This is a genomic window from Pseudomonas sp. CROZ-RG-20F-R04-15, assembly GCF_022662375.1.
Classification (GTDB): Bacteria; Pseudomonadota; Gammaproteobacteria; order Pseudomonadales; family Pseudomonadaceae; genus Aquipseudomonas.
Genome location: NZ_JAKNQL010000032.1, coordinates 1 through 57,671, shown reverse-complemented (window position 1 = coordinate 57,671; position 57,671 = coordinate 1). Strand labels below are relative to the sequence as shown.

50 protein-coding genes and 2 pseudogenes (1 of these 52 running past the window's edge) are annotated in these 57,671 nt (G+C 58.5%); 40 read left to right on the top strand and 12 right to left on the bottom strand.

Features of this window, described 5'->3' with window-relative positions:
• The 3 genes in view from L8H52_RS28150 to aroC are tightly spaced (at most 31 nt apart) and all read right to left on the bottom strand, a layout consistent with a single transcriptional unit that may run on beyond the window.
• Window positions 1-155, bottom strand: the 5' portion of a protein-coding gene (locus tag L8H52_RS28150; RefSeq protein WP_034151739.1) for a methylthioribulose 1-phosphate dehydratase. The gene continues 472 nt to the left of window position 1, outside the view; the window shows 155 of its 627 coding nt (coding positions 1-155); the start codon lies at window positions 153-155; its stop codon lies off the left edge, out of view.
• Window positions 152-1,297: an MFS transporter gene (locus L8H52_RS28145; protein WP_242209802.1), complete on the bottom strand. Its 1,146-nt coding sequence runs from the start codon at window positions 1,295-1,297 to the stop codon at window positions 152-154. The genes L8H52_RS28150 and L8H52_RS28145 overlap by 4 nt, the downstream gene beginning before the upstream one ends.
• A 31-nt stretch (window positions 1,298-1,328) precedes the next feature.
• Window positions 1,329-2,420: a chorismate synthase gene (gene aroC, locus L8H52_RS28140; protein ID WP_099758435.1), complete on the bottom strand. Its 1,092-nt coding sequence runs from the start codon at window positions 2,418-2,420 to the stop codon at window positions 1,329-1,331.
• Window positions 2,421-2,550: 130 nt separating this feature from the next.
• On the opposite strand from aroC, the gene L8H52_RS28135 reads away from it, so the two are divergent.
• Complete coding sequence (locus L8H52_RS28135) at window positions 2,551-3,504, top strand: alpha/beta fold hydrolase (RefSeq protein WP_242209801.1); 954 nt, start codon at window positions 2,551-2,553, stop codon at window positions 3,502-3,504.
• A gap of 99 nt (window positions 3,505-3,603) precedes the next feature.
• Window positions 3,604-4,395: a hypothetical protein gene (locus tag L8H52_RS28130; protein WP_150794495.1), complete on the top strand. Its 792-nt coding sequence runs from the start codon at window positions 3,604-3,606 to the stop codon at window positions 4,393-4,395.
• 118 nt (window positions 4,396-4,513) lie between these two features.
• Here the strand turns inward: L8H52_RS28130 and prmB are convergent, their stop codons facing one another.
• Window positions 4,514-5,422, bottom strand: coding sequence for a 50S ribosomal protein L3 N(5)-glutamine methyltransferase (prmB, locus tag L8H52_RS28125; RefSeq protein WP_122605429.1), 909 nt, complete (start codon window positions 5,420-5,422; stop codon window positions 4,514-4,516).
• 239 nt (window positions 5,423-5,661) lie between these two features.
• Between prmB and L8H52_RS28120 the strand changes: the two genes are divergently transcribed.
• The 5 genes from L8H52_RS28120 (at window position 5,662) to L8H52_RS28100 (ending at window position 8,433) form a co-directional block, all read left to right on the top strand.
• Window positions 5,662-6,252 (top strand): cysteine hydrolase family protein, encoded by a 591-nt coding sequence (locus L8H52_RS28120; protein ID WP_007914026.1) that lies wholly within the window; start codon window positions 5,662-5,664, stop codon window positions 6,250-6,252.
• A gap of 130 nt (window positions 6,253-6,382) precedes the next feature.
• The gene (locus L8H52_RS28115) at window positions 6,383-6,703 is read left to right on the top strand and encodes a hypothetical protein (protein WP_007914024.1); all 321 of its coding nucleotides are present in this window, start codon (window positions 6,383-6,385) and stop codon (window positions 6,701-6,703) included.
• A gap of 74 nt (window positions 6,704-6,777) precedes the next feature.
• Complete coding sequence (locus L8H52_RS28110) at window positions 6,778-7,335, top strand: Smr/MutS family protein (RefSeq protein WP_242209800.1); 558 nt, start codon at window positions 6,778-6,780, stop codon at window positions 7,333-7,335.
• A 77-nt stretch (window positions 7,336-7,412) separates the two neighbouring features.
• Entirely contained in the window at window positions 7,413-7,958 is a 546-nt protein-coding gene (gene folE, locus L8H52_RS28105; protein WP_003204506.1) for a GTP cyclohydrolase I FolE, read from the top strand.
• A 103-nt stretch (window positions 7,959-8,061) separates the two neighbouring features.
• A complete protein-coding gene (locus L8H52_RS28100) occupies window positions 8,062-8,433 on the top strand; it encodes a glutathione S-transferase N-terminal domain-containing protein (protein ID WP_116032877.1) in 372 nt (123 codons plus the stop codon).
• Between the two features lie 161 nt (window positions 8,434-8,594).
• Here the strand turns inward: L8H52_RS28100 and L8H52_RS28095 are convergent, their stop codons facing one another.
• Window positions 8,595-9,761 carry a PLP-dependent aminotransferase family protein gene (locus L8H52_RS28095; RefSeq protein WP_242209799.1) on the bottom strand — a complete coding sequence of 389 codons (1,167 nt, stop codon included), beginning with the start codon at window positions 9,759-9,761 and terminating at the stop codon, window positions 8,595-8,597.
• 82 nt (window positions 9,762-9,843) lie between these two features.
• Between L8H52_RS28095 and L8H52_RS28090 the strand changes: the two genes are divergently transcribed.
• From L8H52_RS28090 to L8H52_RS28055, 8 genes are all read left to right on the top strand, one after another.
• Window positions 9,844-10,290, top strand: a complete 447-nt coding sequence (locus L8H52_RS28090; protein WP_242209798.1) for a MarR family transcriptional regulator — start codon at window positions 9,844-9,846, stop codon at window positions 10,288-10,290.
• Window positions 10,291-10,580: 290 nt separating this feature from the next.
• Window positions 10,581-11,930, top strand: a complete 1,350-nt coding sequence (locus L8H52_RS28085; RefSeq protein ID WP_242209797.1) for an NCS2 family permease — start codon at window positions 10,581-10,583, stop codon at window positions 11,928-11,930.
• A gap of 87 nt (window positions 11,931-12,017) precedes the next feature.
• On the top strand, window positions 12,018-12,647 hold the full coding sequence (locus L8H52_RS28080) for a LysE family translocator (RefSeq protein WP_242209796.1): 630 nt from the start codon (window positions 12,018-12,020) through the stop codon (window positions 12,645-12,647).
• A gap of 240 nt (window positions 12,648-12,887) precedes the next feature.
• Window positions 12,888-16,394 carry a calcium-binding protein gene (locus L8H52_RS28075; protein ID WP_242209795.1) on the top strand — a complete coding sequence of 1,169 codons (3,507 nt, stop codon included), beginning with the start codon at window positions 12,888-12,890 and terminating at the stop codon, window positions 16,392-16,394.
• A gap of 171 nt (window positions 16,395-16,565) precedes the next feature.
• The gene (locus tag L8H52_RS28070; RefSeq protein WP_242209794.1) at window positions 16,566-18,434 is read left to right on the top strand and encodes a hypothetical protein; all 1,869 of its coding nucleotides are present in this window, start codon (window positions 16,566-16,568) and stop codon (window positions 18,432-18,434) included.
• A gap of 245 nt (window positions 18,435-18,679) precedes the next feature.
• On the top strand, window positions 18,680-20,374 hold the full coding sequence (locus L8H52_RS28065) for a hypothetical protein (RefSeq protein ID WP_242209793.1): 1,695 nt from the start codon (window positions 18,680-18,682) through the stop codon (window positions 20,372-20,374).
• Window positions 20,375-20,468: 94 nt separating this feature from the next.
• Window positions 20,469-22,364, top strand: a complete 1,896-nt coding sequence (locus L8H52_RS28060; protein ID WP_242209792.1) for a hypothetical protein — start codon at window positions 20,469-20,471, stop codon at window positions 22,362-22,364.
• 54 nt (window positions 22,365-22,418) lie between these two features.
• Window positions 22,419-24,311, top strand: a complete 1,893-nt coding sequence (locus tag L8H52_RS28055; protein WP_242209791.1) for an endonuclease Q family protein — start codon at window positions 22,419-22,421, stop codon at window positions 24,309-24,311.
• A gap of 183 nt (window positions 24,312-24,494) precedes the next feature.
• Here the strand turns inward: L8H52_RS28055 and uraH are convergent, their stop codons facing one another.
• Window positions 24,495-24,848, bottom strand: coding sequence for a hydroxyisourate hydrolase (gene uraH, locus L8H52_RS28050; RefSeq protein ID WP_008080901.1), 354 nt, complete (start codon window positions 24,846-24,848; stop codon window positions 24,495-24,497).
• Window positions 24,849-25,268: 420 nt separating this feature from the next.
• Here uraH and puuE point away from each other — a divergent pair, with 420 nt between their 5' ends.
• The 8 genes from puuE to L8H52_RS28010 all read left to right on the top strand — a co-directional run bounded on the left by puuE (window position 25,269) and on the right by L8H52_RS28010 (window position 33,449).
• Window positions 25,269-26,195 carry an allantoinase PuuE gene (gene puuE / locus L8H52_RS28045; RefSeq protein WP_095120001.1) on the top strand — a complete coding sequence of 309 codons (927 nt, stop codon included), beginning with the start codon at window positions 25,269-25,271 and terminating at the stop codon, window positions 26,193-26,195.
• Window positions 26,192-26,707, top strand: coding sequence for a 2-oxo-4-hydroxy-4-carboxy-5-ureidoimidazoline decarboxylase (uraD, locus tag L8H52_RS28040; protein WP_008080897.1), 516 nt, complete (start codon window positions 26,192-26,194; stop codon window positions 26,705-26,707). The genes puuE and uraD overlap by 4 nt, the downstream gene beginning before the upstream one ends.
• A gap of 87 nt (window positions 26,708-26,794) precedes the next feature.
• Window positions 26,795-27,790: an allantoicase gene (alc, locus tag L8H52_RS28035; protein WP_008080896.1), complete on the top strand. Its 996-nt coding sequence runs from the start codon at window positions 26,795-26,797 to the stop codon at window positions 27,788-27,790.
• 141 nt (window positions 27,791-27,931) lie between these two features.
• On the top strand, window positions 27,932-28,435 hold the full coding sequence (locus tag L8H52_RS28030) for an ureidoglycolate lyase (protein ID WP_034151759.1): 504 nt from the start codon (window positions 27,932-27,934) through the stop codon (window positions 28,433-28,435).
• A gap of 51 nt (window positions 28,436-28,486) precedes the next feature.
• On the top strand, window positions 28,487-29,800 hold the full coding sequence (locus L8H52_RS28025) for a urate hydroxylase PuuD (RefSeq protein ID WP_242209790.1): 1,314 nt from the start codon (window positions 28,487-28,489) through the stop codon (window positions 29,798-29,800).
• A 167-nt stretch (window positions 29,801-29,967) separates the two neighbouring features.
• Window positions 29,968-31,326, top strand: a complete 1,359-nt coding sequence (locus L8H52_RS28020; RefSeq protein WP_242209787.1) for a nucleobase:cation symporter-2 family protein — start codon at window positions 29,968-29,970, stop codon at window positions 31,324-31,326.
• Window positions 31,327-31,503: 177 nt separating this feature from the next.
• Window positions 31,504-32,289 carry an outer membrane protein OmpK gene (locus L8H52_RS28015; protein ID WP_242209778.1) on the top strand — a complete coding sequence of 262 codons (786 nt, stop codon included), beginning with the start codon at window positions 31,504-31,506 and terminating at the stop codon, window positions 32,287-32,289.
• A gap of 374 nt (window positions 32,290-32,663) precedes the next feature.
• Window positions 32,664-33,449 carry an outer membrane protein OmpK gene (locus L8H52_RS28010; protein ID WP_242209776.1) on the top strand — a complete coding sequence of 262 codons (786 nt, stop codon included), beginning with the start codon at window positions 32,664-32,666 and terminating at the stop codon, window positions 33,447-33,449.
• Between the two features lie 90 nt (window positions 33,450-33,539).
• On the opposite strand, the gene L8H52_RS28005 is transcribed toward L8H52_RS28010, so the two are convergent.
• Both L8H52_RS28005 and L8H52_RS28000 read right to left on the bottom strand, forming a co-directional pair.
• Window positions 33,540-34,712: a patatin-like phospholipase family protein gene (locus L8H52_RS28005; RefSeq protein WP_242209775.1), complete on the bottom strand. Its 1,173-nt coding sequence runs from the start codon at window positions 34,710-34,712 to the stop codon at window positions 33,540-33,542.
• Between the two features lie 35 nt (window positions 34,713-34,747).
• A complete protein-coding gene (locus tag L8H52_RS28000) occupies window positions 34,748-35,680 on the bottom strand; it encodes a lipid A biosynthesis lauroyl acyltransferase (protein ID WP_242209773.1) in 933 nt (310 codons plus the stop codon).
• Between the two features lie 117 nt (window positions 35,681-35,797).
• Between L8H52_RS28000 and minC the strand changes: the two genes are divergently transcribed.
• The 8 genes from minC (at window position 35,798) to L8H52_RS27960 (ending at window position 43,959) form a co-directional block, all read left to right on the top strand.
• Window positions 35,798-36,535, top strand: a complete 738-nt coding sequence (gene minC, locus L8H52_RS27995; RefSeq protein ID WP_026000431.1) for a septum site-determining protein MinC — start codon at window positions 35,798-35,800, stop codon at window positions 36,533-36,535.
• 169 nt (window positions 36,536-36,704) lie between these two features.
• A complete protein-coding gene (gene minD, locus L8H52_RS27990) occupies window positions 36,705-37,517 on the top strand; it encodes a septum site-determining protein MinD (protein WP_007913953.1) in 813 nt (270 codons plus the stop codon).
• Window positions 37,517-37,771 carry a cell division topological specificity factor MinE gene (minE, locus tag L8H52_RS27985; RefSeq protein ID WP_003223146.1) on the top strand — a complete coding sequence of 85 codons (255 nt, stop codon included), beginning with the start codon at window positions 37,517-37,519 and terminating at the stop codon, window positions 37,769-37,771. Before minD ends, minE begins: the two co-directional genes overlap by 1 nt.
• A gap of 91 nt (window positions 37,772-37,862) precedes the next feature.
• Window positions 37,863-38,498, top strand: coding sequence for an RluA family pseudouridine synthase (locus tag L8H52_RS27980; protein ID WP_007960625.1), 636 nt, complete (start codon window positions 37,863-37,865; stop codon window positions 38,496-38,498).
• A 179-nt stretch (window positions 38,499-38,677) separates the two neighbouring features.
• Entirely contained in the window at window positions 38,678-39,967 is a 1,290-nt protein-coding gene (locus L8H52_RS27975) for a M18 family aminopeptidase (RefSeq protein ID WP_007919200.1), read from the top strand.
• Between the two features lie 184 nt (window positions 39,968-40,151).
• The gene (locus tag L8H52_RS27970; RefSeq protein ID WP_242209771.1) at window positions 40,152-40,328 is read left to right on the top strand and encodes a hypothetical protein; all 177 of its coding nucleotides are present in this window, start codon (window positions 40,152-40,154) and stop codon (window positions 40,326-40,328) included.
• Window positions 40,329-40,405: 77 nt separating this feature from the next.
• Window positions 40,406-42,559 carry a mechanosensitive ion channel domain-containing protein gene (locus L8H52_RS27965; RefSeq protein WP_242209770.1) on the top strand — a complete coding sequence of 718 codons (2,154 nt, stop codon included), beginning with the start codon at window positions 40,406-40,408 and terminating at the stop codon, window positions 42,557-42,559.
• 65 nt (window positions 42,560-42,624) lie between these two features.
• Window positions 42,625-43,959 (top strand): amidohydrolase, encoded by a 1,335-nt coding sequence (locus tag L8H52_RS27960; RefSeq protein WP_242209764.1) that lies wholly within the window; start codon window positions 42,625-42,627, stop codon window positions 43,957-43,959.
• Between the two features lie 504 nt (window positions 43,960-44,463).
• Here the strand turns inward: L8H52_RS27960 and L8H52_RS27955 are convergent.
• Window positions 44,464-45,177, bottom strand: coding sequence for a UTRA domain-containing protein (locus tag L8H52_RS27955; RefSeq protein ID WP_064121017.1), 714 nt, complete (start codon window positions 45,175-45,177; stop codon window positions 44,464-44,466).
• A gap of 350 nt (window positions 45,178-45,527) precedes the next feature.
• Between L8H52_RS27955 and L8H52_RS27950 the strand changes: the two genes are divergently transcribed.
• The 7 genes and pseudogenes from L8H52_RS27950 to L8H52_RS27920 all read left to right on the top strand — a co-directional run bounded on the left by L8H52_RS27950 (window position 45,528) and on the right by L8H52_RS27920 (window position 50,886).
• Window positions 45,528-46,595 carry an ABC transporter substrate-binding protein gene (locus L8H52_RS27950; protein WP_007916337.1) on the top strand — a complete coding sequence of 356 codons (1,068 nt, stop codon included), beginning with the start codon at window positions 45,528-45,530 and terminating at the stop codon, window positions 46,593-46,595.
• A gap of 41 nt (window positions 46,596-46,636) precedes the next feature.
• A pseudogene (locus tag L8H52_RS30550) lies at window positions 46,637-46,726 on the top strand (metal ABC transporter ATP-binding protein); the annotation flags it as partial.
• A gap of 50 nt (window positions 46,727-46,776) precedes the next feature.
• Window positions 46,777-47,583, top strand: coding sequence for an alkaline phosphatase family protein (locus L8H52_RS27940; RefSeq protein WP_242209762.1), 807 nt, complete (start codon window positions 46,777-46,779; stop codon window positions 47,581-47,583).
• Window positions 47,580-48,425, top strand: coding sequence for an ABC transporter permease subunit (locus tag L8H52_RS27935; protein ID WP_242209758.1), 846 nt, complete (start codon window positions 47,580-47,582; stop codon window positions 48,423-48,425). Before L8H52_RS27940 ends, L8H52_RS27935 begins: the two co-directional genes overlap by 4 nt.
• Entirely contained in the window at window positions 48,412-49,212 is an 801-nt protein-coding gene (locus tag L8H52_RS27930; RefSeq protein WP_034156555.1) for an ABC transporter permease, read from the top strand. Before L8H52_RS27935 ends, L8H52_RS27930 begins: the two co-directional genes overlap by 14 nt.
• On the top strand, window positions 49,209-50,198 hold the full coding sequence (locus tag L8H52_RS27925; protein ID WP_242209757.1) for an ABC transporter ATP-binding protein: 990 nt from the start codon (window positions 49,209-49,211) through the stop codon (window positions 50,196-50,198). Before L8H52_RS27930 ends, L8H52_RS27925 begins: the two co-directional genes overlap by 4 nt.
• Before the next feature lie 34 nt (window positions 50,199-50,232).
• Entirely contained in the window at window positions 50,233-50,886 is a 654-nt protein-coding gene (locus L8H52_RS27920; protein ID WP_242209756.1) for an HAD family hydrolase, read from the top strand.
• 147 nt (window positions 50,887-51,033) lie between these two features.
• On the opposite strand, the gene L8H52_RS27915 is transcribed toward L8H52_RS27920, so the two are convergent.
• Complete coding sequence (locus L8H52_RS27915; protein WP_242209752.1) at window positions 51,034-51,996, bottom strand: zinc-binding dehydrogenase; 963 nt, start codon at window positions 51,994-51,996, stop codon at window positions 51,034-51,036.
• A 138-nt stretch (window positions 51,997-52,134) separates the two neighbouring features.
• Between L8H52_RS27915 and L8H52_RS27910 the strand changes: the two genes are divergently transcribed.
• Window positions 52,135-54,219: a carboxy terminal-processing peptidase gene (locus L8H52_RS27910; RefSeq protein ID WP_242209751.1), complete on the top strand. Its 2,085-nt coding sequence runs from the start codon at window positions 52,135-52,137 to the stop codon at window positions 54,217-54,219.
• Between the two features lie 134 nt (window positions 54,220-54,353).
• Window positions 54,354-56,144, top strand: coding sequence for a bifunctional diguanylate cyclase/phosphodiesterase (locus L8H52_RS27905; RefSeq protein ID WP_242209749.1), 1,791 nt, complete (start codon window positions 54,354-54,356; stop codon window positions 56,142-56,144).
• A 37-nt stretch (window positions 56,145-56,181) separates the two neighbouring features.
• Here L8H52_RS27905 and L8H52_RS27900 read toward each other — a convergent pair whose 3' ends face one another.
• Both L8H52_RS27900 and L8H52_RS30475 read right to left on the bottom strand, forming a co-directional pair.
• Window positions 56,182-56,598: a hypothetical protein gene (locus L8H52_RS27900; RefSeq protein WP_242209747.1), complete on the bottom strand. Its 417-nt coding sequence runs from the start codon at window positions 56,596-56,598 to the stop codon at window positions 56,182-56,184.
• A gap of 8 nt (window positions 56,599-56,606) precedes the next feature.
• Window positions 56,607-57,671: pseudogene (locus L8H52_RS30475) on the bottom strand (RHS repeat-associated core domain-containing protein); the annotation flags it as partial.

Sequence of the window (57,671 nt, the reverse complement as noted above, 5' to 3'; positions counted from 1 at the left end):
TGGCCCTTGTGCTTGCCGGACACCGTCAACAGCGCTTCGCTCGGCGACAGGCGTGTTGAGTAGTTGCTGCTGGTGGCCGGCGACCAGCCGCGACCATAAAGAAAACGCCCGGCATCGACGATTTGCTGGGCGAGTTGTTCACGCGTAAGGCTCATGGCCTGTCCTCTTGCATACGTGTGGCAATGATAACGGCAGCAGCGAGCGCCGCGAGACTGGCAATACTAAAGGTCAATGTCGCGCCGAGGGCACTCCAGCTGTAACCGGAATACAACGCGCCCATGGCGCCGCCGGTGCCCGCCAGTGCGGCGTACAACGCCTGACCCTGCCCTTGCTGACGCGCACCGAAGCTACGTTGCACGAAGGCGATGGCAGCGGCGTGAAAACTCCCGAAGGTCGCCGCATGCAGAATCTGCGCGAACAGCAACACCCAAAGAAACTCGGCGAACGAACCTAGCAGCAACCAGCGCAGCGCCGCCAGCAGAAAACTTGCCATCAACACCCGGCGCAGGGAAAACCGCGCGAGAATCCGGCTCATGGCCAGGAACATCAGCACTTCGGCGACCACACCCACGGCCCAGAGCATGCCGATGGTGCCGCGTGTGTAACCGAGTCGCTCAAGGTGCAGGGTGAGAAAGGTGTAATACGGGCCGTGGCTCATTTGCATCAGCGCAACGCAGCCATAAAACGCCAACACGCCGGGGTTGCGCAGTTGCTTTAGAAAGCCCTCACCGCTCGGCCGATTGCCTTGCGGTGGTTGCGCGTTCGGCACCCACAGACTGCTGAGGACGATGCCGGCCATGATCAGCACCAGCGCCGTCGGGTAGATATCGAGGCTGAGCCATTCGAACAGCCGACCCAGCGCAACCACGGTGATGATGAAACCGATCGAACCCCACAGACGGATCTGGCTGTACCGCGAGGTCTGCCCCTGCAAATGCGCCAAGGTGATGACTTCGAACTGCGGCAGCACCGCGTGCCAGAAGAACGCGTGCAACGCCATGACCATCGCCAGCCAGGCGTAGGTCTTGCTGACGAAAATCAACGAGAAAGTCAGCAGCGTACACACCGCGCCGAAGCGCACGATTGCCAGACGTTTGCCGGTGTAATCGCCGAGCCAGCCCCAGATGTTCGGCGCCACGCAGCGCATCAGCATCGGGATGGCGACCAGTTCGCCGATCCGCGCTGGACTGAAACCGAGGTGATCGAAGTACAGCGCCAGAAACGGCGCTGTCGAACCGAGCAAGGCGAAATAGAACAGATAAAAACTGGACAGCCGCCAGTAAGGGAGCGCCGCCACGGTTATGCCGCGACGGCTTCAGAGCCTGCCATCAAAGCTGGCCCAGCACCGGGGTGCTCACGCGCACATCGGCGTTCTGCCCACGGTGACGCAGCAAGTGATCCATCAGCACGATGGCCATCATCGCTTCGGCGATCGGCGTGGCACGAATGCCGACGCAAGGGTCGTGACGGCCCTTGGTGATCACGTCCACCGGATTGCCGTGGATGTCGATCGAACGACCCGGCGTGGTGATGCTGGAAGTCGGCTTCAAGGCCAGATGGGCAACAATCGGCTGACCGGACGAGATGCCGCCGAGGATGCCGCCGGCGTTGTTGCTGAGGAAACCTTCCGGGGTCATTTCATCGCGGTGCTCGGTGCCACGTTGCGCGACCGAGGCGAAACCGGCGCCGATTTCCACGCCTTTGACCGCGTTGATGCTCATCAGCGCATGGGCCAGCTCAGCGTCGAGACGGTCGAAAATCGGCTCGCCCAGACCCGGCATCACGCCTTCGGCAACCACGGTGATCTTCGCCCCGACCGAGTCCTGATCGCGGCGCAATTGGTCCATGTAGGCTTCCAGCTCCGGGACTTTGTCCGGATCGGGGCTGAAAAAGGCATTGTCTTCCACCGAATCCCAGGTCTTGAACGGGATTTCGATCGGGCCGAGCTGGCTCATGTAGCCACGAATCACGATGCCCTGAGTGGCGAGGTACTTCTTGGCAATCGCACCCGCCGCTACGCGCATCGCGGTTTCGCGGGCCGAGCTGCGGCCGCCGCCACGGTAATCGCGCTCGCCGTATTTGTGGTGGTAGGTGTAGTCGGCGTGGGCCGGGCGGAACAGATCCTTGATCGCCGAGTAGTCCTTGGACTTCTGGTCGGTGTTGCGGATCAGCAAGCCGATCGAGCAACCGGTGGTGCGCCCTTCGAACACGCCGGAAAGGATTTCGACTTCGTCGGCTTCCTGACGCTGGGTGGTGTGGCGGCTGGTGCCCGGCTTGCGGCGATCGAGGTCGCGCTGCAAGTCTTCGAGGGAGATCTCCAGGCCCGGCGGGCAGCCGTCGACAATGGCGACCAACGCCGGACCATGGCTTTCGCCAGCGGTGGTGACAGTGAACAACTTGCCGTAGGTATTGCCGGACATGCAGGACGCTCCGTGAAATCAAACCCAAATTCGTGATGCGCGCCAGTATACGCAGGCTAACCGAGTAGTTCATCCTCGAACCTTAGTGGTGCTGGCGAGTCCAACCGGCACCTTGGCGAATGATGGCGTGATGATGCTGCGAGTTTTGATCTTGAGTCTTACCCTCTTTACGGGCTTTGCCCAAGCGACGGTCCTACAACGCCCGGTCACTTTGGATACCGGCACTGGCGAACTTTTCGGTTCGCTGCTGCTGCCAAAATCCGACAACCCGGTGCCGGTTGTCCTGATCATTTCTGGCTCGGGTCCTACGGATCGTGACGGAAACAACCCCGACGGCGGGCGCAACGACAGCCTCAAGCGGCTGGCCTGGGTGCTGGCCAAACACAACATCGCCAGCGTGCGTTACGACAAGCGCGGGGTGGCCGCGAGTCTCGCTGCGACGCCGGATGAGCGCAATTTGTCGATAGAAGCCTACGCCGCGGATGCGGTGGCATGGGGGCAGAAGCTCAAGGCCGATCCGCGTTTCGGCAAATTGATCCTGCTCGGCCACAGCGAAGGCGCGCTGATCGCCAGCCTCGCGGCGCCGAAAGTCGATGCGGCGGCGGTGATTTCTCTGTCCGGCAGCGCCCGTCCAGTCGATCAGGTGATCCGCGAGCAACTGGCCCGCAGCCTGCCGCCACCGCTGATGCTGCGCAGTAACGAACTGCTCGACAGCCTCAAGGCTGGCCACACCGACGACAATGTGCCACAGCCGTTGCAGGTGATTTTCCGTCCAAGCGTGCAGCCGTATCTGATTTCGCTGTTCCGTCAGGATCCGGCAAAAGCCTTTGCGCAACTGAAGATGCCGGCGCTGATTGTTCAGGGCAGCAATGACATGCAGGTCGGCGTTGGCGATGCGCAGGCGCTGAAAGCCGCGAAACCGGACGCCGAACTGGCGGTGATCGAAGGCATGAACCACGTCATGCGCATCGTCCACAACGATATGAAGCGGCAATTGGCTTCGTACAAGGATCCGAATTTGCCGCTGGCAGCGGAACTGGGCAGCAAGATCATCGAGTTTATTGACGGACTTCGCACCCGTTAACCGTTGTTTGCCCTCTAGTCCTGCAAAAAACGGCCGATAAGTCTTTGTCGCCAGCGCAATGGCTGGCGACAAGCAGGGCTTGGACAGGATCTCGCCGTTATGACTGATACCCCGACTTCACCCGACACCACCGCTGAAAAAGACGCACCGCCAGCGGTCGAGCTGCCGTGGGCGGATGTCCACGTCGAGCACCACAAGATGCTCCGCCTGGCCCCGCTGCAGACCGACCGCAACACCGGCGGCCGTCCCTTGCGCTTCGTCGAGTTCGGCTATGCCGAGCGCAACAGCAAAGAAAAAAGCCTGATGCGCATGGCGATCAAACTGCCGGGCCAGCGTGTGCGCAAAGAGCAGAATCAGCTGGACGTGTGGGTGGATCACACCACCAAGCGTGTGCACTTCGGCCCGGACAGCGGCCTGCAAATCGAACCGATGAACCGTGGCATTGGCCGTTATATGGCCGCACAAGGCATCAATTGGGCGAAAAAGCGTTGGCCGACCTACACCGTCGACGGCATGGACTTGAACAACAAGGACGCGCTGAACGAAGACACGCGTCTGCGTCGCGATCATTTCCTGCGTGTGCATGGTTTTGATGTGGTCTATGCCGATGCCCAGCATTTGAAGGGCAGCGTCAAGGAAGTGCAGGTTGGCGATTTGCTCGGCGACTGGAACAGCGAAAAGCTGCAGATCGTCGAAATCCTTGAAGCGGCGCAGATGCTTCAGCAGGCCGAGCAGAATCTGGCCGAGCAGGAAGTGAAGCTGAAGAAGCAGGAAGACAAGGTCAGCAAGTTCAAGCGTGAAGACGCTGGTTTGCGTTTCACCATTACCTGTCTGGTGGCGTTTGCAGTGTTTCAGGCGGGGTTGTTGATCTGGATTGCCACGCACCGCTGATGGCTGATCGTTCCCACGCTCCGCGTGGGAATGCAGCCCGGGACGCTCCGCGTCCCAACAGCGGACGCAGAGCGTCCATTGAGGCATTCCCACGCAGAGCGTGGGAACGATCGGCCGATTAGACGCGGGAGGCGAACAAGGCCTGATGATCGCGGCACTGCTCCGCTGTCAGCATGAACACGCCATGCCCGCCGCGCTCGAACTCGAGCCAGGCGAAATCGACTTCCGGGTACAGCGCGTCAACGTGCACCTGGCTGTTGCCCACTTCAACGATCAACAAGCCCTTCTCGGTCAGATGATCGGCCGCTTCAGCGAGCATGCGTCGAACCAGATTCAGACCATCATCGCCGCAGGCCAGACCCAGCTCAGGCTCATGCTGATATTCATCTGGCATGTCAGCGAAATCTTCCGCATCCACGTAAGGCGGATTCGACACGATCAGGTCGAAGCGCTGACCCGGCAAACCATCAAAACCATCGCCCTGCACGGTGTACACGCGCTCATCGACACCATGACGCTCGATGTTCTGATTGGCCACTTCCAGCGCTTCGAACGACAGATCCGCCAGCACCACTTCGGCGTTCTGGAACTCGTAGGCACAGGCGATGCCGATGCAACCGGAGCCGGTGCACAGGTCGAGGATGCGCGCAGGTTCGGTGCCGATCCACGGGGCGAAGCGGTTTTCGATCAGCTCGCCAATCGGCGAACGCGGGATCAACACGCGCTCATCGACGATAAACGACATGCCGCAGAACCACGCTTCGCCCAACAGGTAAGCGGTGGGAATGCGCTCTTCGATGCGGCGCTTGAGCAGGCGTTGCAGGTTGACCAGTTCGTCGTCTTCCAGCGCGCAATCGAGGTAGCTGTCGGCAATCTCCCACGGCAGGTGCAATGCACCGAGCACCAGCTGCCGGGCTTCGTCCCAGGCATTGTCGGTGCCATGGCCGAAAAACAGATCCTCCCCATGGAAGCGGCTGACGGCCCAACGGATATGGTCACGCAGGGTACGAAGTCGGGAAGTGATCACGGGGCAGAACTCCAGAAAAAACGACTGGCGATTCTACCAGCCAAAACGCGTGACGACGACGCAGGAAAAACATCGAGGCGACAGTAGGAGTTTTCTGTTTTTTGCACCGGCTATTGAACAGAACGTGTAACTTGACAAGGCTGCAGGCCAGTAACGACGGTGCCTACGATGGTAGCGATTCACAGAACCGCTCAGCCAGAGGACAATGTCGCAAAAGCCCCACCCCAAGGAGCCCCAGAATGTCCGTTCCAAAAACGATGTTTCAACTCAGCGGTCGCGGTTACGCAGCGGCCACACTGAGCCATGCCACCGTGGTCATCATCGATGCCCAGAAAGAGTACCTCAGTGGCCCGCTGGCCCTGAGCGGCATGGACGCGGCCGTCGCGAACATCAAACAAGTGGTTGCCGCAGCCCGTGCAGCCGGTCGGCCGATCGTGCACGTGCGTCACCTCGGCACCGTCGGTGGCCTGTTCGACCCGCAGGGCGAGCGCGGCGAATTCATCCCGGGCCTCGAGCCACAAGGTGATGAAACCATCATTGGCAAACTGCTGCCGAGCGCGTTCCATGGCACCGAGTTGCTTGATCGTCTGCAAAACCTTGGCTCGCTGGACTTGATCGTCTGTGGTTTCATGAGCCACTCCAGCGTCAGCACCACCGTGCGTGCGGCGAAGAACCTGGGTTTCCGTTGCACCCTGGTGGAAGACGCCTGCGCCACCCGCGACTTGCCGTTCAAGGGCCGCGTGCTCAGCGCCGCGGTGGTGCAGGAAGCGGAAATGGCGATCATGGCGGACAACTTTGCCACCCTCGCATTGACTCAAGACCTGATCTGATCTGCTCTGATGAGCGGCTCACGGCGCCGCTCATCCGCAAAATCCTCTCATTTGCCGCAAATGCCATAGCCTCAGGAACAACCCGGTCAACTCCCGGTCGAAGGGCCGATACCCATTGAGGAAGGTCGGAATGAAGTTATCCGATGGATTTGACGCACGCCGCTTGCGGCCCAAAGGCCAAAGCAACTGGCGTTTTCGATTCGGCGCAGCGATCGCCGCCATTCTGGCGACGTTCGGTGTGCTGCTGGCGATGGCCGGGGCGGCCAGCCTGCTCGGGCGCCCACCAGCGCTCGGTGACTTGAATGCCACGCCAATGGGCTCGGCAATCATTCTGGCGGTCGGTTTGCTGTTTCTGTATTTCGGTGTCGCCCTGTGGCGTCGCTGCCGCCGTCGCGCACGGCAATCGCGGGAACTGAACATGTCCCCGCACCTGATGAAAAAACACGACTGACTCACCGGCCTGGCTTTTTGCCGGGCCGTTTTGTTTCGACTTGGGTAAACTGGCCGCCCTTCACGGAGGCTGACATGCAAGACGACGATTTTTCCCTGTTCAAAAACGAGTTGCGCGGCGTCAAGCCGATCAAGCACGACCGCGCCGACACCGGCAAACCCAAGACTGACCGCGCACAGATTGCCAAGCTGCGTCAGTCGGCCACCGTGCGCACTGACACCGCTACCGTTGATGGTCTGTCCGATCAGTTTGTGATCGACGTCGGCCCGGAAGACGAGTTGATGTGGGCGCGTGACGGCGTGCAGGAAAGTCAGATGCGCAAACTCAAGGTCGGTCAGATCCCGTTCGAAGGCAGCCTCGACCTGCATGGCATGAGCGTCGAGAAAGCCCGCGAAACCCTCTGGGCCTTTCTCGCTGAAGCGACAAAATTCGAAATCCGCTGCGTGCGCGTCACCCACGGCAAGGCCGTGCGGCTGGACGGCAAGCGGCCGATGATCAAAAGCCACGTCAACACCTGGTTGCGCCAGCATGCACAGGTACTCGGATTCTGCTCGTGCCAGGCCAAACATGGTGGCGCCGGTGCGGTTTACGTGATGCTTAAACGCACCATGATGGAAGGTCGCGACGAATAATCCCGTTACACCGAACTTGCAGGGTTGTGTCCGCCACCGTACCCTTGCCCTTTGCGAAAATCCCCACAGGTAGTTTCATGTCCCTGGAACAGAATTACACCGCGATTCTCGGCCAATTGGGCGAGGACGTTTCCCGCGAGGGCCTGCTCGACACGCCAAAGCGTGCCGCCAAAGCCATGCAGTACCTCTGCCGCGGTTATGAACAGACGCTCGAAGAGGTCACCAACGGTGCCCTGTTCAGCTCCGACAACAGCGAAATGGTGCTGGTCAAGGACATCGAGTTGTACTCGTTGTGCGAGCACCACCTGCTGCCGTTCATCGGCAAGGCGCACGTTGCGTACATCCCGAGCGGCAAAGTGCTGGGCCTGTCGAAGGTCGCGCGGATCGTTGATATGTACGCCCGCCGCCTGCAGATTCAGGAAAATCTCAGCCGTCAGATCGCCGATGCGGTGCAACAAGTCACCGGCGCGCTGGGCGTTGCCGTGGTGATCGAGGCCAAGCACATGTGCATGATGATGCGCGGTGTCGAGAAACAGAATTCGTCGATGATCACCTCGGTGATGCTCGGTGAGTTCCGTGAAAACGCAGCGACCCGCAGCGAGTTTCTCAGCCTGATCAAGTAATTTGCAGCACGAAGAAAACCGGCATTCATCGCCGGTTTTTTTTCGTCCGTGAAAAATCGGGTAAGCTGCGCGCCTTACTCAATCTGCACCGTGAGGCTTCAACGTGTTCGTCAAAGCGCTTCGTGTCGGCCTCGGCCAACTGGTTATCTTCATCGACTTCATCACCCGTCCGGGCAAGAAAAAACGCCCCGCCGCTGCTCAGGCTCAGGTGGATGCTGCTGCAAAAGACCTGACCCTGTATCAGTTCCACGCCTGTCCGTTCTGCGTGAAAACCCGTCGTACGCTGCGCCGCCTGAATGTGCCGGTAGCGCTGAAGGATGCGAAGAACAACGAACAGGATCGGCAGACGTTGCTGGATCAGGGTGGCCGGATCAAGGTGCCTTGCCTGCGCATTGAAGAGAATGGCCAGACCACCTGGATGTACGAGTCCAAGGTGATTATTGATTATCTGGATAAGCGCTTTGCTGCTGTCTGAAGATTATTTGGTGGGTTGATTGACGCCTTCGCGAGCAGGCTCGCTCCCACCCTTTGGAATGCATTTCCACTGTGGGAGCGAGCCTGCTCGCGAAGAGGCCCTCTCAGCCACCGCAAATCCCAGACAAAAATAAACCGGCCCTTGAGCCGGTTTATTTGTTTTCAGGCCGCTTTCTCTAGCTGCGCCCGACGTACCACCGCCGCCAGTCGCTTCAACCCTTCATCCAGTCGCGCCGGATCGATGTGGCTGAAATTCAAGCGCAAATGCCCGTGATGGTTATCCGGCTCCGGAAAGAACGGCTCGCCCGGCATGAACGCCACATCATTGGCCAACGCCTCGTTAAGCAACGTTCGCGTATCCAGCGGTTGCTTCAACGTCAGCCAGAAAAACAGCCCACCCTGTGGCATGTTCCAATCCGCCAGATCAGCAAAATGCGTTTCCAGTGCCGTCTGAAACGCATCGCGCCGCTGCCGATAGAATCCACGTAACTCACTCAAGTGCTGCTGATATTTCTCAGTGCCGATCCACTGCAACGCCTGCCACTGACCGATGCGGTTGGTGTGCAGATCCGCTGATTGCTTGAGTTTGAGCAAGTGCGGAAACAGATCGGGACTGGCAATCAGGTAGCCGACACGTAAACCCGGCAGCAAGGTTTTCGACACGGTGCCGGTGTAGATCCAGCTGGATTTCTGCAGGCGTCCGGCAATCGGTTTGGCGCTGCCGCCATCGAAAGTCAGTTCACGGTAGGGCTCGTCTTCGATCAGCGTGACGCCGAATTCATCGAGCAATGCCGCAACGGCGGCGCGCTTGGCTTCGCTGTAGCGCACGGCTGACGGGTTTTGAAAGGTCGGGATCAGATAGATGAACGCCGGACGATGCTGTTCCAGACGATTACGCAATTGCGCCAGGTTCGGGCCGTCGGACTCTTGCGGCACGGTCAGGCAATCAGCGCCGAACAGCTGGAAAATCTGAAGTGCGGCGAGATAGGTCGGCGCCTCCAGCAAAATCTCCGTGCCCTTGTCGATGTACAGCTTGGCCGCCAGATCGAGGGTTTGCTGGGAACCGCTGACCACCAGCACCTGACTCGCCTGACATTCCAGGCCAAGTGCCCTCGTCTCCGCCGCCAACGCTTCGCGCAACGCTGGTTCGCCTTCGCTCATGCCGTATTGGCCGAGCGCCAGCGGCATGTCGGCCCACTCGACTTTCGGCAACATGGCTTCGGCCGGCAAGCCGCCAGCAAACGACATCACCTCCGGACGTTGAGCAGCGGCGAGGATTTCTCGGATCAAAGAACTCTTAAGGCGCGAGACACGTTCGGAAAAAGCCATGGAAGTCACCGGTAGCGAGGCATGGGAAAAATGAGTCAAACTTGTTGACTGAAATTACGACAGCTTGAGCGAGTACGTCAACATGCTTGACCTTAAAAATCCGTCCAGTCAGCAGCAGGCGATGGAAGCATTTTTTTTCGGCTATCAGGCGTTCACCGCCAAAGCTGACGAAATGCTCGAGCGGCGCGGCCTCTCCCGAGTGCATCAGCGCATTGTGTTCTTCATCGCGCGCTATCCGAATTTGAGTGTGAAGGAATTACTGGAGTTGCTCGGGGTGAGCAAACAGGCGCTGAACATGCCGTTGCGGCAGTTGCAGGAAATGCATCTGGTCGACAGCGTGGCGTCGCAAGCTGACAAGCGTAAGCGGCTGCTGGAGCTGACAGCGGACGGCGCGAAGTTTGAACAGGCGTTGCGCCGTGAGCAGGTGAAGCTGCTGGAGCGGGTGTTTGCCGAGGCTGGGGAGGCGGCGGTGAATGGCTGGTTGGCGGTGAATCTGGCGTTGGGGAACAGTCAGACACATCTCGACTGACAGGTGCGCCCTCTTCGCGAGCAGGCTCGCTCCCACATTAAAGCGCGTTTCCCTGTGGGAGCGAGCTTGCTCGCGAAGGGGCCCGCACAAACGATATATCCCTATCGACGGAACTTTCGTAAACAAAACCAAAAACAATATTTGCTTTATTTGTACACAAAAGCATAATCCACAGCGTGCGAGTTCCTGACCGCATGGTCAACAAATTCGCAAGTGCCTCAAAGGGCCGCTGCCACCCCTCATGGGTCCGGCCCTGGAAATAACAATAAAACTCTTGAGGAGTACTCGCTGTGGAAAGCCGCAAATCCGAAGCATCGACGCTGGATCTCTCGCCACCATTACGCAGTGGCTTGCTGGAACGTCTGTTTAAACTCAGCTTGCATGGCACCACGGTGAAGACCGAGCTGATTGCCGGTCTGACAACCTTCATCACCATGGCCTACATCATCTTCGTCAACCCGAACATCATGGCCGATGCCGGGATTGACCACGGTGCAGCCTTCGTCGCCACCTGTATCGCTGCCGCACTGGGCTGCCTGTTGATGGGTCTGTACGCCAACTGGCCGGTCGGTCTGGCACCGGGCATGGGCCTCAACGCGTTCTTCACCTACACCGTAGTCGGCACCATGGGCTACAACTGGGAAACCGCACTCGGTGCAGTGTTTGTCTCCGGTGTGCTGTTCATGATCCTGACCTTCTCGCGGATTCGCGAGTGGCTGCTCAACAGCATTCCGGTCAGCCTGCGCTTTGCGATGGGTGCCGGTGTGGGCTTGTTCCTTGGCCTGATCGGTCTGAAAACCGCCGGCATCGTCGTCGATAGCCCGGCAACCCTGATCAAGCTCGGCTCCCTGCGTGAACCTGGCCCGTTGCTCGCCGCCATCTGCTTTCTGATGATTGCGATCCTCAGCTACCACAAAGTCTTCGGCGCGATCCTCATCAGCATCATTACCGTGACCCTGGCCGGTTGGGGCCTGGGCATCGTGCATTACGAAGGGATCATGTCGACTCCGCCAAGCCTTGCGCCGACCTTCATGGCGATGAATATTGCCGGCGTGTTCAACGTCAGCATGATCAGCGTGGTGCTAGCCTTCCTGTTTGTGCACATGTTTGACACCGCCGGCACCCTGATGGGCGTGGCTCAGCGCGCCAATCTGGTCAACGCTGACGGCCGTATCGAAAACCTCTCCCGCGCCATGAAAGCCGACAGTGCCTCCAGCGTTTTCGGAGCCGTAGTCGGTGTGCCTCCAGTCACAAGCTATGTAGAAAGTGCCGCCGGCGTGGCCGCTGGTGGTCGGACTGGTCTTACCGCCGTCACCGTAGGTGTGCTATTTATAGCGGCGATGTTTTTCGCACCGCTGGCCGGCATGATTCCCGCTTACGCCACCGCCGGTGCACTGATCTACGTTGCGATGCTGATGATGGGCGGCATGGCCCACATCGAATGGGACGAAGCCACTGACGCGATCCCGGCCATCGTTACCGCAATCATGATGCCGCTGACTTTCTCGGTCGCTGACGGCATCGCACTGGGCTTCATCACCTACGTGGCGTTGAAGGCCGGTACCGGCAAGTACAAGGAAATCTCCGTCAGCCTGTGGGTGCTCTGCGCGATCTTCATCGCCAAGTTCATTTTCCTGTAAGCGCGACGCGGTTCAGGTTTCCAAACAGCCTCACCCTTGCGGGTGGGGCTTTTGTGCATCTTGATAACAATAGAAAGGAGCAAAGTGATGAGTCTGGAAACCTGGCTGCTGTTCAGCGGTGCTGCATTGGTGGTGATCCTGATTCCGGGGCCACTGTCGTTGCTGATGATCAGCAACAGTCTGAATTACGGTTTGCGTCGTTCTTACCCGGCATTTCTCGGCGGCGTGACGGCTTCGATCTGCCTGCTCAGTGCATCGGCATTAGGCCTTGGCGCACTGCTGCTGGCCTCGGAGCAACTGTTCAGCGTGCTGAAAATCGTCGGCGCACTGTATCTGTTCTACCTCGCCTGGCAGAGCTGGCAACAGTCGCGTCAGCCATCAGTCGGCGCTGACGTGCCGCAAGCCGCGCCGGTGCCACGTTTCCGCGCGTTGTTCGCACGCGCCTTCGTGCTCGGTGCCAGCAATCCCAAGGACATCCTGTTCTTCGCCGCGTTTCTGCCGCAGTTCCTCAGTGCCGAGCAACCGTTCCTGCCCCAACTGCTGGTGATGATCGCCACCTGGACCCTGCTGGATCTGCTGTGCAAACTGGCCTACGGTCTGGGTGCCCACGGGGCCGCGCGTTATCTGCGCAGCGGCAAGGGACAAAGCTGGTTCAACCGGATCAGTGCCGGCTTGTTCGGAGGCGCCGGCGCCGCTTCATTACTCAGCAGTCACTGAGATACTGAATCGTTATTTCACCAATTGTTACCTGGCTGCAGCCAGCCAGACTTGAAAGATACGAGTCTGGCTGGTGTTCTCCCCGACGGATTGGCGTCGCACACTTCGGATTCCTCCGACTGTCATTGCATGTCTTGATATGCAATACACCGCAACAACCCACTTATATACATCCCTCAAAAGTCCCCCGTACTATCTCCGCCTGTTTTCAAGACAACCTGCCAGAACAAGGAAGTTCAAATGGCCACGCTTATAAGCGAAGCAGTAATACAAAGTGATGCAATCGTCATCACCGACATGAAAATCGAGCCCAACAAACATAACGATTCGACCATCGACATAAACAATGACAGCGATAAACCACTGGATGCGTCGCTGAAAAGCAAAGTCGATCAATTGAAAGTCAACGACTCGGTATTCGGCCCTATACAAATCGGCGAAATTTCGATAACCCGGGCCTCTCTGCATGCTCTCGGTGCAACTATTGACGGGCATCCGTTGAACGGCAGCAATACGTTCTTTCGCAATGCGCAACGCTCATTCATCAACTCGCTACAATTCAGCGCCAGCGATATTGCACATCACATGAAGTCCGCGAAAGGTAACGATGTTTACCTGTTGCCGAATCTGCTGTTCGACATGGCCAGTCGCCGCCCGATAACGGCTCCTGCCATGATCCGCGAAAACACCACCGTCGAAACGAATCCCGGAAACTTTCTTGGCAAAATCGAAAAACTCCTGACCTGCGCACAGAAACTTGACTTGCAGCACACCCAACTTCCTCCTAACGCCCGGCGCTGGGCCGCCGCTGCAAAGACCCATTTAACGGTCGGTTCCAGTGTCGGACTCCAGGCATTCGGAATATTCATGGGATTGCGCGGAATGGTGGCCGCGATCAAAGCCGGGGACACCAAAGAAGTTGTCATAAACGCCACAGGTACGCTCACGGAAATTGGCTCCATTGCCATTGACGTCGTCGTCAGCAAGATTGCGAACGAGATGCTGACGGCCGGAAAAACCGCTTTCAGGGATTTCACCAAAACCAGGTTTGCGCTGAGGCTGGGTCGGTCCGGCGGTTTGATCGGCGGGGCGCTGACTTTGCCGTTCGATGTGTACACCACCGTCAACTCCCTGAACGCCGCAAGCAAGGCCACCGGCAAAGAAGCCATGGATCATTACGTCAGCGCCGGGTTGAGCATCACCAGCGCGGCCATGACCGTTATCCTCGGAACGTTGGCAATGGCAGGGCTGCCTTTTGTCGGACCGGTAGGCCTTTTGTTCGGTGCGATGCTGGCAATCGGATCGCAGGTGTATAGCGCGGTGCGCATCGTCGATGACATTGATGATTACATCGAACTGACTCTGGATGAGCGTTGGCGCTCGGGCTTCCTGTCATTCTGCATGCTGGACGTCGAGCAAGGCGTCAAAGACCGCTACAACCAGGCAAGAACCTTGATCCAGCACACAGAACAGCTAAAGCGCAATGCTCGTAACTTGCTCGACGTTCAGCTCAAGGATTCCACCGAGGCCGTCGTCAATGGCTCATTTAGTGTCGAGCTCGTCCCCACGCAGGTCTGGAAGCGTAACTGGTGGACAAAAATAGACGCCTGGGAACCGGAAAACGTACCCGAGATACGAGGTGGCGATGACACCGTTGATGCTAGCGAAGGCGTTACCGAGGCTACGCCCGGTGCACATCTGGGCGTTGCCGGAGAAAACAAGAGTATTTTCTGGCTTATCGGTGACGGTAAGGACTCGATCAAAGGTGTTATAAAAAAACCGAATATCTTCCACTACGGCTCGGGAATCAAGGACCTGACAGGCGGTGAAAAAGACGATCACTTTGCGTTCGACGGTGCGGCCGATCAGATCAGGAAAAACATCGAAACATCAGCCTATTCGAAGTTGAAGGGGGGCGCTGGTAACGACACGCTTTCCCTGAATGGCTATCACGTCACGCCCAAGGGGTATGACATCGATTTGCAAGCAGGCACATTGCAGGTGCGTACTCCGGATATCGATGCAGAGGACGGCGCGACTTATAAATTCCACAGTCTTGTGGAAAGTATCGAGAACATTGAAACCATGATCGGCGCGACAAGCGTTGTGACAGGCACCCATGACCGCAACATCATCAAGTCACGCGGCCAGGACACGATCAATGCAGGGGCCGGAAACGACCAGATACAGTTGCTGCACAAAGGTGCGACCGCCTCGGGTGAAGAAGGTATCGATGCGTATTTCATCGCTCACCAGGAAGGTCGTTTCTGCATCATCGAGGATGGTAAAGAGGAAAGCACAATTGAATTCAATTGGCCGGTTGATCTGATTGAAAGTTGGGTGATCGAACAGAACTCGCTGGTCATCACTTCTGGCTTCGAGTTCTACGACGGGCCGAAAACCGTGGTGACCATCCGCGACATCTACGAAACAAGCGAAAACCAGACACGCCTGAAAAACAACAAGCTGACCTTTTTGACCAAAGACGGTTATCAGCTCAGACCTGATCTGCCTGAAACAATCGAGAGTGGTAAAAGCATCGATATCGAAGTCGATGTCATCAAACACGGACAACCTGCAAAACCGCTGATTATTTACAGCCCCGCATGCTGGACCATGCATCAACATGAAGCGCGTTATTACATCCCGCGCACTCAGCAAAGTGTCACCTTCTACTCAACCGAACGCCCCGACGTCAACACCTGCATTTACCTGGATTACGCCAGCGATGAATTAAGCAAAGTCGAAGCGCACTTTAGTGCAAGGCAGTCCGAGAAGCGTGAAGACCTGATAGCCGGTTGTGATCTGACCTACCACTTGGGTGAAAGAACCATAACGTTGAAATTCTTTGCCTGGGCGCGCGGCGGCGCTGATCCACGGAACATGATCAAGATCCTGCGGACCATGGCTGTTCGCCCCAATCATAAATATTTGCTGATCTTCAACGACGGTGTCGCTTTGAATGCGGGGCTTACACCGGAAACAGATGCCGCCCCGGCCGACGATAACTATGAAATGCACTCCTTCAGGCAGTGGACGACACCACTGAACCTGCCCTTGAAATTTCGACAGAAGCAATTCGACTATGAGTTGCCGTCGAACGAAGCGTACAAGGTGAATGCAATAAATGCCTGCGCCACCATCGAGCCCAGAGCCATTCGGACCGCCATGGAAGCGCTGGAAGGTGAAGGTGCCACTTGTCTGGTCCATCTGACTGCCAATGTAACCTTGAGACTCTCGACCCCCGGTGCGTTGGCCGACGCAGCGAAAAGACTGCCTTACTCATCGACCTGGGAGCTCGATGCGACATCGCTCGGCAAGGTCGAGGTCAAACTGGAAAACAATCAGTTATTCATCGGTTCCTGCATTGTTCATCTACCGGTTTATGAAAACGAAGACGACCTGATCGATCAGGTACGCGTCATCACCGAGAAAGGCATCGTCCATGTGGTGGATCTCTCCTTTGACCGGGTCTATCTGGATGGACTGGATGCGCGGTTCTTCAAAGAACCTGACTCGGCAGAAACCTTGCCTGAAGCGTTTACATCAATGGCCAATCAAGAAGTCAAAGTGCGCAATATTGCCTTCGCCGATCGCTCGCCCGGGGCGCTGAGTTACAGTTTTTCCGCCAATAGCTGGATCCTGCGCAGCGACAAATCCCGCGTAGAGTCTTCGCAGCTGCGGGTGCTCAATCGCTGTACCCATCAGGTTGCGCCGATCACCTTGATGAATGTTCCCCCTGCGTAACAGCCGCCCCTCAAACAAAACCTATCCCCCTCGCGCACTCCGAAGTTGAAGTCACCAGTCTTCTTCATCTCGCTCCCGGCCAAGGCTCTGCGGGATGCCGACGAGTGCGCCTGAAAAAATGCGCCGAGACGCTTGTTGCGCTCGACATCACCACTCCATGAGTAATTGAGTATGGCCAAGCCACCCAAGAAAGTTGCTGTGACAGCTGCTGCCGATACAACGGTTACAACACGACCTGAGCCATCAGGTTCTGGCGTTCACCATGGCACTCCTGTACCCGCCCGCCCGTTGCCTGGCATCGATTCGGCCCCTGGATCTACGGCATCCGGCACCTCAGTCACACGGCCGCCGGGCATTACCATCAGCGAGATGCCGGGCCTGGGCAGCGATACCTTAAGTACCGCGCGCAGTGCGATCGCCTGGCCCGAAAACCGTTTGAATGAACTGACGCCAGTCGGAGAAAACTCCGGGCTGTTCACCGGGCCGGATCAACGAACCTACGCCCAACTCGGCAACGAAGGCCGGTTCATCGTCGAACAGGATCGGCAAGGCAACTATTACGTGCCGCTGACCTTTGCACCGGGTGTTCCGGGACCTGTGGTAACGAGGTCTGAAGGCTTGCCCAACTGGCATATTCAGCGCCCCGGCTGGCAACCCCTACGGGCCCGATCCGAGACGCCAGTCACAGCACAGCACCCCGCCTACCTTTTGCCGGAGGATGCAAACACCCTGACCCGAGCGGAACTTTCATCGGAGGGGATCCGATACAACAAACTCAAACAAACCTTCGTCGATACGGCAGAAGGCACGGTCATGGTCCGTAAAAACCATCTGGGTGAATACCGATATGCCTCAGCGACCAGCAGAGACCTGCTCGATCTGGCGTTTGAGCAGATTCCCGGCACGCTGCTCTGGCGTCAGAAAGCTCAAGCTGCGCACGCCGCCGACACCCCGGCAACCGACCCGTTGCGGCCCGTCGCCGCACCGGACGAGCAAGTTCCCGGACCGGGCAAACGCCCACGCCTCGACACCTCGAAACCGCCCGAGCCATTGCCAACGGCCACACGCGACACCAGCGTCCCGACCGAACAAACCCCGTACTTCTGGTTACCGTGGGGGCATTTGAACAAGCCGCCAGTGGTGGAGTCGATCCAGCTTGGCTGGTTTCATTATCCGATCGTGCCCATTGGCTCCAACCGTACGCCCAAGGTCTATTTTGTCCAGCACCCTGACTTTGCCCCGGCCGGTTTCGATGCGTTTGAAACGATGCTGCGCACGGCACCGTCACTGCAACCTGTTGCGACCTTTCGCATCGGTAACGATCCGGGAGAAGTGCACCCCGGCAAACGCTTTTTCGAGGAGCCAATAGCGCAGTCGGTGGCCAATACCTTTCCGGATTTTTCTGCACCGACGGCATGGGCTGTTGCGAAAAAACTCTACGAACTGGCAGACAACTCCGCCGTCATTACCGGCACCGGACTGGTCAATATCCAGGCCGTCCTGCATCAGTGGAAGCAGAAGCCGTTTCCCACCGCACCGGCGTACGCCGACCCGCTCAATATGCTGGCGGTGGCACCGTCCATCGATGCCGGAGGAAAAAAGCTCATTGCGATGCCTCCCCAAATCGACAGCGAACTGCAACGGCTCACCTTCGATCCACAGCGGTTCCCCGTCGAATGGGGCCACTATAAAACCTATCCCACGGACCTCAACCTCAGACGCCTGCTCGGTGCCTTGCTGATTCGTAGCGGCTACGACGTCTTTCCCCTGACACACGAACACCGCATTCCAACACTGGTGTTCCGGCGTGCCACCCATGACCAGGTGTACTTTCTGAAATTGGGTTCGGTAGAACATGTCGGCCTGTCCCACACCCCGGGCAATGAGCTGGCAGACCCGGGTTTGCCGGCCAGGATTGGCAACGACGCGTTTCTCGCCCTGACCACCGCGACGGCACAAAACAAAGTGGTATGGCTGATCGGTGGCGTATTGAAGGTCGAATCGAATCCGGACTCGGTGTTCATCATCAGAGAGCGCTAAAACAACTCCCCCGCATTCGCCGCCCCCGCCGGCGAGTGCGCGCAGCCCGCCCCGCACGTCTCGTAACTCCCTGTAGCACTTAGCCTCGACGCAATACATATGTACCGCACGCCTTGGCGCCCTTTTGCCGAACATGACTGCTTTGAAGCATGAGTCGGACGGAGTCAGTGCTGCGCGACAACACATCGAACGCGCCTCTGGATTTTCCGGCCGACCACAGACCCGCCATTCATCGGAGCAATTCAATGGCCAAACCACCCAAGAAAATCCTTCGCACGTCTGCGCCGGAAACGCCTGCCACCTCGACAGATCCGCTGCCGAATCCACAGGGAACACCTCGCGTTGAACCAGGACAATCCGCTCCAGGCGCATTGCCCGGCCATTTGCTCTCCGACACTTCTTCGCCGCACGCTTTGCCGCAAGCCCCCGCCAACCGTCCCAGCGTTATCGTCAGTCATGCGCCCGGCCAGGAACTCCCTTCAGACGTACCCGGCACATCGGTGCGAACTGGACAGTCATCCACGTTAAACGAATCGTCTGTCCTGGCCGGACCATCCCGCAGCGAACAACCGTCGCCGCCGGTTTTTGTCCACGCCGAACTGGCCGCCGTGCTGAAGGGCCAGGCCAGCACTGAAGAAGGCTTTCGATACGACAGACGCAAAAAGGCCTATGTCGAAATGCACGGAGGTTTCGTCATGGTGAGCAATACGCCGGATGGCTGGCGACACACGAAGGCCGGCGAAGCAACGCCAAGCGGGCAAAGGGTTGAGCAAATCCCGGGAACCAGACTCTGGCGTGAAATCGACGCGTCGCGGCAACGTCCCCAATCACTGCCTGATCCGCTGGCCGCCGGCCCGTCGGAGGCGATCCCCGGCCCGATCAGGCACTCGCATCTGGACGAGCAGAGCCATATCGCAAGCGATACGAACACGCTGGTGGAAAACCTTTTCGCGCAACAGACCACGGCCCTGGATCTTTCCACAAGCCAATGGAGGAACTGGGGGGGACCCACCCGGCCCGACGCAGGTGAATCAATAGAAATAGACGGTAAACACTATCCGATCATCGCGCAAAACCTGCGAGCCGACACCGGTCTGGTCTATTTGCAACCCCCCGCCTACTCATCGGACGACTTTGACGCGTTCGAAAACATGTTGCGTCAGCAGCCTTCGCACCAGCCGAAATGGGCGCTGAAGCGCGAAGGACAATGGAAGGTTCTGGAAAATCATGCGCCGTTTGAAATGTCTGCGACGCAGTACGTTTCCGCAGCGTTCAACCATCTCTCCGAGCAGTCGGCCAGCAACCTCGCCCGAGCGGTGTTCGATCGCGTCTCGTTGCCCCAAGGCATAACCGGTCATGGTTTGTCAGTGATGGCGCTGACGTATCGCCACTGGGTCGACAGGGTGAGCAACGAGGCGCCGATGCACGGGCTCTCGGACCCGTTCGTGATGCTGCCAGTACTGGCGACACCGCCCGGCAGTCTGGCGAATGGTGGCCTGATCACTTTGCCGGCGTACAACTCCAATCTGCTGCAGCGACTGGATTTCGATCCGGTGCGGTTCCCTCAGGAGTGGACCCTGTACTCGGCAGCGCCGACAGCCGGAAGATTGCGCACATTGTTCATGGATGTCCTGCAACAAAACGGTTACACCGTGAATCCGACGACGCGTCGGCTCAGAGAAGGTGCGGTGATCTTTCATCGTCCGGGCGTTGCCGCGGTCTTCGTGCTGAAACTGCCGCCAGTCACCGGTGATCAATTACCTCGTTACACCCGTGCCGGGTCCGATCTTCATGAACCGGAGTTTCAGGCTTCGCTGACCCCGGAGCAAAGACAGCGGCTCAACAGCGAGCTGACTCATATCGAAGTCATTTACCTGGTGGGCGGTGTTCAACACATCCACCCCGACAATCCGAGCCTCTTCATTGTGAGAGAAGGCTAAGTTCCCACCGCACGCCCGAGCGGATTGTTCGCACTTTTGCGGTGAACAACCGCCGTCTGAACACCGACATCCTTCAAATAACGAGATCGCATCAATGGTCAAACCACCAAAGCGCGGGTCGGGGATTACTCTGCCCGACATCCTGCCTGTAACCACACATTCTGCTGCGGGCCGGGTCGACGGCGCTCACCCGGTTTTCGCAAATCCCCCGCGAAAGCTTGCGGGCGAATATCCAGCGCATGCAGATTCCGCACATGATCCAGACCGGCTCCCGCACCAACCGTCAGTGCAGGTCAGCGAAATACCAGCGCCCTCGCCACTGTCAGTCGAAGCCGCTCTGCGATCAATCACCTGGCCAGCCGATCAAGTACATCTGCTGCAACGTCTGGACACCGAAAGCGGACTGCTCATCAGCCCTGACGGCAAGCTGTACGCCCATATCGAGAACGCAGGACACCTGCTGGTCGAGCATCATCGCGATGGTCGCTACCAGATTCCTTTCCCGTTCGCTCCGCACCTGCCTGGCCCCTTCCTGGTCAAAGCAGAACGCCAGGCTCTCTGGACTTTCGAACAACCGGCCTGGATGACGCAGCACTCAGAGAGTGACAGGCGAAATGCGGCCGCTGACGGGCCCGCTGTCGAACAGCCAATGTACCTGGCCCCCGCTGACGCTGCCCTACTCTCTTCGCCGCTGTATACCGCCGACGGAATTCGCTACGACAAGCACCGCAAAACCTACATCGACACAGCGCAAGGCACCGTCATGGTGCGTAAAAACGTCGACGGTCAGTACGAGCAAACCTCGGCGACGACACGCAACACGTCCACGTTGCTGTTCGAACAGATTCCCGGAACCCGACTGTGGCGGCGCAAGTTTGCTGACGATCATCCTGACTCGCAGAGTTCCACCGGGGAACCGGGCATCGTCGTCACCGACATGCCAGAAGCCACGGCAGGCGCCAGCAAACGCCCCCATGCGGATGAAGGTGCAGAGACCACACATGCGCTGACCGAAAGCTTGCTGTCAGCCAATCCCGAGCCGATCAACCTGAGTTTCGGCTTGTGGCGAAACTGGGGGCGCAGTCTCCGGCCGCAGTTGGGCCAGCATATCGAAATCGACGGACAGTTTTACCGGATCGTGCCACAGCAACTGGGGCCTGACCCGCATCTGGTGTATCTGCAACATCCCTTGTTTTCACCGGCCCTGTATGACGCCTTCGAATACATGCTGCGGGATAACCCGTCGCTGCAGCCAAAATTCGCCGTTAAAAGAACCGAACACTGGACGGTACTGGACGACGTCGTTCCTTTTGAAATGCCGATCACGCAGTACATTTCCAGAACCTTCAAATACCTGTCGGATCAGTCGGTCAGTTCACTTGCCCGGGCCATGTTCAATCAAGCGAACCGCTCCGAGATCATCATCGGCCCGGGGTTGGCAATGCTCAATCAGGTGTTTCGCTTTTGGGAAAACAGGGGGCTGCGCAAGGCGCCACGTCGAGAACTGGCGGACCCATTGTTGATGTTGCGCAGCCAGCCGGAAACGGCGGATACCCTGGCGATTCCCTTCGCCCTCGGTGAAGGTTTGATGCGCCTGGACTTTGATCCGGGGCGTTTCCCCCGGCACTGGAACGACTACGCCCGCAACCCGACTGCGGCCCACCTGCGAAGACTGTTCAGCCAGCTTCTGAAAGATGACGGTTACGTCGTAACCCTAACGGAGCAGAAGCTCGATGGCGACGCGTTACTGTTTCATCGCGAGAAAATCGATCAGGTGTTTGTGCTCAAACTGCCTGTTCCCGTCAGCGGCAGACTGCAGCGATTTACCGCAGAGGGTGCCGAACTGAATGGCGCTGTATTGCAAACCCCCATCAGTGAACAAAAGCCTCTCGCCACCTACCGGCAGGAAAACCGGATCAGCTATCTGCTCGGTGGAATCCAGACCGATGCGTTGGGGCAGACAACGCTTTTCATCATCAGAGATCGCTGAGAAATCAATCGAGCCAGTCAGCGATATGCCAAAGAACCGCTTAGAGAAACTGCCATGATCAAAACGAGCAAAGCTACCGTTCGACCCGCGTCGCCAGACACCTCCACCACCAGCAGGCCCGATGTCGACACTGGCACGGGCCGCACAGGAAATCCCGGTCATCCAGGGACTTTTACTGCCGATGCGAATCCAGTCGCTGACAGTACCGTTGCCATTAACTCTGGTGGCGATATTGGTGCCGAGCCGCATGTTGTGGTGAGCTACATCACCGATCCGCTGATTACCGAAGCCAATGCCCGGCTGGCAGAGATTTCCCTGCCAGGATTGCAAACCCACTTGTTACAGCCGCACGAGTCCGTTGACGGGCTGTATGTCACGCCGCAGGGGCAGATTTACGCTCAACTGGAAGAAGGCGGGTACTACCGGGCGGAACTCAACAGCGACAGTAACTACCAGATCCCCTGGCCTGCCGCTCCGGGCGTGACGCCCCCTGTCCTGAGAAAAATCGACGGACAGTCCCTCTGGCGCCTCGAAGCTCCCTGGTATGTCGCCCGGTCCGCTGCGGGAAGTCCGGCGATGCCGCGAGTGATTACCGAACAATCGCCAACCGTGTTTTTCGTCGATCCATATCTGGCAACCTTGCTTCCCGCTGCGCATGAATCCCCTGATGGCATTCGCAAGGGGCCGCGGGGAAAAATCTACGTCGACTTTGCAGACGGAACTATCATGGTTCGCAGAGATGAAAACGGCCAATACAGACTCGCCTCGGCGACGACTATCAACGTGCCCGAAATCATTGTCGAACAGATTCCCGGGCAGTTTCAATGGCGTCGTCAGTTGCAAACCACAGCTGCGCAAGCACATCCGCAACCGGGCACTTCGCAAAGCCGCCAACCGCCGCAGGAGGCAGACCCAGGTCCAGGCAAACGTGCACGTTTGCCAGCGGACAGCGACCCGCTCGGTCCAGTCATTGCTGTGAGCAGTGCTGAGGAGTGGAAAACCTGGGGAAATACCTTGAGACCGATAGCCGGCGACGCCATCGAGATGGCCGGCCAGCACTTTTCCATTCTTGATCAACCGACGCATGCTGCGGATTCGCTGGCGTTTATCAAGCATCCGCAGTTTTCTGCCACGCGCTTCGATGCGTTCGAAAACATGCTGCTAACCAGCCCACAGTTACAACCACGCGGTGTAGTGAAGCTGGCCGACACATGGACGGGACGTAGTGCAGACACGTGGAGAATCGTCGACGGGCTGCCATTCCGCAAAAGCCTTACTCAGTACGTCAGCGATCAGTTTGCTTATCTTTCAAATCACTCCGCGAACAAGATCGCGCGGGAAATCTTCAATCGAGCCAGTCACTCCGAAGAATTGAGCGGCTCCGGTATCAACGCTTTGTTTGACACGATCAAGTACTGGGAAAATCGCCCAACGTCGATCAGCGATACGAGAACCCTGCGCCAGGACTTGGGCGATCCGTTGATGCTCCTTCCCCCGCTTCCGGTAGACGCGAACGGCTACGTACATATGCCACTGCCTTCCGCTGAGGGTTTGCAGCGAATCGACTTCAATCCGCACTCGTTATTCGAAACGCAATTTCTGACCGAAGGGCACTCCCTGCGAGATTTGTTCAAAGTTGTTTTACGCGGAAATGGCTACCAGGTTTCTCATCATTTCCGCAATAACGCGCGCGATGCACTGCTGGTGCAGCGACCGGGAATCGATACGGTGTTCATCCTGTTCACTAACAGATTCAGGGGCGACACCCTGTTAGCCGAGGACCCGACTGTCTGGCTGAAGAAAAAGGCACTGGTCAATAAAATCGAACCCCACGACAAAATAACCCTGCAAGATCATCTCGCCGCAGACAAAATCATTTATTTAGCGGGAACCAACGATCCCCATTCCCGCAAAGGAGACAATCTTGTCATCACCAGGCTTCGCTGACTTTTCCTGGACGCAACGCAAACCGGCGAAATTCACTTGAGCTGAAAGATCGCTGTCACCACTCAGCCTGAAATTCATTTACAGGTAAGTGCCCGGACGAAAAAAAGCCCGCAGTGTGAGCGGGCGAAAGACCAAAGAAGCTATATGCGCAGTCGCTTCCCGGTGGGGGCAGCTGCTTGGGGGTCAGCTGCCCCGGTACGTGGAATAGCTGTAAGGCGAAATCAGCAAAGGCACGTGGTAGTGATCCTGTTCGGCAGAGATGCCGAAGCGCAGCACAACCACGTCCAGAAATGCCGGCTCCGGCAGCTGCACGCCACGGGCGCGGTAGTAATCACCCGCGTGGAACTGAACCTGATAAACGCCGGTACGATAATCGTCACCTTGCAACAACGGTGCATCGACCCGGCCATCGCTGTTGGTTACCGCACTGGCGACCAATTCCAGTTGCGAACCTTCAACGCGGTACAGCTCGACCTTGATCGAACTGCCCGGGCAACCGTGTGCAGCGTCCAAAACGTGTGTTGTCAAACGTCCCATTGATTCTGCGCGCCTGCCTGCGTGGAGCAGTCAGACTTCGCGCCTCCCGAAGTCAGTTGAAAAGGAGACCGCACCGATTCGGAGCACGAAAAGCTGCGGCGAGCGATTGATTAAGACACTTTTCAAAAAAATTGTACACAATAAAAACGACATTTTTCACATCACCCCCGCCATTCGGGGGTTTCCTGCCGATGAGCCAGCGATACGCCTATTCATTGAACCTCCTATCCATTAGCTGACTGGTCAGGCAGGTTTCTTGCAGGCTCACGCCAATAGCAGTAAAAGATGACAGTCGGTGAAAAATGCGAAAATTCAGGCTTACAAATTGCGAATAAAGTTGTATACAATCAGCCCATCGCTGTGACGCCAGCCTGCCAGGCCGCCACACAAATCTGTCAACGAACAAGAAGGAAGACTGCAGTGAGCGCTGACTACCCACGCGACCTGATCGGTTACGGCAGTAACCCTCCTCACCCACATTGGCCGGGCAATGCTCGCATCGCCCTGTCGTTCGTACTCAATTACGAAGAAGGCGGCGAGCGCAATATTCTGCACGGCGACAAAGAATCCGAAGCCTTCCTCTCCGAGATGGTTGCCGCTCAGCCGCTGCAAGGCGCGCGCAACATGAGCATGGAATCGCTTTACGAGTATGGCAGCCGTGCCGGCGTCTGGCGGATCCTTAAACTGTTCAAGGAATTCGACATTCCGCTGACCATCTTCGCCGTTGCGATGGCAGCGCAGCGCCACCCCGATGTGATTCGCGCGATGGTCGATGCCGGCCACGAAATCTGCAGCCACGGCTACCGCTGGATCGACTATCAGTACATGGACGAAGCGCAGGAACGCGAGCACATGCTCGAAGCGATCCGCGTCCTCACCGAAATCACCGGCGAGCGCCCACTGGGCTGGTACACCGGCCGCACCGGCCCGAACACCCGCCGTCTGGTGATGGAAGAAGGTGGTTTCCTCTACGACTGCGACACCTACGACGATGACCTGCCGTACTGGGAACCGAACAACCCGACCGGCAAGCCGCACTTGGTGATCCCGTACACACTCGACACCAACGACATGCGCTTCACGCAGGTGCAGGGTTTCAACAAGGGTGACGACTTCTTCGAATACCTCAAAGACGCGTTCGACGTGCTCTACGCCGAAGGCGCTGAAGCACCGAAAATGCTCTCGATCGGTCTGCACTGCCGTTTGATCGGTCGTCCGGGTCGCATCGCTTCGCTCAAACGCTTTATCGAATACGCCAAAAGTCATGAACAGGTGTGGTTCAGCCGTCGCGTCGACATCGCGCGTCACTGGCACGAAACCCAGCCGTACCAAGGGGCCGCCCAATGAGCCGCTTTCAAACCCTGCAACCGTCGACCCTGAGCCGCGACGCCTTCGTCAAAGCTTTCGCCGACATCTATGAACATTCGCCATGGGTGGCCGAGAAGGCCTACGACCTGGGCGTGGACGCTTCGATCGACGAGATCGAAACCCTGCACCAGCGCATGAGCGACATCCTGTTGAGCGCCGATCACGCCAGTCAACTGGCACTGATCAACGCTCACCCGGACCTGGCCGGCAAAGCGGCCGTCCAGGGCCAACTGACCGAAGCCAGCACCAATGAACAGGCTGGCGCCGGTATTCACCAATGCACGGCCGAAGAGTTCCAGCGCTTCACCGAGCTGAACGACGCCTACAAAGCCAAGTTCAAGTTTCCCTTCATCATGGCGGTAAAAGGCAGCAACCGGCATCAGATCCTCGCGGCGTTCGAAACGCGCATTCACAATTCGCAAGACACCGAATTCAAATGCGCGCTGGCGGAGATCAACAAGATCGCCCTGTTCCGTTTACTGACTCTTTAGCAAGCCTGACCCGAGTACATCAAACGCGGAGAGTACCCAGGGTCTTGCAAGCATCCCCAGCCACTTATTTAAAGGCAGACAAGAAGAATGAAAGCTTACGCCGTACCTTTCGAAAAATTCGTCAACCTGGCCGATGCCCGTCTGGGCACCAAAATCATCTCGGTCACCGATGACTGGTTCGCAGACGCCAATCGTCTGTTCCAACCGACCCCGGCCGTATGGAAGGAGGGCGTGTTCGATGACAACGGCAAGTGGATGGACGGCTGGGAATCGCGCCGCAAGCGCTTCGAAGGCTTCGACAGCGCAGTGATCCGTCTGGGCGTACCGGGCTCGATCAAAGGCGTGGACATCGACACTTCATTCTTCACCGGCAACTTTCCGCCATCGGCCTCTCTGGAAGCGTGCTTCCTGGCCTCGGGCGAGCCTGATGAAAATACTCAGTGGACTGAAGTGCTGTCGGCCGTCGAGCTGCAGGGCAACAGCCACCACTACCACGAAATCAGCAACGACCAAGCGTTCAGCCACCTGCGCTTCAACATCTACCCGGACGGCGGTGTTGCACGTCTGCGCGTGTACGGTGTGCCGCATCGCGACTGGTCGGCGGTTGGCGACAACGAGCAAGTCGATCTGGCAGCAGCCCTTAACGGTGGCCGCGCCCTCGCCTGCTCCGACGAACACTTCGGCCGCATGAGCAACATTCTCAACCCGGGCCGTGGCATCAACATGGGCGACGGCTGGGAAACTGCACGTCGTCGCACGCCAGGCAATGACTGGGTCATCGTCGCGCTGGGCCATCCGGGCGAGATCGAGAAGATCGTCGTCGACACCCTGCACTTCAAAGGCAACTACCCGGACACTTGCTCGATCCAGGGCGCGTTCGTTAAGGGCGGTACTGACAGCCAGATCGAAACCCAGTCGCTGTTCTGGCGCGATCTGCTGCCAAGCCAGAAGCTGGAAATGCACGCCGAACACACCTTCGTCGAGCAGATCAAGGCGCTGGGCCCAATCACCCACATCCGCCTGAACGTGTTCCCGGATGGTGGTGTGAGTCGCCTGCGTGTTTTGGGCAAGGTCGCTAAATAACACCGCAATGATCGTTCCCACGCTCTGCGTGGGAACGCATCACTGGACGCTCTGCGTCCGTTTTGGATGTGACGCGGAGCGTCACGGGCTGCATTCCCACGCGGAGCGTGGGAACGATCACTCAACGAAAAGAAGAACAGCATGCGCACACTAACGATTGAACCGCTGAGCAAAGAAGCCTTCGCCCCTTTCGGTGACGTGATCGAAACCGACGGCAGCGATCACTTCATGATCAACAACGGTTCGACCATGCGCTTCCATAAACTGGCGACGGTCGAAACCGCTCAGCCTGAGGACAACGCGATCATCAGCATCTTCCGCGCCGACGCGCAGGACATGCCGCTGACCGTTTGCATGCTGGAACGCCATCCGCTGGGCAGCCAGGCTTTCATCCCGCTGCTCGGCAACCCCTTTCTGATCGTGGTCGCGCCCGTTGGCGATGAACCTGTATCAGGCTTGGTCCGCGCCTTCGTCACCAACGGCAGGCAGGGCATTAATTACCATCGCGGCGTTTGGCACCATCCGGTGCTAACGATCGAAAAGCGGGATGACTTCCTGGTGGTTGATCGCAGTGGCACAGGCAATAACTGCGATGAGCATTTTTTCAAAGAGGATGAGCGTTTGATCCTCGCCCCCCACCAATAAGAGAAGGTCTGATCACTCGACAACAAGAGTGACAGGCGAGAGGTAAAGACTGTGGAAGCACATCTGTTGGAATGGCTGAACCTGAGCGTGCGCTGGGTTCACATGATTACTGGCGTGGCCTGGATCGGCGCGTCGTTCTACTTCGTCTGGCTGGAGAACAACCTCAACCGCGTCAACCCGAAAACCGGCCTGGCCGGTGACCTGTGGGCGATCCACGGTGGCGGTATCTATCACCTCGAAAAATACAAACTGGCCCCGCCGGCAATGCCGGAGAACCTGCACTGGTTCAAGTGGGAAGCCTACTTCACCTGGATGTCGGGGATCGCGCTGCTGTGCGTGGTGTTCTACTCCAATCCAACGCTCTACCTGCTGGCTCCGGGCAGCACTCTGAGCGGCCCTGAAGGCGTGGCCATCGGTATCGGCTCGCTGTTTATCGGCTGGTTCATCTACTCCTTCCTGTGTGACTCGGCACTGGGCAAACGCCCTGCTTTGCTCGGTTTCATTCTGTTCGTGCTGATCATCGGCGCGGCGTATGGCTTCAGCAAAGTGTTCAGCGGTCGTGGTGCGTACCTGCACGTCGGCGCGATCATCGGCACCATCATGGTCGGCAACGTGTTCCGCATCATCATGCCGGCGCAGCGTGCACTGGTTGCGGCGATTGCCGAGAACCGTACGCCGGATCCGGCACTGCCGGCCAAAGGCTTGCTGCGTTCGCGTCACAACAACTACTTCACCCTGCCGGTGCTGTTCATCATGATCAGCAACCACTTCCCGAGCACCTATGGCAGCCAGTACAACTGGTTGATCCTGGCCGGGATCGCCGTGTTGGCGGTGTTGGTGCGTCACTATTTCAACACCCGTCACGACAGCCACAAGTTTGCCTGGACTCTGCCAGTGGCAGCGGTGGGCATGATCACTCTGGCCTACGTCACCGGCCCAACGCCGATGTCGACCGCTCCGGAAGTGGCCAAGGCACCAGCGAAAATCGAGTACCAACCGCTGCCGGAGACGGCATTGGGCGGTGGCGCGAAACCGGCTGAAGCGGCGGCACCTGCAGCACCGGCTGAACCTGCCGCAGCACCGGCGCAAGCGTCCAACGCCGGTCCTGGTTTTGACAAAGTGCACACCGTGATTCAAGAACGTTGCGCAGTTTGTCACTCGGCCAAGCCAACCAGCCCGTTGTTCAGCGCTGCACCCGCGGGTGTGATGTTCGACACCCCTGAGCAGATCCGCCAGAACGCGCCGCGCATCCAGGCGCAAGCCATCACCACGCAGATCATGCCACTGGGCAACATCACGCAGATGACCCAGCAGGAACGTGACCTGATCGGTGCATGGATTGCCCAGGGAGCACAGACCAACTAAGCAACAAAGCTTCGCGAGCAGGCTCGCTCCCACAGAGATCGCGCATTTCCTGTGGGAGCGAGCCTGCTCGCGAATCGCCGCAACGCGGTTTTACCTGATGCACAGAAACAGCTGTGAGCGACCCGGCAGCTGTTCAATCACAAGAATAAAAAGATCCGAGGTGTTGCATGTCCGAGCTGTCCAAAGCGCGCATCCCCGACGCACCCGCCATTCAGCGATTGCCCCTTTTGCAACTGATCCTGGTCGGTTTGCAACATGTTCTGCTGATGTACGGTGGTGCCATTGCGGTGCCGCTGATCATTGGACAGGCCGCTGGCCTGAGTCGTGAAGAAATTGCCTTCCTGATCAACGCCGACCTGCTGGTCGCCGGTATCGCCACCATCGTGCAATCCTTAGGGATCGGCCCGATGGGCATTCGCATGCCGGTGATGATGGGCGCCAGTTTTGCTGCGGTCGGCAGCATGGTCGCCATGGCCGGCATGCCCGGTATCGGCCTGCAAGGCATCTTCGGTGCGACGATCGCCGCCGGTTTCTTCGGCATGATCATCGCGCCGTTCATGTCCAAGGTCGTGCGCTTCTTCCCGCCTCTGGTGACCGGCACGGTCATCACCTCGATCGGTTTGTCGCTGTTCCCCGTCGCTGTAAATTGGGCTGGCGGCGGTGCAGGCGCTACGCAATTCGGTTCACCGATTTATCTGGCCATCGCCGCACTGGTGTTGGGCACCATTCTGTTGATTCACCGCTTTATGCGCGGCTTCTGGGTCAATATTTCTGTGTTGATCGGCATGTGCTTCGGCTACGTGCTGTGCGGCGCGATCGGCATGGTCGACCTCAGCGGCATGGCCAACGCGCCATGGATTCAGTTCGTCACTCCACTGCATTTCGGCATGCCGAAATTCGAACTGGCACCGATCCTGTCGATGTGTCTGGTGGTAGTGATCATCTTCGTTGAATCCACCGGCATGTTCCTCGCGCTGGGCAAGATCACCGGCCAGGAAGTCTGCCCGCGCATGCTGCGTCGCGGCTTGCTGTGTGATGCCGGCGCCTCGTTTGTGGCCGGTTTCTTCAACACCTTCACCCACTCCTCTTTCGCACAGAACATCGGTCTGGTGCAGATGACTGGCGTGCGTTGCCGCTCGGTGACCATCGTTGCCGGTGGCTTGCTGATCGTCCTGAGCCTGCTGCCGAAAGCGGCATTCCTCGTGGCGTCGATTCCACCGGCGGTACTCGGTGGTGCGGCGATTGCGATGTTCGGCATGGTCGCGGCGACCGGCATCAAGATTCTCCAGGAAGCCGACATCGGTGATCGGCGCAACCAGTTGCTGGTCGCGGTGAGCATCGGCATGGGCCTGATCCCGGTGGTGCGTCCGGAGTTCTTCGCACATCTGCCGCTATGGATGAGCCCGATTACCCACAGTGGCATCGCCATGGCCACGCTCAGCGCACTGACGTTGAACCTGCTGTTCAACATTCTCGGCGGTAAAGAGCGCGCAGCGATCAATGACTGCCACGCGCACCAGCACTAACGGAGTCACCACAAAACCCTGTGGGAGCGAGCCTGCTCCGGGCGGCGTTCCGACGAAAGCGGTGTGTCATTCAACAGTGAAGGCGACTGACACGCCCTCTTCGCGAGCAGGCTCGCTCCCACAAGGGCTAAGCAATAGCTCTGCGCCTCAAACAATAAAAACAAGAGGGAGCAACAGATGATTCGCACGCAAACCAACGTTCTGTTGAGTGGCGGCCTGCTGGCCGCGAGTCAGGCCATGGCCGGCGATCTCCTGCTGTGGCAGACCAACAGCCTCAGCTATCTGTACGGCAAGAATTTCGCAATCAACCCGTCGATCCAGCAGACGCTGACCTTCGAGCACGCCGACAAGTGGAAGTACGGCGACAACTTCCTGTTCGTCGACAAGATCTTCTACAACGGCAAAGAAGACGCGAACAAAGGCCCGCACGCCTTCTATGGCGAATTCACCCCGCGCTTCTCGTTCGGCAAGATCTTCGACCAGAAGCTCGAGTTCGGCCCGATCAAGGACGTGTTGCTGGCGATGACTTACGAGTACGGCGAAGGCGACAGCGAGGCCTACTTGATCGGCCCCGGTTTCGACCTCAAGGTGCCCGGCTTCAACTACGTCACCCTGAACATCTTCCGCCGCCAGACCGAAGGCCCGCGCCCCGGCGACGGCGTCTGGCAGATCACCCCTGGCTGGTCCTACAGCTTTCCCCTGGGCAATTCCGATGTGCTGATCGACGGCTACCTCGACTGGGTGGTCGACAACGATGAGAACTCGCGCGGCACCTACCACGCCAACCTGCACATCAATCCGCAGATCAAATATGACCTGGGCAAAGCCTTGGGCTGGAGCCACAAGCAGCTTTACGTCGGCACCGAATACAGTTATTGGAAAAACAAATATGGCGTCGAAAGCACGCACAACTTCGACACCAACCAGAACACCGCCAGCCTGCTGGTCAAGGTGCATTTCTAAGATGGCCCGCAACCGTGCCCCATACCTGTCGTCGGTGCTCTGTTGCGGGGCACTTGAGACCTGGCCGTTGAGTCAGTATTCTCCGCGGCCATCTGAATTCGGTCTAAAAAAAAGCCCGGATTTAATTCCTGACCGACGGGCCAACTTATCCCGGCCCCGGCCAGTACCGAGGCATCCCGAAAACGCGCGCAATCGACTGTTTTTCAGCAGCCGAGAGGGCGTTTTTTTGCGTTTCGAAAGCCTTGGCTCGGCTCTTGCTAACAGCAACGAAGCTGACCGATCGGATGACTTTTTGCAGCAACGAAAAAAGGCGCCACACCAGAGCGCCGATCTTAAAAAAATAAACGTGGAACACCTACTTTGGGAGCAACCGAATGAAACGTATGTGCACCAGCCTGATGCTCGCGGGATCGATGTTGGCCGGCGGCCAGGCCATGGCCGATGGCCTGCTGCAGTGGCAGAACAACAGCCTGACCTACCTCTACGGTAAAGACTTCAAGGTCAATCCTGCGATTCAGCAGACCGTCACCTTCGAGCACGCCGATGCCTGGAAGTACGGGGACAACTTCCTGTTCGTCGACAAGATCTTCTACAACGGTGCCAAAGACTTCAACGTCGGCCCGAACACCTACTACGGCGAGTTCCAGCCGCGTATCTCGCTGGGCAAGGTGCTCGACCAGAAGATCGAATTCGGCCCGATCAAGGACGTCCTGCTGGCAATGACTTACGAGTTCGGCGAGGGAGACGTCGAGTCCTACCTGATCGGTCCTGGCTTCGACCTGGCCATCCCGGGTTTCGACTACTTCCAGCTGAACTTCTACCAGCGCCACACCGAAGGCTCGCGCCCGGGTGACAACGTCTGGCAGATCACCCCGGTCTGGTCCTACACCATTCCGGTTGGCGACTCCAACGTGCTGATCGACGGTTACATGGACTGGGTGGTCGACAACGACGTCAACAACCGTGGCGAATACCACGCCAACCTTCACTTCAACCCACAGGTCAAATACGACCTGGGCAAGGCGCTGAATTTCGGCGAGAAGCAGCTGTACGTCGGTGTTGAGTACGACTACTGGAAAGACAAGTACGGGATCGACGACACCCGTGCGTTCACCACCAATCAGAACGTGACCAGCTTCCTGGTGAAGTTCCACTTCTGATCTTAAAAGCTTCGCGAGCAGGCTCGCTCCCACATTCGACCGGGTTTCAATGTGGGAGCGAGCCTGCTCGCGAAGGCCTCACTGCAGATTTCAGGCCGGGGCCACCGCCGCGGATATCCCCAAAAACCGGCAAAGTTCTTCACGCTTGGCCAATGCATCCCTGCGCCCCAGATCAATCAACTCGCTGCAATACCCCGCCTCGAACAGCAGATAACTCAACACCCCTGCCCCACTCGTCTTGGTCGCCCCCGGCCCGCGCAAAAACAAGCGCAACGCCGCCGGCAATTCCTGGCGATGCCGCGCCGCGATTTCATCGATCGGCTGACTGGGCGAGATCACCAGCACTTCCACCGGCGCCACACCCAGCTCGCGGGTCGGCGTGCCGGCGGGCATCAAGTGGCTGAACTGGTTGAGACGCTGCAGCAACTCGATATCGCTCTCGAGGCTGTCAATGAACGTGCTGTTGAGCATGTGCCCGCCAATCTGCGCCAGCGTCGGCTGTTGTCCGGTGTAGGTGCGCTCCAGCGGCTGCTGCGGATCAAACCCGCGCGGGTTGCCGCTGACGCCCACCACCAGCACCCGGCTCGCCCCCAAGTGAAGCGCCGGGCTGATCGGCGCCGATTGCCGCACCGCGCCGTCACCGAAATATTCATCACCGATTTTCACAGGCGCGAACAACAACGGAATCGCCGAACTCGCCAGCAAATGATCCACCGACAGTTGCGTCGGCACCCCGATGCGCCGATGGCGCAGCCACGAATCGATCTTGCCGCCGCCCTGATAGAACGTCACCGCTTGTCCGGATTCATAGCCGAACGCGGTCACCGCCACCGCATGCAATTGCTTGCGTGCAATGGATTCGGCGATGCCGGGCATGTGCAGTTTTTCATTGAGCAGGACGCGCAGCGGTGAACTGTTGAGCAGCGCCACCGGCAGTTGCCGGCCCATGCCCAATAAGCTGTGGCTGACAAAACGACTGGCCTGACGAATAACCCCGGGCCAGTCACTGCGCAGCACGCGATGGCTGCGAAAGCCCTGCCAGAACAAGGTGAGACGTTCGATGGCGGCACGAAAATCGGTAGCGCCACTGGCCAGGCTGACCGCGTTGATCGCCCCGGCCGAGGTGCCGACGATCACCGGAAACGGATTGTCCGCACCCAATGGCAGCAACTCGGCAATCGCCGCCAGCACTCCCACCTGATACGCCGCCCGAGCCCCGCCGCCGGAAAGAATCAAACCTGTGACCGGTTCAGCTGGGCTCATCGCAACACTCCATGGTGCTCAAAAGGATGGGTCAATCAACGGCGTTTGGCGTACAGCTTCGGCTCGCCCGGTGGCCGGCTCTTGAAGCGGCGATGCGCCCACAGGTATTGCTCGGGGCAGGCACGCAAGGCGCTCTCGACCCACTGATTGATGCGGATGCAGTCGGCTTCTTCGGTCTCGCCGGGAAAATCTTCCAGCGGCGGATGAATGACCAAGCGGTATCCACTGCCATCGGCCAGACGCTCCTGAGTGAACGGCACTACAAGTGCCTTACCCAGCCGCGCAAATTTGGTCGTCGCCGTCACCGTCGCCGCCTGAATGCCGAACAGCGGCACGAAGATGCTTTGTTTGGCGCCATAATCCTGATCCGGTGCGTACCAGATTGCCCGGCCAGAGCGCAGCAACTTGAGCATGCCGCGCACGTCGTCACGCTCCACCGCCAGCGAATCGAGGTTGTGCCGCTCACGGCCCTGGCGCTGAACGTAATCAAACAGCGGATTCTTGTGTTCGCGGTACATGCCGTCGATGGTGTGTTGCTGACCGAGCAGTGCCGCGCCGATTTCCAGCGTGGTGAAATGCGCCGCCATCAGGATCACGCCTTTGCCTTCGCGCCGGGCCTTTTGCAAATGCTCCAGGCCTTCAACGTGAGCCAGCTTGGCCAGACGCTCGCGCGACCACCACCAGCTCATGGCCATTTCAAAAAAAGCGATGCCGGTGGAGGCGAAGTTTTCCTTGAGCAGGCGTTTGCGCTCGGCGGCGGACTTTTCCGGGAAGCACAGCTCAAGATTGCGCTTGGCGATGCGCCGCCGGTCGCCGGCCACGCGATACATCAAGGCGCCCAGAACGCGACCGATGGTCAGCAAGGCCGGATACGGCAACTGCACGATCAGCCACAAAAGCCCCAGACCGCACCAGAGCGGCCAGAAGCGTGGCGATAAAAATGCTTTTCGAAAACGCGGGCGATCCATTAAAGCTTCCGTAAATACAGTGGCCGCGCATTCTACATCGTTCGACCCGGCTTGCGGCTCGCGGGCGTTCTCGTTATAAGTCTCGGCACTTTTAGTGACAAGCCGTTGTATGCCGACATGAGCCAAACCGAACCGTTAGACCAAGATCCCGTATTCCAGCTCAAGGGCAGCATGCTGGCCATTACTGTGCTGGAACTGGCCCGTAACGACCTCGAAAGCCTCGATCGGCAATTGGCCGCCAAAGTCGCCCAGGCGCCGAACTTCTTCAGCAACGCGCCACTGGTTCTGGCGCTGGACAAACTGCCGCCGAGCGAAGGTGCCGTCGATCTGCCGGGGCTGATGCGCGTCTGCCGTCAACATGGCCTGCGCACCCTGGCGATTCGCGCCAGCCGCATCGAAGACATCGCCGCCGCCATCGCCATCGATATTCCGGTGCTGCCGCCGTCGGGCGCCCGTGAACGGCCGCTGGAAACTCCAGAAGCCGAAGTCAAAAAGAAGCCGGAAAAACCGCCGGAGCCAACGGTCAAACCGACCCGCGTCATCACCACGCCAGTACGTGGTGGCCAACAGATATATGCCCAGGGTGGCGATCTGGTCGTGGTGTCTTCGGTCAGTCCGGGGGCGGAACTTCTCGCCGATGGCAACATCCATGTATACGGCCCGATGCGTGGCCGTGCGCTGGCCGGCGTGAAGGGTGATACCAAGGCACGGATTTTCTGTCAGCAATTGAGCGCTGAACTGATCTCCATCGCCGGTCATTACAAGGTTTCCGAAGATTTGCGCCGCGACCCGATGTGGGGCTCGGGCGTACAGGTCAGCCTGTCGGGCGACGTGTTGAACATCATTCGGCTTTAACGGATACTGCCGCATTTTCCAAGCATCTCTAAAACGTAGCGAAAACGGCTCAAACGAAGTAGGAAAAAGGCTCAAAGCCAAATTCCAGCCAAGGCTGTCCGACTGCAGTAGTTTTCAAGAGATGTTTTTCAGGGGCTAAAAAGTCCTTCTTCCTTAGGGGTGAAACACCTTGGCCAAGATTCTCGTGGTTACATCCGGCAAGGGTGGTGTGGGTAAGACCACCACCAGCGCCGCTATCGGTACCGGCCTCGCTCTGCGCGGCCACAAAACAGTGATCGTCGACTTCGACGTGGGCTTGCGTAACCTTGACCTGATCATGGGTTGCGAGCGCCGCGTGGTGTATGACTTCGTCAACGTGGTCAACGGCGAAGCCAACCTGCAACAGGCGCTGATCAAAGACAAGCGTCTGGAAAACCTCTACGTACTGGCCGCCAGTCAGACCCGCGACAAAGACGCGCTGACTGTCGAAGGCGTGGAAAAAGTCCTGATGGAGCTCAAGGAACAATTCGAGTTCGTCGTCTGCGACTCCCCGGCCGGCATCGAAAAAGGTGCACACCTGGCCATGTACTTCGCTGACGAAGCGATCGTCGTGACCAACCCGGAAGTGTCCTCGGTACGAGATTCGGACCGCATGCTCGGCCTGCTGGCGAGCAAATCGCGTCGCGCCGAACGTGGCGAAGACCCGATCAAGGAACACCTGCTGATCACTCGCTACCATCCAGAGCGTGTTGAAAAGGGCGAAATGCTCGGCGTTGAAGACGTCAAGGAAATCCTCTCGGTAACCCTGCTCGGCGTGATCCCGGAATCCCAGGCGGTGCTCAAGGCATCCAACCAGGGCGTACCGGTGATTCTCGACGACCAGAGCGATGCCGGTCAGGCTTACAGCGATACCGTCGACCGTTTGCTGGGCAAAGAAAAAGCCCACCGTTTCCTCGATGTCGAGAAGAAGGGATTCTTCGAGCGCCTGTTTGGAGGTAGGTAATGAACCTTTTTGACTTCTTTCGTGCCAACAAAAAGCCAAGTACCGCCTCGGTAGCGAAAGAGCGTCTACAGATCATCGTGGCGCATGAGCGCGGCCAGCGCAGCACGCCGGATTACTTGCCAGCCTTGCAGAAGGAACTGGTCGACGTGATCCGCAAGTACGTCAACATCGGCAACGACGACGTACATGTTGCACTGGAAAGCCAGGGCAGTTGCTCGATTCTGGAACTCAACATCACCCTGCCTGATCGCTGAGTCGATCCGGCAGGAACGACGGCGGTTCAGGGCCATCCCCACGCGGGAATGGCCCTGAACCGCCGTTGGCATTTGTTACGAGGCTGTTTTAATGCCGCTGTCCAACATCCGCATCATCCATCAGGACGCCGCCGTACTGGTGGTCGACAAACCAACGTTGCTGCTCTCGGTGCCCGGTCGCGCCGACGACAACAAGGATTGCCTGATTACCCGCCTGCAGGAAAACGGCTACCCGGAAGCGCGCATCGTCCATCGTCTGGACTGGGAAACCTCCGGCATCATTCTGCTCGCGCGTGACGCCGACACGCACCGCGAACTGTCGCGCCAGTTTCACGACCGCGAAACCGAAAAGGCCTACACCGCGTTGGCCTGGGGTCAGCCGGAACTGGACAGCGGCAGCATCGATTTACCGCTGCGTTACGACCCACCAACCAAACCGCGCCACGTGGTTGACCATGAATTCGGCAAACATGCGCTGACCTTCTGGCGCGTGCTGGAGCGCTGCGGCGACTGGTGCCGCGTCGAGCTGACGCCGATTACCGGCCGTTCGCACCAGTTGCGCGTGCACATGCTGTCGATCGGGCATCCGCTGCTCGGCGACGGGCTCTACGCCCACGAGCAGGCGCTGGCGGCATGGCCACGCCTGTGCCTCCACGCGAGCATGCTCAGTTTCACCCATCCGCAAACCGGCGAACGCCTGCGCTTCGAGTGCCCTGCACCGTTCTGACGGACACCACCGAAACCCTGTGGGAGCGAACCTGCTCGCGAAAGCGCTATCACATTCTGCATTGATGTTGACTGATCAATCGCTTTCGCGAGCAGGCTCGCTCCCACAGGGGCCCCGGTGCAGATTCAATTCCCCCGCCGATGCGTTAAACTCCCGCCCATTGCTGTCTGGAGTTTCTTATGCGCGAAGAGTTGAACCAAGGCCTGATCGACTTTCTCAAGGCCTCCCCTACCCCGTTCCACGCCACCGCCAGTCTGGTGCAGCGTCTGGAGGCCGCCGGTTTCGTGCGCCTCGACGAGCGCGAGCCATGGACCACCGAGCCAAACGGCCGCTATTACGTCACCCGTAACGACTCCTCGATCGTCGCGATCAAAATGGGCCGCACCTCACCCCTGCACGGCGGCATCCGTCTGGTTGGCGCGCACACCGACAGCCCGTGCCTGCGGGTCAAACCGCAGCCGGAACTGCAGCGTCAGGGCTTCTGGCAACTGGGCGTTGAAGTCTACGGCGGCGCGCTGCTGGCACCGTGGTTCGACCGTGATCTGTCGCTGGCCGGCCGCGTGACTTTCCGCCGCGACGGCAAGGTCGAAAGCCAGTTGATCGACTTCAAGGCGCCGATCGCCATCATTCCCAACCTGGCCATTCACCTCAACCGTGAAGCCAATCAGGGCTGGGCGATCAACGCACAGACCGAACTGCCGCCAATCCTCGCGCAATTTGCCGGTGACGAGCGTGTCGACTTCCGCGCAGTGCTGACCGATCAACTGGCCCGCGAACACGGCTTGAACGCCGACGTCGTGCTCGATTACGAGCTGAGTTTCTACGACACGCAAAGCGCTGCTGTGATTGGCCTGAACGGTGACTTCATCGCTGGCGCGCGCCTCGACAACCTGTTGTCGTGCTACGCCGGCCTGCAAGCCTTGCTCACCGCCGAAACCGACGAAACCTGCGTGCTGGTGTGCAACGACCACGAAGAAGTCGGCTCCTGCTCGGCCTGCGGTGCCGACGGCCCGATGCTCGAACAGACCTTGCGCCGTCTGCTGCCGGAAGGTGACGAGTTCGTCCGCACCATCCAGAAATCCCTGCTGGTCTCGGCCGACAACGCCCACGGCGTGCACCCCAACTACGCAGAAAAGCACGACGCCAACCACGGCCCGAAACTCAACGCCGGCCCGGTGATCAAGGTCAACAGCAACCAGCGCTACGCCACCAACAGCGAAACCGCCGGGTTCTTCCGCCATCTGTGCATGGCCGAAGAAGTGCCAGTGCAAAGTTTCGTGGTGCGCAGCGACATGGGCTGTGGCTCGACCATCGGCCCGATCACCGCCAGCCACCTCGGTGTGCGCACGGTCGATATCGGCCTGCCGACCTTCGCCATGCACTCGATCCGTGAGCTGTGCGGCAGCCATGACCTGGCGCATCTGGTCAAAGTGCTGAGCGCGTTCTACGCCTGCCGCGAATTGCCTTAAAAGCTAGCAGGCTCGCTACCACAGTTTGAAATGCATTCCAATGTGGGAGCGAGCCTCCTCGCGAAAGCGTCAGTCCAGGCAGCACAGATTTCATTTTGAAACCGGCTCAATTCTGATACACATCAGAACGGCTCAGCCAAAACCGACCTAGACTTACATCACTCATTTCGACAAGGCAGTCTCCATGATCACGATGTCTTCCTTCCACGCCATGCTCGTGCCGATCCTCACCGGGATGCTCCTGCTGGCCGTCGGTTTCAACTTCCGTGACAAGAACGCTGGCGTCTTCGCCATGTGGATCGGCATGCTGATGATCCTCGCTACCGTGGTCTACAAGATCCTCGCCAAACTCAACGAATAAATCCGCGCCCGGCTCGCATTGCTTTGGTGGGCCTCGTACACTCCAGCGAATCCGCCCCTTGCGAGGTTGACCGCCTAGTGTTCGCTCGTCTTTTTGCTTTGCCCAGTCTGTTCCTCGTCTGCCTGATGACGCTGCTGCCGCTGGCGCCTGCCCAGGCCGTCGGTTTGCCGGGGCTGCTCAACACCAACAAAGCCCAGCCCGAAGCCCAGGAACCGCTTGGCCAGTCCCTCGACGAAGTCATCAAGTCGCTGGAAAACGACAAGCAACGCGCGCAGTTGCTGACCGATCTCAAAAAGCTGCGCGACGCCACCAAAAAAGCCCAGGCCAGCCCCGAAGAAGGCGTGCTCGGCCTGATCGGCGGCACTCTCGCTAATTTCGAAAAACAATTCACCGGCGCCGACAGCCCGCTCAACCGCTGGGGCAACGAGTTCGACCTGGCCAAGGACGAACTGAGTGCGATGATGCTGCCGGCCAACGAATGGCTGCCAATCATCTTCGGTTTCGCCATGATTCTGATGGTCTGGAGCCTGCTCGCCGCCGCGCTGATCTGGCTCGGTCACCGCGTGCGCATGCGTTTCGGCCTGACCGAAGAGTTGCCGCAACACCCCAAGGCCCTCGACATGCTGCGCTTTGCGCTGCGTAAGCTCGGGCCGTGGCTGATCGCTTTGGTAATGACGGTCTACATGAGCTACGCGCTGCCGTCGTCACTGGGCAAAAGCCTGGCGATGGTGCTGGCCTATGCGCTGGTGGTCGGCACCTGTTTTTCGGCGATCTGCGTGATCGCGTTTTCCCTGCTCGACGGCCCGCACCGCCATCGCGCGCTGTACATCCTGCGTCATCAGGCGTTCCGGCCGCTGTGGCTGATCGGCAGCTTCGCCGCGTTCGGTGAAGCGCTGAATGATCCGCGCCTGATCGAAAGCCTGGGTGTGCATCTGGCCCACACCGCCGCGACTATCGCCAACGTTCTCGCGGCACTGTCGACCGGTCTGTTCATCCTGCGTTTCCGCCGACCGATTGCGCATCTGATCCGCAACCAGCCGCTGTCCCGACGCCTGACCCGCCGCGCCCTCAGCGACACCATCGAAATCCTTGGCACCTTCTGGTACGTGCCGGCGCTGGTGCTGGTCGGCATCTCGCTGTTCGCCACGTTCGTTTCCGCCGGCGACACCAGCACTGCCTTGCGCCAATCGCTGATCTGCACCGTATTGCTGGTGTTGTGCATGGTGATCAACGGCCTCGTGCGCCGTCATTCACTTAAACCGCAACGCGGGCCGAAACGCCACGCGCTCTACTCCGAACGCCTGAAAAGCTTCTTCTACACCCTCGCGCACCTGATGGTCTGGCTGGTCTTTATCGAGCTCGGCCTGCGCGTGTGGGGCCAGTCGCTGATCGGTTTCGCCGAGGGTGAAGGGCATGACGTCAGCGTCAAACTGTTCAGCCTGGCCGGTACGTTGATTTTTTCCTGGCTGATCTGGATCCTCGCCGACACCGCCGTGCACCACGCCCTCACGCGTTCGCGCAAAGGTCTGGCAAATGCCCGCGCACAAACGATGATGCCGCTGATCCGCAACGTGCTGTTCGTGGCGATCTTCATCATCGCGCTGATCGTCGCGCTGGCGAACATGGGCATGAACGTCACGCCACTGCTGGCCGGTGCCGGTGTGATCGGTCTGGCCATCGGTTTCGGTGCGCAGTCGCTGGTCGCGGATTTGATCACCGGCCTGTTCATCATCATCGAAGACTCGCTGGCCATCGATGATTACGTCGATGTCGGCGGCCACCTCGGCACCGTCGAAGGCCTGACCATCCGCACCGTGCGCCTGCGCGACATCGACGGCATCGTTCACACCATCCCGTTCAGCGAAATCAAAAGCATCAAGAACTACTCGCGGGAGTTCGGTTACGCGATCTTCCGCGTGGCGGTGCCGTACAACATGGAAATCGACGACGCGATCAAACTGATGCGCGAAGTCGGGCAGAAGATGCGCACCGATCCGTTGCAGCGACGCAACATCTGGTCGCCGCTGGAGATTCAGGGTGTCGAGAGTTTCGAGTCAGGCAGTGCAATTCTGCGCGCCCGGTTCAAGACCGCGCCGATCAAACAGTGGGAAGTTTCCCGAGCCTTCAACCTGTCGCTCAAACGCCATCTCGACGAAGCCGGACTCGATCTGGCAACCCCGCGCATGAGCGTGCAAGTGATCACTGCCGGTGGCGGTCAGCCGAAGGAATAGCACTCAGGCGCGCGGTTGCAGTCACAGGCAGGGAAGCCCGACAACAATAAGCAAGGAGAAACCCGATGCAACTGACGCGCATTGCCCAAGCCGTTCTACTCGGCCTTTTCGCCAGCCACGCCGGCGCCGCCACGCTGGAAAGCACCCGCACGCAAATCGCCGAACAAGCGCAAAAGCTCGAGCCCGAACTGCTCGAAACCCGCCGCGATATCCACGCCCATCCGGAACTCGGCAACACGGAAAAACGCACCGCAGAGCTGGTCGCCAAACAACTCAAAGCCATGGGCCTGGACGTCAAAACCGGCGTCGCCCGTACCGGCGTGGTTGCCGTCCTCAAAGGCACCCTGCCCGGCCCGACCGTGGCCCTGCGCGCCGACATGGACGCGCTGCCGGTCAAGGAAGTTTCCGACCTGCCGTTCGCCTCAAAAGCCAAAGGCACCTATCTCGACAAAGAAGTCGACGTCATGCACGCCTGCGGCCACGATGCGCACACCGCCATCCTGCTGAGCACGGCGAAAATTCTCACGGGCATGCGCGACACATTGCCCGGCACAGTGGTGTTCTACTTCCAGCCCGCCGAAGAAGGCCCAAGCGACTTCATCCCCGACGGCAAAAACACCTGGGGCGCGAAAATGATGATTGAGGAAGGCGTGATGAAATCACCGAAACCCGATGCGGTCTTCGGCCTGCACGTCTGGGCCGGCGTCCCCGCCGGCCAGATCGCCTACCGCCCAGGCGCCACCCTCGCCAGCTCCGACGACCTGCGCATCAAAATCCTCGGCAAACAAACCCACGCCGGCCGCCCATGGGACGGCATCGACCCGATCACCGTCGGCGCGCAAACCATCGTCGGCCTGCAAACTGTAGTCAGCCGCCGCACCGATATCTCCTCGTACCCGTCAGTGGTCAGCATCGGCACCATCAACGGCGGCACGCGCTACAACATCATTCCCGAATCCGTGGACATGACCGGCACGATCCGCTCCTACGACTACGGCATCCGCCAGAAACTGCATGCCGACGTACGCCAGACCGTGGAAAAAATCGCCGAAAGCGGCGGCGCAAAAGCAGACGTGACCATCATCGAAAAATACGACCCGACCATCAACAACCCGGCACTGACGGAAAAAATGCTGCCGACGTTGAAGTGGGCGGCCAAGGACGATGTGGTGAATGCACCGCTGGTGGGCGGCGCGGAAGACTTCTCGTTCTATGCCAAGGAAGTACCGGGATTGTTTGTCTTTCTCGGCGTAACCCCGAGGGACCAGGACATGAGCAAGGCAGCGCCGAATCACAATCCCGGGTTCTTTGTCGATGAGTCGGCGCTGGTGGTGGGCGTGAGGACATTGGCCTCGTTGGCGACTGATTATTTGTATGCGAATGCGGGGGCTGGCGAGTAGGGTTGAGGTGACTGTGGGAGCGCTTTCGCGAGCAGGCTCGCTCCCACAATTGGACCGTGTGCAGGCTGCCAGAAATTGGTCGGCTGTCAGGCCGCCATCGCTGGCAGGTCGAACCGTCGTACCGCAGCGCCCACAGTTTTAATTTGCGAACACCCCATGCGGCAAAGCCGCCCCACTCAACACAATGAGCGTTAGCTCGAGTACCGCTTTTGATCTTGATCCACGGGCGACGTCGGAAGGCTGAGTGGAGGGATTGATCCGGGGGTGAGAGCGCAGCGACCGTTTGGCGAAGCCAAACACAGCGAGAGGAGGTGCAGCGAAGCAAACCGTAGGCGTTGCGCCCGGATCGATCCCGCAGCGAAGGAACCCCGAGCCCCAGCGAGCGGGCCGCACGCAGGAGCAAGCCTTTTTGGTTACTTTTTCGGCGTCTGGAAAAAGTGACCCGCCGTAAGGGCGGAACCCTGATCAGCAGCACCCGAAGCAACGGATATACCCCCAAAACAATCAAACCACATCAACCCCGACGTGAATCGCATCATGCCGCCAAAACTCCAGATCACAATCAATCAACCGTTCATGCTGATCATAATTAACCCGAGCAATCCGCAACCCCGGGCTCCCCACCGACACCCGCAAAGCCGCCGCCGCATCCACCGACAGTGACGTAGGCACAATCTCAAACCGCACCCGCCCATAGTGCAAATCGTAATGCCGCGCATACAACTCGGTAATCGACTGATTCAAATCAAACTCAAGAATCCCCGGAAAAAACTGCGGATTCAAATAGTGCTCCACATACAACACCAACCGCCCATCAATGCGCCGCGACCGACAAATCTGAATCACACTCGACAACGCCGGCAGTTGCAACCAGGCACACACCGCCGCAGAAGCCGGCTGCAAACGCGCCGAAATCACCTCGGTCGACGGCACCCGCCCCTGCGCACTGACCATCGCGTGAAAGTGACTGCGTTGCATCAAGTTGTACGCCAGACGCGGCGGCGACACGAACCAGCCGCGCCGTTCCTCGCGATAAATCTGTCCCTGCGCCTCCAACTGCAACAACGCCTCACGCACGGTAATCCGCGTCGTGCCGAACAGCTCACTGAGCTTGCGCTCGGCCGGCAACTTGCTGCCCGCCGCCAACAAGCCGTGGTCGAGTTGCTCTTGCAACACCTGGCCAATCGCTGTCACCGCTTTTGTTGCCTCATCGCGCATCAACGTTACCTATCTGGACTAGACCAGCACTGTTTCGGGGCAAAACCGCACGGCGATCAAGCCGTTTTCTGATGTTGCAAGCCTAGGCAGTGCAGATGACCGAGAGATGACAAAACTACCGAACGGTCGTCTTCATGACTTGCAATACATCGGCCAATTCCCTGCCCTGCGGGGCTTTGAGCATGGTCTACGCTTACTTGGCAGCCGCCGATACCGGGCAAATAAACGGCCTCCCGCAGGGCTGCCGACATCAAAGTGTCATCCAGCCCGCTTAAATTGGCTCAGGTATTGCTGACCTAGACCAACACACACCGCAATCGCAGCGTTGAACACGACCAAGGAGCTTCGGAATGAAACAGCTTTTCCTGGCAACACTGTTAGGCTCGACCATTGCAATGTGCACCTCCGCCATGGCGGCCGGCACCGATCTGAAAACCCTCGAAGCCGCTGCGAAAGCGGAAGGCGCCGTCAACAGCGTCGGCATGCCCGATGACTGGGCCAACTGGAAAGGCACTTGGGAAGACCTGGCCAAAACCTACGGCCTCAAGCACATCGACACCGACATGAGCTCGGCCCAGGAAATCGCCAAGTTCGCTGCAGAAAAAGACAACGCCACCGCTGACATCGGCGACGTCGGCGCCGCTTTCGGCCCGATCGCGGTCAAGCAAGGCGTGGTGCAGCCGTACAAACCAAGCACCTGGGATCAAGTCCCGGACTGGGCCAAGGACAAGGACGGCAACTGGGCACTGGCCTACACCGGCACCATCGCCTTCATCGTCAACAAAAAGCTGCTGCACGGTTCCGAAGTACCGACCAAATGGGCTGACCTCAAGGGCGGCAAATACAAGGTATCCATCGGTGACGTGAGCACCGCTGCACAAGCCGCCAACGGTGTACTCGCGGCGGCACTGGCCAACGGTGGCGACGAGAAAAACATCAAGCCGGCGCTGCTGCTGTTCGCCGACATCGCCAAGCAAGGTCGCCTGTCGATGGCCAACCCGACCATCGCCACCATGGAAAAAGGCGAGATCGAAGTCGGTGTGGTCTGGGACTTCAACGGCCTCAGCTACAAAGCCAAGATGGCCAACCCGGATGACTACGTGGTGCTGATCCCGTCCGACGGTTCGGTGATTTCCGGTTACACCACGATCATCAACAAATACGCGAAAAACCCGAACGCCGCCAAGCTGACCCGCGAATACATCTTCAGCGACGCCGGCCAGACCAACCTCGCTCGTGGCAACGCCCGTCCGATCCGCGCCGAGCACCTGCAACTGCCGGAAGACGTGAAGGCCAAGCTGCTGCCGAACGAGCAGTACAAAAAGGTCACCCCGATCAAAGACGCCGATGCGTGGGAAAAGACTTCCAAGGCCCTGCCACAGCAGTGGAACGAAGAAGTCATCGTAGAGATGAAATAAACCGGCTGATCACTACTGCGTGATCTGTTGAAGATCCAAATGTGGGAGCGAGCCTGCTCGCGAAGGCGTCGTGTCAGTCGACATCAATGTTGAATGATCTGCCGCATTCGCGAGCAGGCTCGCTCCCACAGGGGATCTCGGCTGAATCTGAAATTTCCTGTTTCGCGGAGTTTTTGCCCCTATGAAGCACAACGTCATCCTTGTCGTGCTCGACGGCCTCAACTACGAGGTCGCGCGTCACGCCATGGGGCATCTGCAGGCTTATGTTGGCGCAGGACGCGCCGCGCTCTACCAGTTGGAGTGCGAGCTGCCGGCCCTGTCCCGACCGCTTTATGAATGCATCCTCACCGGCGTGCCGCCGATCGACAGCGGCATCGTCCACAACAACGTTTCGCGCCTGTCCAATCAGCGCAGCATTTATCACTATGCCCGCGACGCCGGTTTGAAAACCGCAGCGGCGGCGTATCACTGGGTCAGCGAGCTGTATAACCATTCGCCGTTCGTGGCGGCACGCGACCGCCACACCGACAATCTGTCGCTGCCGATCCAGCACGGGCATTTCTACTGGAGCGATCACTACCCGGATTCGCACCTGTTCGCCGACGCCGAAAACCTGCGTCTGCGCCACGATCCGAACTTCCTGCTGATCCACCCGATGAACATCGACGACGCCGGACACAAGCACGGCCTCGACTCTTCGCAATACCGCAACAGCGCGCGCTTCGCCGACATCATCCTCGCCGACTACCTGCAGAGCTGGCTCGACGCTGGTTATCAGGTATTGGTGACCGCCGACCACGGCATGAACAATGACCGCTCGCACAACGGCCTGTTGCCGGAAGAACGCCAGGTGCCGCTGTTTGTCCTCGGTGATGCGTTCAGCCTCAACGCTGATGCCGCACCGAAGCAGACGGAAATCTGCGGCACCGTCTGCGAACTGCTCGGTGCGCCCCACGACAAACCTGTGTGCCGGGAGCTGCTCAAGTGAATTCCATGACTCGCGGCAAATGGCTGGCGGCGTTGTGCCTGGTGCCCTTCGCACTGTTCTTTATCGTCTTCGAAATCGCCCCGCTGGTCTGGGTGATGATCAACAGCCTGCAATCGGAAGAGTTCGGTTGGGGCATCGAAAACTTCACCAAGATCTTCAGCTCGAAATTCTATTTACAGGCCATCCAGTACAGCCTCGAAATCAGTTTCTGGTCGAGCGTGTTCGGCATCATCATCGCCGTACTCGGCGCGTATTCGCTACGCCGGGTTGACTCGAAACTGCGCAACTTTGTGAACGCCTTCGCCAACATGACCAGCAACTTTGCCGGTGTGCCTTTGGCGTTCGCGTTCATCATCCTGCTCGGGTTCAACGGCAGCATCACCATCATGTTGAAGCAGTCGGGGATCATTCAGGACTTCAACCTGTACTCGAAAACCGGGTTGATCATTCTCTACACCTACTTCCAGATTCCCCTCGGCGTGTTGCTGCTTTATCCGGCTTTCGACGCCTTGCGTGAAGACTGGCGCGAGTCCGCCGCACTGCTCGGGGCCAATGGCTGGCAGTTCTGGCGGTACATCGGTTTGCCAGTACTGACCCCGGCGTTGCTCGGTACGTTCGTGATCCTGCTGGCCAACGCCCTCGGCGCCTACGCCACGGTTTACGCCCTGACTACCGGCAACTTCAACGTCCTGCCGATCCGTATCGCAGCAATGGTCTCCGGCGATATTTCCCTCGATCCGAATCTGGCCAGCGCTTTGGCCGTAGTGTTGGTGGCACTGATGACCATCGTCACCGTCGTGCATCAACTGCTGTTGAAGAGGAGCTACCATGTCTCGCGCTGAATCCGGCCCGGCCGGCCTCTACCACCGCGTCGTGGTTTACCTGCTGTTCGCGATCCTTTTGCTGCCGCTGGCAGGCACGCTGGTCTACTCGATCGCCAGCAGTTGGTCGGCGACCATCCTGCCCAGTGGTTTCACCTTCAAGTGGTACATCCAGCTGTGGAGCGATCCGCGTTTCCTTCATGCATTCGGCCAGTCGCTGCTGGTGTGCGTCGGTGCGCTGGTGTTGTCGGTGGTGCTGATCCTGCCGCTGCTGTTCGTCGTGCATTACCACTTCCCGAAACTCGATGCGCTGATGAACATTCTGATCCTGCTGCCTTTCGCGGTGCCGCCGGTGGTGTCGTCGGTGGGCCTGTTGCAGCTCTACGGCTCCGGGCCGATGGCGATGGTCGGCACGCCGTGGATCCTGATCGGTTGCTACTTCACCGTAGCGCTGCCGTTCATGTACCGGGCGATCACCAACAACCTGCAAGCGATCAACCTGCGTGACCTGATGGACGCGGCGCAACTGCTCGGCGCCAGCACCTTTCAGGCGGCGTTCCTGGTGGTGCTACCCAACCTGCGCAAAGGCCTGATGGTCGCGTTGCTGCTGTCGTTCTCGTTCCTCTTCGGTGAGTTCGTCTTTGCCAACATTCTGGTCGGCACACGCTACGAAACCCTGCAGGTTTACCTGAACAACATGCGCAACAGCAGCGGCCACTTCACCAGTGCGCTGGTCATTTCGTACTTCTTTTTCGTGCTGGTCCTGACCTGGATCGCCAACATCTTGAACAAGGACAAAAGCGAATGAGCTATGTCAGCGTCCAACACCTGCAGAAAAACTACGCGGGCACCACGGTGTTCAGCGACATCAACTGCGAAATCAACAAAGGCGAATTCGTCACCCTCCTCGGCCCGTCCGGTTGCGGCAAGTCGACTCTGCTGCGTTGTATCGCCGGGCTGACGCCGGTCGATGGCGGCAAGATCCTGCTCGATGGCGTCGATATCGTGCCGTTGAGTCCGCAGAAACGCGGGATCGGCATGGTGTTCCAGAGCTACGCGCTGTTTCCCAACATGACCGTCGAGCAAAACGTCGCCTTCGGTTTGCGCATGCAGAAGGTCAACGCCGAAGACAGTCATAAACGCGTTACCGAAGTGTTGAAACTGGTTGAACTGAACGACTTCGCCAGCCGCTACCCACATCAATTATCCGGCGGCCAATGTCAGCGTGTGGCCCTCGCCCGTTCGCTGGTGACCCGCCCGCGCCTGCTGCTGCTGGATGAGCCGCTGTCGGCACTCGATGCACGAATTCGTAAACACCTGCGCGAACAGATCCGCCAGATTCAGCGCGAACTCGGCCTGACGACGATCTTCGTCACACACGATCAGGAAGAAGCGCTGACCATGTCTGACCGGATTTTCCTGATGAATCAGGGAAAAATCGTACAGAGCGGCGACGCCGAAACCCTCTACACCGCGCCCGTCGATGTGTTCGCCGCCGGCTTCATCGGCAACTACAACCTGCTCGACGCCGAAGCCGCGTCGAAGCTGTTGCAACGCCCGATCAATCATCGCGTCGCCATTCGCCCGGAAGCCATCGAACTGAGCCTCAACGGCGAACTCGATGCGCAGATCCGCAGCCACAGCCTGCTCGGCAACGTCATCCGTTACAGGATCGAGGCGCGCGGCGTGGAACTGGTGGTGGATGTGCTCAACCGCTCGGCCGCCGATCTGCATCCCGATGGTCAGCGTCTGGCGCTTTCCATCGATCCGACAGCCCTGTGTGAGGTAGCCTGATGACTTTGCTGACGTTGAAGAGAGAACTGCACTGATGGCCCTGGCAATTTTTGATCTGGACGAAACGTTGATCCACGGCGACTGCGCCACCCTCTGGAGCGAGCAGATGGGGCGCCTCGGCTGGGTCGATCCCGAGTCGTTCATGCGCAGGAACAATGAGCTGATGGACGCCTACAGCCATGGCAAATTGCGCATGGAAGACTACATGGAATTCAGCCTGGAGCCGTTGATCGGACGTACCCCGGAAGAAGTCGAGCATCTGGTCGGGCCGTGGGTGGAAGACTTCATCGAACCGATCATCTTCAGCGATGCGACGAAAACCATCGCCGCCCACCGCAAGGCCGGCGACCGGATTCTGGTGATCTCGGCGTCGGGCACGCACCTGGTCAAACCGATTGCAGATCGACTGGGCATTGATGAAGTTCTCGGTATCGAACTGGAAGTCGCGCATGGCGTGTACAGCGGCCACACCGTTGGCACCCTGACCTACCGGGAAGGCAAGATCACCCGTTTGCTGGAATGGCTGGATGCTGAAGAGGAAAACCTGGAAGGCGCGAGTTTTTATTCCGACTCGCGCAATGATCTGCCGTTGTTGCTGAAAGTGGATTTCCCGCACGTCGTCAACCCGGATCCGGTGCTGCTTGAGCACGCCGAAAAATCCGGCTGGCCGATCCACCTCTGGAAATGACAAAGATTTAATCTGCAATTGCAGACAGGCTGACATCCCAAACCTGAGTTCAACTCGATGCCTCAGGTCGATGTAGCCCGGCAGAACAACCCGGTCAGTCCCCTCTCCCTTTGGGAGAGGGTTAGGGTGAGGGGCTTCTCCTGCAAGTCAGCTCAGACTTTCGTCAATCACCAATACCAATTTTCCAGAAACGGTATTACTCGCCAACTCGGCAAACGCCGCCTCGGCATCCTTCACCGAAAACACCTTGGCCAGTTGCGGACTCAACCGCCCTTCGGCAAACAGCGGCCACACCTGCTGGCCCAGATCACTCAACAAATCCGCCTTGAACTGATCATCACGGCTGCGCAACGTCGAGCCGAGCAACTGCACACGCTTGGCCAATACCTGTGCCAGGTCCAGTTTCGCCTCACGGCCGCCCATCAAACCGATCAGCACCCAACGCCCATCCAGCGCCATCAGCTTGAGATTCAACGCCGAATAATTGCCACCCACCGGATCGAGAATCACATTGAACGGCCCGAAATCACGCAGGCTCTCCAGATCATCGGTGCGCACCACCCCGCCCTGCGCGCCCAGCGCCTCGCAATACGCCAAACGCTCGGCCGAACCGACGCTGACCCAACACGGATTGCCAAACGCCTTGCACAACTGAATGGCGGCTGAACCGATTCCACTTGCGCCGGCGTGCAAGAGAACTTTCTCACCCGGTTTGAGCGCCGCAAGTTGAAACACATTCAGCCAGACTGTTGCGTAAACCTCGGGCAATGCCGCCGCCTCGATCAGCGAGACGCCTTCGGGAACCGGCAGCACGTGCCGTCCGTCGACCACCACCTCTTCGGCCATCCCGCCCCCGGCCAGCAGGGCGCAAACCCGATCGCCGACTTGCCAGGCACTGCCCGCGCCGACCTCGCTGATGACCCCGGAGCACTCAAGACCGAGCACTTGGCTGGCCCCTGGTGGCGGCGGATAGAGCCCTGCTTTCTGTAATAAATCGGCGCGATTAAGGCCAGCTGCCGCCACTCGAATGCGGACTTGTCCTACATCACACGTAGGACTCGGCTCTTCAACCCATGCCACTTGACCGTCAACGCCTTGCAATGCCTTCACAGTGCCTCCATAGTGAGTCTGGACTGAGCCCGAAGCTGTAGCGCCGGGCTTTTTGCATTATGCGACCGGCTCTCGTAGAACCGGCGACTTCAAAGACGGCCTAATATGCGTTATCAATTGTCCCCGCGTCGAATCAGCATGAAGCATTTGCTCCCCAGCACCGCCCTCGCTCTTTTCATCGGTATCGGTTTGTTGCCGGTGTCGGGCAATACATTCGCAGCCAACAGCTGGGACAAATTGCAGCCTGATCGCGATGAAGTCATCGCCAGCCTGAACGTCGTCGAGTTGCTCAAGCGTCACCACTACAGCAAGCCGCCGCTCGACGATGCGCGCTCGGTGATCATCTATGACAGCTACATCAAGCTGCTGGATCCGTCGCGCAGCTACTTCATGGCCAGCGACATCGCCGAATTCGACAAGTGGAAGACCCAGTTCGACGACTTTCTCAAAAGCGGCGACCTCAACGCCGGGTTCACCATCTACAAGCGCTATCTGGACCGCGTCAAGGCGCGTCTGGACTTCGCCCTTGTCGAGCTGAACAAAGGCGTCGACAAGATGGACTTCACCACCAAGGAGACCTTGCTGATCGATCGCAAGGACGCCCCTTGGCTCAAATCCATCGCTGAGCTCGACGACCTGTGGCGCAAACGCGTCAAGGACGAAGTGTTGCGGATGAAGATCGCCGGCAAAGAGCCGAAGCAGATCCAGGAAACCCTGACCAAGCGCTACAAGAACCAGTTGGCGCGCCTGGACCAGACCCGTCCGGAAGACATCTTCCAGGCCTACATCAACACCTTCGCCATGTCCTACGATCCGCACACCAACTATCTGTCGCCGGATAACGCGGAAAACTTCGACATCAACATGAGCCTGTCCCTCGAGGGCATCGGTGCCGTGTTGCAGAGCGACAACGACCAGGTGAAAGTCGTACGTCTGGTGCCGGCAGGCCCGGCTGACAAGACTAAACAAGTCGCCCCGGCCGACAAGATCATCGGCGTTGCCCAAGGCAACAAAGAGATGGTCGACGTGGTCGGCTGGCGTCTGGACGAAGTGGTCAAACTGATCCGTGGTCCGAAAGGCACCGTGGTGCGTCTGGAAGTAATTCCGGCGAGCAACGCGCCGAACGACCAGACCACCAAGATCGTGCCGATCACCCGTGAAGCGGTGAAGCTCGAAGACCAGGCCGTGAAGAAGTCCATCCTCAGCCTGAAACAGGACGGCAAGGACTACAAACTCGGCGTGATCGAGATCCCGGCCTTCTACCTCGACTTCAAGGCGTTCCGTGCCGGTGATCCGGACTACAAGAGCACCACCCGTGACGTCAAGAAACTGCTGACCGAACTGCAGAAAGACAAAGTCGACGGCGTGGTCATCGACTTGCGCAACAACGGTGGCGGCTCCCTGCAGGAAGCTACCGAGCTGACCAGCCTGTTCATCGACAAAGGCCCGACCGTACTTGTGCGTAACGCCGATGGTCGCGTCGACGTACTCGAAGATGAAAACCCGGGCGCGTTCTACAAAGGTCCGATGGCACTCCTGGTCAACCGCTTGTCCGCCTCGGCTTCGGAGATTTTCGCCGGCGCCATGCAGGACTACCACCGCGCGCTGATCATCGGTGGCCAGACCTTCGGTAAAGGCACCGTGCAGACCATTCAGCCGCTGAACCATGGCGAACTGAAACTGACGCTGGCCAAGTTCTACCGGGTATCCGGGCAGAGCACCCAGCATCAGGGCGTGTTGCCGGACATCGACTACCCGTCGCTGATCGACACCAAGGAAATCGGCGAGAGCGCTCTGCCGGAAGCCATGCCGTGGGACACCATCCGCGCGGCAATCAAACCGGCGGCCGATCCGTTCAAGCCATTCCTGGCCCAGCTCAAGTCCGAACATGACACGCGCACCGCCAAGGATGCCGAGTTCGTGTTCATCCGTGACAAGCTGGCCCTGGCGCAGAAACTGATGGAAGAAAAAACCGTCAGCCTCAACGAAGCCGAGCGCCGTGCCCAGCACAACGACATCGACGCCAAGCAACTGGCGATGGAAAACATCCGTCGCAAAGCCAAAGGCGAAGAGCCGCTCAAAGAGCTGAAGAAAGAAGACGACGACGCGCTCGCGGCTGCCGACCCGGACAAGGTCAAACCAGAAGACGACGCCTACCTGAGCGAAACCGGGCGTGTGCTGCTGGATTACCTGAAGCTGAGCAATCAGGTGGCCAAGAAGTAAGATGATGGCAATTTAGTGCTGACGATCCCCGGATCGTCATCAAACAGTCATCATTCTGTCGTGCAATAAAGGACTGGGAGCCACTCTCTTCATCGAGAGCGCTCCCAGTCCTTTTTTTATCGCCAGAGATTGCCATGACCACGACCGAACAGCTGAGTGCCTTGAGCTCGATCCTGACTCAAAGCGGTTTACACAGCCTGTTCCAGCCGATCATCAGCCTCTCCGAACGGCGTATTCTTGGCTATGAAGCCCTCACCCGTGGCCCGTCCAACAGCCCTCTTCACTCGCCGATCGCACTGTTCGCCGTAGCGCGTCAGGCTGGACGTTTGAGCGAACTGGAAATCGCCTGCCGGCAAAGCGCTTGCCGTCGCTTCAACGAGCAGCAACTGCCGGGCAAACTGTTTCTCAACGTCTCGCCCGAGTCGTTACTCGAAGCTGCGCACCAACCAGGGCGCACGTTGCAGTTGCTGCAGGATTTCGGCATTCCACCCAGTCAGGTCGTCATCGAGCTGACTGAACAAACACCGATCGATGATTTCCAGTTACTGCAAACGGCCTTGCATCACTATCGGGCGATGGGTTTTTCCATTGCGCTGGATGATCTCGGGGCCGGTTATTCGAGCCTGCGGTTATGGTCCGAACTGCGCCCGGACTATGTGAAGATCGACCGGCACTTCATTGACGGCATTCATCAGGATGCGCTGAAACGAGAGTTTGTCGGCTCGATCCTGCAAATCGCCAAAGCCTCGCGCGCGCAAGTCATCGCCGAAGGTATCGAACTGCCGGAAGAACTCGCGGTACTGACTGAAATGGGCGTCGATCTGGTGCAGGGTTACTTGCTCGGTCGCCCCCAGGAACACCCGCCCCGCGATGCCCGCGCCTTGATGCCCAAACACGACAGCAGCAGCGTTGCGCTGAACGACGAGGGCAGCGACCTCAGCGCCCTGCTCAACGACCAGCCGGCGGTCCATCGCGATACACCGACCGCCACTGTGCTGGAAGCCTTTCGTCGCCAGGCCAACCTCAACTCACTGGCGGTGCTAGACGAACAAGGCCAACCCTGCGGTATCGTCCACCGCCATTCCTTGTCGGATGCCCTGCTGAAACCGTTCGCCACCGACCTGTTCGCGCGCAAACCGATCAGCCGCCTGATGAACGATGATTTCCTCGCCGTGGAAATGAGTCAGTCGCTGCAACAGGTCAGCCGCCTGATCACCAGCCGCGCCCGCCAGCGCATCGAAGAGGACTTCATCATTACTCTTAACGGCGGCTACCTGGGCCTCGGCCGGGTGATCGACGTGCTCAAGCTGATCACCGAGCTAAAGATCCAGCAGGCTCGTTATGCCAACCCGCTGACTTTGTTGCCGGGTAATGTGCCGATTCAGCAATGCCTGACGCGGTTGCTGCAGCAGGGGCGCGAATCGGTCATCTGCTACGTCGACATCGACAGTTTCAAACCCTTCAACGATATCTACGGCTACGGGCGTGGTGACGAAGTGTTGCTGTGTCTGGCGCAATGCCTCAACGAGCGGGTAGACCCGACCCGTGACTTCGTTGGCCATATTGGCGGCGACGATTTCCTCCTCGTTCTCGGCCCGGAAGAGTGGCGTAAACGTCTTAATCAACTGCTTGATGACTTTCAGAGTCAGTGCCGACGTTTCTACCGGCCAGAACACCTTGAGGCGGGATGTTTTATTGCGCCGAATCGCCAAGGGGTGCGGCAGGAGTTTCCGCTGTTGTCGCTTTCCATTGGCGTGGTGCATCTACACCCCGAAGCCTGTGCGCAACTCGACGCTAGTCAGCTTGCGGAAATGGCCTCGCAGGCGAAGCATCATGCGAAGAATGTTCCGGGGTATAGCGTGCATGTGATTGATAGTCTTTCCATGTCTAACCTCCATCAATCACAGTTAATTGGGCAACGCTGATTTCTTCAACTGCACGAAACGACTAGACCATTCAAAGTCACCATTGAGTTTGATCTTCAAGGCTCGCGCGAAGCAAATCATCCTTCCACGACTCACTGGCGATCTCATATACATGTTCAAAAAAACCACGGGAGTCTATTATTTCCGTCTCGTCCCATGCGAGCACTCTCGGATCATCATAGTCACTCTCAAACTCTCCAGAAAAATCAAAACGAGTATCCTGCAAATGGCTTTCAAGGAGTTTATAAATCAAAAATCTATGACGATAGGTTAAATAATCAAATTCAGGAATAATGAATTTTTTAATTATTTCCTGTTGATCCTCATACTTATTAGGATCGTAAACCCACAATGCTTTACCAAGCGTTTCTTCCCGATCGTAAATCGATATTCCACTCAAAACATGAGAGAGCCGCGGCTTATATGGAAACTTTGTAAATGGCTGCATCAACATAACTTCACCTATCTCGGAAAACCAGTAAATGGCCGCTTAATATCTCGCTTATCAAACTTCACTTCTGCCCCATCCAAGCTATCTATATAACGAGGATTGCTTAGATCTCTTGTATTGGGCTTGTAGCCACGGCCTGCCCCTGGCAGCTTCATCCTAACAATAGGGTTTTGGTCAGCATCATATCCTGTCGGCTCAGGATTTTTTTTATGCATTCTAGATAAAGCAAAATGCAACGCTCGAAATTGCATCATCCAACTACTGAATTGAGAGCTCGGGCCCACCATCCCTCTAACGCCTTTTTTGTTGGATGCGAGCCGTCTATTGACCTCTGCTTTAAAGCCGCATCATCAATCTCTGGCCCATGTTTTTCTACTGAGTGCATTCTGTATTGTCTGTTCCAAGCTAATACCTGACGCTTCGCTTCAGCTTCATTTTGCGGCCCATCTTTGCCAACAGCCGGAACGACAGGTAACCCTTGATTTACATTAGGCTTGTTAGCCTGAATTGGTACTGAGCACTTCTGGTTCTTATTTTTTTTGGGTGGCGGGCAATTCGAGTTCAATCCCAACGGATCCACCCACCCCGTCGGATTCGGCACGTACTGGTACTGATTCAACCCACCGGCCAACTTGATCGGATCCGGCGTCAGATACCGCCCCAGCCGCGGGTCGTAATACCGGTGGCGGTTGTAATGCAGTCCGCTTTCCGCATCGAAGTACTGCCCCTGAAAGCGCAGCGGCTGGTTCAGGTAGTCGTTGCCGGCCAGGGTCAGTGCGGCGACTTTGCCGTAGGCGTCGTATTGCGCCGACCAGACGATGTCGCCGCTGTAGTCGGTGAGTTCCTGCGGGGTACCGAGGTGGTCGAGCTGGTAGTAGAACGGGCAGGCTTTTTTCGGGCCTTTGCCGTCGAGCAGCGCCAGCGGACGGAAGGTGCCGGGTTCGTAGACGTAGCTGCGGTATTCGCTTTCGCTGCTCTCGGCGACGAGGTGATCGCCTTGCCAGAAGAACTCGGTGGTGACGTCGCCGACGGTTTTGCTGATGCGTCGGCCGAAGGCGTCGTAGCGGTAACTGGCG

Excerpts from the sequence above, each read along its gene's own strand:
- aroC (WP_099758435.1), bottom strand. The coding sequence starts at position 2,420 with ATGTCCGGCAATACCTACGGCAAGTTGTTCACTGTCACCACCGCTGGC.
- L8H52_RS28135 (WP_242209801.1), top strand. The coding sequence starts at position 2,551 with ATGATGCTGCGAGTTTTGATCTTGAGTCTTACCCTCTTTACGGGCTTT.
- L8H52_RS28130 (WP_150794495.1), top strand. The coding sequence starts at position 3,604 with ATGACTGATACCCCGACTTCACCCGACACCACCGCTGAAAAAGACGCA.
- L8H52_RS28120 (WP_007914026.1), top strand. The coding sequence starts at position 5,662 with ATGTCCGTTCCAAAAACGATGTTTCAACTCAGCGGTCGCGGTTACGCA.
- L8H52_RS28115 (WP_007914024.1), top strand. The coding sequence starts at position 6,383 with ATGAAGTTATCCGATGGATTTGACGCACGCCGCTTGCGGCCCAAAGGC.
- L8H52_RS28110 (WP_242209800.1), top strand. The coding sequence starts at position 6,778 with ATGCAAGACGACGATTTTTCCCTGTTCAAAAACGAGTTGCGCGGCGTC.
- folE (WP_003204506.1), top strand. The coding sequence starts at position 7,413 with ATGTCCCTGGAACAGAATTACACCGCGATTCTCGGCCAATTGGGCGAG.
- L8H52_RS28095 (WP_242209799.1), bottom strand. The coding sequence starts at position 9,761 with ATGGCTTTTTCCGAACGTGTCTCGCGCCTTAAGAGTTCTTTGATCCGA.
- L8H52_RS28090 (WP_242209798.1), top strand. The coding sequence starts at position 9,844 with ATGCTTGACCTTAAAAATCCGTCCAGTCAGCAGCAGGCGATGGAAGCA.
- L8H52_RS28080 (WP_242209796.1), top strand. The coding sequence starts at position 12,018 with ATGAGTCTGGAAACCTGGCTGCTGTTCAGCGGTGCTGCATTGGTGGTG.
- L8H52_RS28075 (WP_242209795.1), top strand. The coding sequence starts at position 12,888 with ATGGCCACGCTTATAAGCGAAGCAGTAATACAAAGTGATGCAATCGTC.
- L8H52_RS28070 (WP_242209794.1), top strand. The coding sequence starts at position 16,566 with ATGGCCAAGCCACCCAAGAAAGTTGCTGTGACAGCTGCTGCCGATACA.
- L8H52_RS28065 (WP_242209793.1), top strand. The coding sequence starts at position 18,680 with ATGGCCAAACCACCCAAGAAAATCCTTCGCACGTCTGCGCCGGAAACG.
- L8H52_RS28060 (WP_242209792.1), top strand. The coding sequence starts at position 20,469 with ATGGTCAAACCACCAAAGCGCGGGTCGGGGATTACTCTGCCCGACATC.
- L8H52_RS28055 (WP_242209791.1), top strand. The coding sequence starts at position 22,419 with ATGATCAAAACGAGCAAAGCTACCGTTCGACCCGCGTCGCCAGACACC.
- uraH (WP_008080901.1), bottom strand. The coding sequence starts at position 24,848 with ATGGGACGTTTGACAACACACGTTTTGGACGCTGCACACGGTTGCCCG.
- uraD (WP_008080897.1), top strand. The coding sequence starts at position 26,192 with ATGAGCCGCTTTCAAACCCTGCAACCGTCGACCCTGAGCCGCGACGCC.
- alc (WP_008080896.1), top strand. The coding sequence starts at position 26,795 with ATGAAAGCTTACGCCGTACCTTTCGAAAAATTCGTCAACCTGGCCGAT.
- L8H52_RS28030 (WP_034151759.1), top strand. The coding sequence starts at position 27,932 with ATGCGCACACTAACGATTGAACCGCTGAGCAAAGAAGCCTTCGCCCCT.
- L8H52_RS28020 (WP_242209787.1), top strand. The coding sequence starts at position 29,968 with ATGTCCGAGCTGTCCAAAGCGCGCATCCCCGACGCACCCGCCATTCAG.
- L8H52_RS28015 (WP_242209778.1), top strand. The coding sequence starts at position 31,504 with ATGATTCGCACGCAAACCAACGTTCTGTTGAGTGGCGGCCTGCTGGCC.
- L8H52_RS28010 (WP_242209776.1), top strand. The coding sequence starts at position 32,664 with ATGAAACGTATGTGCACCAGCCTGATGCTCGCGGGATCGATGTTGGCC.
- L8H52_RS28005 (WP_242209775.1), bottom strand. The coding sequence starts at position 34,712 with ATGAGCCCAGCTGAACCGGTCACAGGTTTGATTCTTTCCGGCGGCGGG.
- L8H52_RS28000 (WP_242209773.1), bottom strand. The coding sequence starts at position 35,680 with ATGGATCGCCCGCGTTTTCGAAAAGCATTTTTATCGCCACGCTTCTGG.
- minC (WP_026000431.1), top strand. The coding sequence starts at position 35,798 with ATGAGCCAAACCGAACCGTTAGACCAAGATCCCGTATTCCAGCTCAAG.
- minE (WP_003223146.1), top strand. The coding sequence starts at position 37,517 with ATGAACCTTTTTGACTTCTTTCGTGCCAACAAAAAGCCAAGTACCGCC.
- L8H52_RS27980 (WP_007960625.1), top strand. The coding sequence starts at position 37,863 with ATGCCGCTGTCCAACATCCGCATCATCCATCAGGACGCCGCCGTACTG.
- L8H52_RS27975 (WP_007919200.1), top strand. The coding sequence starts at position 38,678 with ATGCGCGAAGAGTTGAACCAAGGCCTGATCGACTTTCTCAAGGCCTCC.
- L8H52_RS27970 (WP_242209771.1), top strand. The coding sequence starts at position 40,152 with ATGATCACGATGTCTTCCTTCCACGCCATGCTCGTGCCGATCCTCACC.
- L8H52_RS27960 (WP_242209764.1), top strand. The coding sequence starts at position 42,625 with ATGCAACTGACGCGCATTGCCCAAGCCGTTCTACTCGGCCTTTTCGCC.
- L8H52_RS27955 (WP_064121017.1), bottom strand. The coding sequence starts at position 45,177 with ATGCGCGATGAGGCAACAAAAGCGGTGACAGCGATTGGCCAGGTGTTG.
- L8H52_RS27950 (WP_007916337.1), top strand. The coding sequence starts at position 45,528 with ATGAAACAGCTTTTCCTGGCAACACTGTTAGGCTCGACCATTGCAATG.
- L8H52_RS27940 (WP_242209762.1), top strand. The coding sequence starts at position 46,777 with ATGAAGCACAACGTCATCCTTGTCGTGCTCGACGGCCTCAACTACGAG.
- L8H52_RS27930 (WP_034156555.1), top strand. The coding sequence starts at position 48,412 with ATGTCTCGCGCTGAATCCGGCCCGGCCGGCCTCTACCACCGCGTCGTG.
- L8H52_RS27925 (WP_242209757.1), top strand. The coding sequence starts at position 49,209 with ATGAGCTATGTCAGCGTCCAACACCTGCAGAAAAACTACGCGGGCACC.
- L8H52_RS27920 (WP_242209756.1), top strand. The coding sequence starts at position 50,233 with ATGGCCCTGGCAATTTTTGATCTGGACGAAACGTTGATCCACGGCGAC.
- L8H52_RS27910 (WP_242209751.1), top strand. The coding sequence starts at position 52,135 with ATGAAGCATTTGCTCCCCAGCACCGCCCTCGCTCTTTTCATCGGTATC.
- L8H52_RS27905 (WP_242209749.1), top strand. The coding sequence starts at position 54,354 with ATGACCACGACCGAACAGCTGAGTGCCTTGAGCTCGATCCTGACTCAA.
- L8H52_RS27900 (WP_242209747.1), bottom strand. The coding sequence starts at position 56,598 with ATGTTGATGCAGCCATTTACAAAGTTTCCATATAAGCCGCGGCTCTCT.